The 57,671-nt window shown below is 70.4% G+C and carries 43 protein-coding genes and 1 pseudogene (1 of these 44 running past the window's edge); 18 read left to right on the top strand and 26 right to left on the bottom strand.

Annotated elements, in window-relative coordinates:
• A protein-coding gene (locus C9992_RS14110; RefSeq protein ID WP_106816280.1) for an MFS transporter crosses the window boundary here: on the top strand, nucleotides 1-546 show its 3' portion. The gene continues 789 nt to the left of window position 1, outside the view; the window shows 546 of its 1,335 coding nt (coding positions 790-1,335); the start codon falls outside the window, past its left edge; it ends in the stop codon at nucleotides 544-546.
• Nucleotides 543-1,565 (top strand): TolB family protein, encoded by a 1,023-nt coding sequence (locus C9992_RS14105; protein WP_106816279.1) that lies wholly within the window; start codon nucleotides 543-545, stop codon nucleotides 1,563-1,565. Before C9992_RS14110 ends, C9992_RS14105 begins: the two co-directional genes overlap by 4 nt.
• Here the strand turns inward: C9992_RS14105 and C9992_RS14100 are convergent.
• Nucleotides 1,525-1,992: a VanZ family protein gene (locus tag C9992_RS14100; RefSeq protein ID WP_106816278.1), complete on the bottom strand. Its 468-nt coding sequence runs from the start codon at nucleotides 1,990-1,992 to the stop codon at nucleotides 1,525-1,527. The two genes, C9992_RS14105 and C9992_RS14100, sit on opposite strands and share 41 nt — an antisense overlap.
• Before the next feature lie 169 nt (nucleotides 1,993-2,161).
• On the opposite strand from C9992_RS14100, the gene C9992_RS14095 reads away from it, so the two are divergent.
• A complete protein-coding gene (locus C9992_RS14095) occupies nucleotides 2,162-3,772 on the top strand; it encodes a DUF4082 domain-containing protein (RefSeq protein ID WP_106816277.1) in 1,611 nt (536 codons plus the stop codon).
• 48 nt (nucleotides 3,773-3,820) lie between these two features.
• On the opposite strand, the gene C9992_RS14090 is transcribed toward C9992_RS14095, so the two are convergent.
• Together C9992_RS14090 and C9992_RS14085 are read right to left on the bottom strand one after the other, a co-directional pair.
• The gene (locus tag C9992_RS14090) at nucleotides 3,821-4,684 is read right to left on the bottom strand and encodes a hypothetical protein (RefSeq protein WP_200826347.1); all 864 of its coding nucleotides are present in this window, start codon (nucleotides 4,682-4,684) and stop codon (nucleotides 3,821-3,823) included.
• Nucleotides 4,681-5,361, bottom strand: coding sequence for a hypothetical protein (locus C9992_RS14085; protein WP_200826346.1), 681 nt, complete (start codon nucleotides 5,359-5,361; stop codon nucleotides 4,681-4,683). The genes C9992_RS14090 and C9992_RS14085 overlap by 4 nt, the downstream gene beginning before the upstream one ends.
• A gap of 93 nt (nucleotides 5,362-5,454) precedes the next feature.
• On the opposite strand from C9992_RS14085, the gene C9992_RS14080 reads away from it, so the two are divergent.
• From C9992_RS14080 to C9992_RS14065, 4 genes are read left to right on the top strand one after another with little or no spacing between them, the layout of a single operon-like run.
• A complete protein-coding gene (locus C9992_RS14080; RefSeq protein WP_106816276.1) occupies nucleotides 5,455-6,411 on the top strand; it encodes a hypothetical protein in 957 nt (318 codons plus the stop codon).
• Nucleotides 6,408-7,715 carry an O-antigen ligase family protein gene (locus C9992_RS14075; protein ID WP_106816275.1) on the top strand — a complete coding sequence of 436 codons (1,308 nt, stop codon included), beginning with the start codon at nucleotides 6,408-6,410 and terminating at the stop codon, nucleotides 7,713-7,715. Before C9992_RS14080 ends, C9992_RS14075 begins: the two co-directional genes overlap by 4 nt.
• A gap of 4 nt (nucleotides 7,716-7,719) precedes the next feature.
• Nucleotides 7,720-8,619: a glycosyltransferase family 2 protein gene (locus C9992_RS14070; protein ID WP_106816274.1), complete on the top strand. Its 900-nt coding sequence runs from the start codon at nucleotides 7,720-7,722 to the stop codon at nucleotides 8,617-8,619.
• A 19-nt stretch (nucleotides 8,620-8,638) separates the two neighbouring features.
• The gene (locus C9992_RS14065) at nucleotides 8,639-9,847 is read left to right on the top strand and encodes a glycosyltransferase family 4 protein (RefSeq protein WP_106816273.1); all 1,209 of its coding nucleotides are present in this window, start codon (nucleotides 8,639-8,641) and stop codon (nucleotides 9,845-9,847) included.
• Nucleotides 9,848-9,850: 3 nt separating this feature from the next.
• Here C9992_RS14065 and C9992_RS14060 read toward each other — a convergent pair whose 3' ends face one another.
• From C9992_RS14060 to C9992_RS13990, 15 genes are all read right to left on the bottom strand, one after another.
• Nucleotides 9,851-11,584, bottom strand: coding sequence for an asparagine synthase-related protein (locus C9992_RS14060; RefSeq protein WP_106816272.1), 1,734 nt, complete (start codon nucleotides 11,582-11,584; stop codon nucleotides 9,851-9,853).
• A 6-nt stretch (nucleotides 11,585-11,590) separates the two neighbouring features.
• Complete coding sequence (locus C9992_RS14055) at nucleotides 11,591-11,845, bottom strand: acyl carrier protein (RefSeq protein WP_106816271.1); 255 nt, start codon at nucleotides 11,843-11,845, stop codon at nucleotides 11,591-11,593.
• Between the two features lie 16 nt (nucleotides 11,846-11,861).
• Nucleotides 11,862-13,088: a pyridoxal-dependent decarboxylase, exosortase A system-associated gene (locus C9992_RS14050; RefSeq protein WP_106816270.1), complete on the bottom strand. Its 1,227-nt coding sequence runs from the start codon at nucleotides 13,086-13,088 to the stop codon at nucleotides 11,862-11,864.
• Nucleotides 13,085-14,644, bottom strand: coding sequence for an acyl-CoA ligase (AMP-forming), exosortase A system-associated (locus C9992_RS14045; RefSeq protein WP_200826345.1), 1,560 nt, complete (start codon nucleotides 14,642-14,644; stop codon nucleotides 13,085-13,087). Before C9992_RS14045 ends, C9992_RS14050 begins: the two co-directional genes overlap by 4 nt.
• Entirely contained in the window at nucleotides 14,641-15,963 is a 1,323-nt protein-coding gene (locus C9992_RS14040; protein ID WP_106816269.1) for a glycosyltransferase family 4 protein, read from the bottom strand. Before C9992_RS14040 ends, C9992_RS14045 begins: the two co-directional genes overlap by 4 nt.
• Nucleotides 15,960-17,171 carry a rhamnosyltransferase WsaF family glycosyltransferase gene (locus C9992_RS14035; protein WP_106816268.1) on the bottom strand — a complete coding sequence of 404 codons (1,212 nt, stop codon included), beginning with the start codon at nucleotides 17,169-17,171 and terminating at the stop codon, nucleotides 15,960-15,962. The genes C9992_RS14040 and C9992_RS14035 overlap by 4 nt, the downstream gene beginning before the upstream one ends.
• Nucleotides 17,172-17,201: 30 nt before the next feature.
• The gene (locus C9992_RS14030) at nucleotides 17,202-18,359 is read right to left on the bottom strand and encodes a glycosyltransferase family 2 protein (protein ID WP_106816267.1); all 1,158 of its coding nucleotides are present in this window, start codon (nucleotides 18,357-18,359) and stop codon (nucleotides 17,202-17,204) included.
• On the bottom strand, nucleotides 18,352-19,803 hold the full coding sequence (locus tag C9992_RS14025) for a lipopolysaccharide biosynthesis protein (protein ID WP_106816266.1): 1,452 nt from the start codon (nucleotides 19,801-19,803) through the stop codon (nucleotides 18,352-18,354). Before C9992_RS14025 ends, C9992_RS14030 begins: the two co-directional genes overlap by 8 nt.
• 14 nt (nucleotides 19,804-19,817) lie before the next feature.
• A complete protein-coding gene (locus tag C9992_RS14020; RefSeq protein WP_106816265.1) occupies nucleotides 19,818-22,025 on the bottom strand; it encodes a glycosyltransferase in 2,208 nt (735 codons plus the stop codon).
• On the bottom strand, nucleotides 22,018-23,136 hold the full coding sequence (locus C9992_RS14015) for a DegT/DnrJ/EryC1/StrS family aminotransferase (protein WP_106816264.1): 1,119 nt from the start codon (nucleotides 23,134-23,136) through the stop codon (nucleotides 22,018-22,020). Before C9992_RS14015 ends, C9992_RS14020 begins: the two co-directional genes overlap by 8 nt.
• Nucleotides 23,133-23,759, bottom strand: coding sequence for a NeuD/PglB/VioB family sugar acetyltransferase (locus C9992_RS14010; RefSeq protein ID WP_106816263.1), 627 nt, complete (start codon nucleotides 23,757-23,759; stop codon nucleotides 23,133-23,135). The genes C9992_RS14015 and C9992_RS14010 overlap by 4 nt, the downstream gene beginning before the upstream one ends.
• On the bottom strand, nucleotides 23,759-24,901 hold the full coding sequence (locus C9992_RS14005; protein ID WP_235008244.1) for a DegT/DnrJ/EryC1/StrS family aminotransferase: 1,143 nt from the start codon (nucleotides 24,899-24,901) through the stop codon (nucleotides 23,759-23,761). Before C9992_RS14005 ends, C9992_RS14010 begins: the two co-directional genes overlap by 1 nt.
• Complete coding sequence (locus tag C9992_RS14000) at nucleotides 24,898-25,893, bottom strand: NAD-dependent epimerase/dehydratase family protein (RefSeq protein WP_106816262.1); 996 nt, start codon at nucleotides 25,891-25,893, stop codon at nucleotides 24,898-24,900. The genes C9992_RS14005 and C9992_RS14000 overlap by 4 nt, the downstream gene beginning before the upstream one ends.
• Nucleotides 25,890-26,951, bottom strand: a complete 1,062-nt coding sequence (locus tag C9992_RS13995) for a Gfo/Idh/MocA family protein (protein WP_106816261.1) — start codon at nucleotides 26,949-26,951, stop codon at nucleotides 25,890-25,892. The genes C9992_RS14000 and C9992_RS13995 overlap by 4 nt, the downstream gene beginning before the upstream one ends.
• A 62-nt stretch (nucleotides 26,952-27,013) precedes the next feature.
• On the bottom strand, nucleotides 27,014-33,055 hold the full coding sequence (locus C9992_RS13990) for a DUF4082 domain-containing protein (protein WP_160150893.1): 6,042 nt from the start codon (nucleotides 33,053-33,055) through the stop codon (nucleotides 27,014-27,016).
• A gap of 323 nt (nucleotides 33,056-33,378) precedes the next feature.
• On the opposite strand from C9992_RS13990, the gene C9992_RS13985 reads away from it, so the two are divergent.
• Nucleotides 33,379-33,975, top strand: a complete 597-nt coding sequence (locus tag C9992_RS13985; protein ID WP_106816259.1) for an acyltransferase — start codon at nucleotides 33,379-33,381, stop codon at nucleotides 33,973-33,975.
• A gap of 54 nt (nucleotides 33,976-34,029) precedes the next feature.
• Here the strand turns inward: C9992_RS13985 and C9992_RS13980 are convergent, their stop codons facing one another.
• The gene (locus tag C9992_RS13980) at nucleotides 34,030-35,190 is read right to left on the bottom strand and encodes a glycosyltransferase (RefSeq protein WP_106816258.1); all 1,161 of its coding nucleotides are present in this window, start codon (nucleotides 35,188-35,190) and stop codon (nucleotides 34,030-34,032) included.
• Between the two features lie 145 nt (nucleotides 35,191-35,335).
• On the opposite strand from C9992_RS13980, the gene C9992_RS13975 reads away from it, so the two are divergent.
• The 7 genes and pseudogenes from C9992_RS13975 (at nucleotide 35,336) to C9992_RS13940 (ending at nucleotide 44,138) form a co-directional block, all read left to right on the top strand.
• Complete coding sequence (locus C9992_RS13975; protein ID WP_106816257.1) at nucleotides 35,336-35,599, top strand: glutaredoxin family protein; 264 nt, start codon at nucleotides 35,336-35,338, stop codon at nucleotides 35,597-35,599.
• A gap of 86 nt (nucleotides 35,600-35,685) precedes the next feature.
• A complete protein-coding gene (gene kynA / locus C9992_RS13970) occupies nucleotides 35,686-36,519 on the top strand; it encodes a tryptophan 2,3-dioxygenase (RefSeq protein WP_106816431.1) in 834 nt (277 codons plus the stop codon).
• The gene (locus C9992_RS13965; RefSeq protein ID WP_106816256.1) at nucleotides 36,519-37,499 is read left to right on the top strand and encodes an amidohydrolase family protein; all 981 of its coding nucleotides are present in this window, start codon (nucleotides 36,519-36,521) and stop codon (nucleotides 37,497-37,499) included. The genes kynA and C9992_RS13965 overlap by 1 nt, the downstream gene beginning before the upstream one ends.
• Nucleotides 37,486-38,775, top strand: coding sequence for a kynureninase (locus C9992_RS13960; RefSeq protein WP_106816255.1), 1,290 nt, complete (start codon nucleotides 37,486-37,488; stop codon nucleotides 38,773-38,775). Before C9992_RS13965 ends, C9992_RS13960 begins: the two co-directional genes overlap by 14 nt.
• Nucleotides 38,776-38,899: 124 nt before the next feature.
• Nucleotides 38,900-40,457, top strand: a pseudogene (locus C9992_RS18580) (MFS transporter); the annotation flags it as partial.
• An 85-nt stretch (nucleotides 40,458-40,542) separates the two neighbouring features.
• Nucleotides 40,543-42,345 carry an aldehyde dehydrogenase family protein gene (locus C9992_RS13945; RefSeq protein ID WP_106816254.1) on the top strand — a complete coding sequence of 601 codons (1,803 nt, stop codon included), beginning with the start codon at nucleotides 40,543-40,545 and terminating at the stop codon, nucleotides 42,343-42,345.
• 194 nt (nucleotides 42,346-42,539) lie between these two features.
• On the top strand, nucleotides 42,540-44,138 hold the full coding sequence (locus tag C9992_RS13940; RefSeq protein WP_407662249.1) for a GMC family oxidoreductase: 1,599 nt from the start codon (nucleotides 42,540-42,542) through the stop codon (nucleotides 44,136-44,138).
• A gap of 795 nt (nucleotides 44,139-44,933) precedes the next feature.
• On the opposite strand, the gene C9992_RS13935 is transcribed toward C9992_RS13940, so the two are convergent.
• The 3 genes from C9992_RS13935 to ypfJ all read right to left on the bottom strand — a co-directional run bounded on the left by C9992_RS13935 (nucleotide 44,934) and on the right by ypfJ (nucleotide 48,747).
• Nucleotides 44,934-46,538, bottom strand: coding sequence for a DEAD/DEAH box helicase (locus tag C9992_RS13935; protein ID WP_106816253.1), 1,605 nt, complete (start codon nucleotides 46,536-46,538; stop codon nucleotides 44,934-44,936).
• A 266-nt stretch (nucleotides 46,539-46,804) separates the two neighbouring features.
• Entirely contained in the window at nucleotides 46,805-47,881 is a 1,077-nt protein-coding gene (gene pip / locus C9992_RS13930) for a prolyl aminopeptidase (protein ID WP_106816252.1), read from the bottom strand.
• Nucleotides 47,878-48,747 carry a KPN_02809 family neutral zinc metallopeptidase gene (ypfJ, locus tag C9992_RS13925; protein WP_106816251.1) on the bottom strand — a complete coding sequence of 290 codons (870 nt, stop codon included), beginning with the start codon at nucleotides 48,745-48,747 and terminating at the stop codon, nucleotides 47,878-47,880. Before ypfJ ends, pip begins: the two co-directional genes overlap by 4 nt.
• Nucleotides 48,748-49,175: 428 nt before the next feature.
• Here ypfJ and C9992_RS13920 point away from each other — a divergent pair, with 428 nt between their 5' ends.
• The 3 genes from C9992_RS13920 to C9992_RS13910 all read left to right on the top strand — a co-directional run bounded on the left by C9992_RS13920 (nucleotide 49,176) and on the right by C9992_RS13910 (nucleotide 52,785).
• Nucleotides 49,176-50,213, top strand: a complete 1,038-nt coding sequence (locus C9992_RS13920; RefSeq protein ID WP_106816250.1) for a malate dehydrogenase — start codon at nucleotides 49,176-49,178, stop codon at nucleotides 50,211-50,213.
• Between the two features lie 102 nt (nucleotides 50,214-50,315).
• The gene (locus C9992_RS13915; protein ID WP_106816249.1) at nucleotides 50,316-52,178 is read left to right on the top strand and encodes a cation:proton antiporter; all 1,863 of its coding nucleotides are present in this window, start codon (nucleotides 50,316-50,318) and stop codon (nucleotides 52,176-52,178) included.
• A gap of 112 nt (nucleotides 52,179-52,290) precedes the next feature.
• On the top strand, nucleotides 52,291-52,785 hold the full coding sequence (locus C9992_RS13910; RefSeq protein WP_407662248.1) for a recombinase family protein: 495 nt from the start codon (nucleotides 52,291-52,293) through the stop codon (nucleotides 52,783-52,785).
• Nucleotides 52,786-52,921: 136 nt separating this feature from the next.
• Here the strand turns inward: C9992_RS13910 and C9992_RS13905 are convergent, their stop codons facing one another.
• The 4 genes from C9992_RS13905 to C9992_RS13890 are packed head-to-tail and all read right to left on the bottom strand — an operon-like array spanning nucleotide 52,922 to nucleotide 57,586.
• Nucleotides 52,922-53,671: an FHA domain-containing protein gene (locus C9992_RS13905; RefSeq protein WP_106816248.1), complete on the bottom strand. Its 750-nt coding sequence runs from the start codon at nucleotides 53,669-53,671 to the stop codon at nucleotides 52,922-52,924.
• Entirely contained in the window at nucleotides 53,668-55,359 is a 1,692-nt protein-coding gene (locus C9992_RS13900; protein ID WP_106816247.1) for a serine/threonine-protein kinase, read from the bottom strand. Before C9992_RS13900 ends, C9992_RS13905 begins: the two co-directional genes overlap by 4 nt.
• Nucleotides 55,356-56,732, bottom strand: coding sequence for an FHA domain-containing protein (locus tag C9992_RS13895; protein ID WP_106816246.1), 1,377 nt, complete (start codon nucleotides 56,730-56,732; stop codon nucleotides 55,356-55,358). Before C9992_RS13895 ends, C9992_RS13900 begins: the two co-directional genes overlap by 4 nt.
• Complete coding sequence (locus C9992_RS13890) at nucleotides 56,732-57,586, bottom strand: PP2C family protein-serine/threonine phosphatase (RefSeq protein ID WP_106816245.1); 855 nt, start codon at nucleotides 57,584-57,586, stop codon at nucleotides 56,732-56,734. The genes C9992_RS13895 and C9992_RS13890 overlap by 1 nt, the downstream gene beginning before the upstream one ends.
• Nucleotides 57,587-57,671: the final 85 nt, after the last annotated feature.

Genomic DNA, 57,671 nt, shown 5'->3' with positions numbered 1-57,671 from the left:
TTCATCTACCTCGTGCTGCAGTCGCGCAGCGACTTCGCCGCCCAGTGGTTCCCCCTCCTGTACGTCGGAACCAACCTCGCGTTCCTCGCCTTCGCCATCCCGCTGGGCCGGCTGTCCGACCGTGTCGGGCGTGCGCGGGTGTTCGTCTTCGGCCACGTCGCCTTGGTCGCGGCCTACCTGGTTGCGGTGATGCCGATCACCGACATCGCCGCGACGATCCTCTGCCTGGTCCTGCTGGGCGCGTTCTACGCGTCGACCGACGGCGTCCTTGCGGCGCTGGCGAGCCAGCTCACCCGACCGGAGACGCGGGGCACCGGGATCGCCGCAGCGCAGACGGTCGTGGCGCTGACCAGGTTCGTCGCGGCAACGGGATTCGGCTTCCTCTGGTACGCGATCGGCCCGGACGCGTCCATGGTCGTCGTGGCGGTGCTGCTCGCGATCGCCATTCCCCTGGTCGCGCTGCTGCTGCGCCCGTACCTGTCGAACACACGGCCCTTGTATCCCGACCAGGGCCGGAGCGATCCAGCGGAGGTCCCCGGCCCGTGAACAACCGCACCAAGTGGCTGGTCGTCGCCGGCGTGTCGGTCCTCGCCCTCGGCGCCACCGCGGGCGTCGGCGTTGTCGCGTGGCAGCAGTATCAGACGCGGCAGGATGCCCCGAGCCAGGCGGAGACGGCGTCATCGGGAGAGTGGGCGGCCGGTGACCGGATCGTGTTCCGCAACACCGCGGTGGGGGAAGGCTACGGCCTGGTGGGGAGCGTTCCCCTTGACGACCCGTCGGGCGCGCGCTCGCTCACCCAGGTCGCGTGCGACCGCGTCGATGCGACCGACGCCGAGTTCTCATGCCTGCGGACCGAGCGCGGCGTCGTTCCCTCCTACAGCGCCTCGTTGTACTCCGATGATGGCGTCGTGCAGCAGACATGGCCCCTTCCCGGCATCCCGAGCCGAACGAGGATCTCGGCCGACGGCACGCGCATTGCGACGACCTCGTTCGTGACAGGGCACTCCTACTCTGCGATCGGGTTCTCGACCGAGACGGTCATCCACGGCGACGCGGGCCAGGATTTCGGCAACCTGGAGGAGTGGACCTTCGTCGTCGACGGGGCTGCCAGCGCCCCCGTCGACCGCAACTTCTGGGGCGTCACGTTCATCGACGACGACACCTTCTACGCGACGGCGGGGATGTCGAACTCCGGTCAGACGTACCTCGTGTTCGGAGACATCCCGTCGCGCACTCTCACGACGGTCGCCCGAGACGTGGAATGCCCCGCACTCTCGCCGGACGGCACGCGGATCGCGTTCAAATCGGTCACATCGGGGTCGGGGCCGACGGTGCACTGGACGCCGGCGATCATGGATCTCGCTTCCGGAGACGTCGAGCTGCTGCCCGAATCGCGCAACGTCGACGATCAGATCGAATGGCTCGACGACGACACCATCTTGTATGGGATGCCCCGTGACGGGCAGGCGGGCGACTACGACGTGTGGGCGCTCCCCGCGGACGGCTCAGGCGAGCCGGAGATCCTCATCGAGCACGCGTGGTCCCCGTCGGTGGTCCGCCGCTAGCAGTCGCTCTGCGGGCCGCCCTGCGCTCGGTCCGCAGCACGATCAGCCACGCCACACCACCGCCGACCGCCGCGCCGAGGGTGTTCGCGAGGATGTCGCGGAGGGTGGGCTGCCGGGACGGGATGACGATCTGCGCGAGCTCCGCCGCTGCTGACAGGGCAATGGCGAGGGCGACGCCGTACCAGGGGTGGCGGAACATCAGAGTCAGCAGAAAACCAAGGGGTACGAACATGAGAATGTTCGCACCGAACTCGATCCAGCCGGAGCCGAACCAGTCGATGCCCAGGCCATCGCGCAGCGCGTCGCCGATGCGGTTCACGATGCCCGAGTAGGAGATCGGGAGCAGCAGGACAAGCCCGACAGCCACGCCGTAGGCCACCAGACCGGCGATCACCCAGCGACGGCGGGAAGATGCGCCTTCGAGCATGGACGGCTCCCTTCCGTGTGCGGCCACCCGTCCTCATCCGCTGACGGACGAGCATGCGAGGGCGGGGGCAGTGTACATGAGTGTTCTCTCATCCGTTGATCCGCGCCCAGAGCGTAGGTGATACTTCCAGTACCTCGCATACGTCCTTCCCCCCATCGGAATCTCCCCCATGTCTCGAAAAGCACTACGCGCTCGTATACGTCTTCGCAATCGAATCCGCCGCGCCAACCTGGGGATCGCCGCACTGCTGGCAGGCGTCCTGGCCGTGGCCGGGCTGGCGGTGGTCCCCGCCATCGCCGCACCGACGGCCACGACAACAGGCATCTTCGCGGATGACCTGCAGCCGAAGGTCCCTGCCGACTCGGACCGTTCCGCGGTCGAGCTCGGCGTGAAGTTCACCCCCGAGAAGTCGGGTACGGTCACCGGCCTGCAGTATTACCAGGGCAAGCGCGCGAAGAACGTCACTACGGCGACCCTGTGGTCGCCGGAAGGCAAGGTTCTCGCGCAGGCCAAGTTCAAGGCGTCCGCCACGGTCGGCTGGCGCACCGTGCCGCTGTCGACGCCTGTCACCCTCACCGCGGGGAAGTCATATGTCGCGTCGTACAACGCCCCCGACGGCGGCTACGTCGTGACAGAGAACGACCTGAACCGCAAGAAGGTCCAGAACGGCTTCATCCTCAATCCGGGCGCCGGCGTCTACCGATACGGCGCGACGAAGTCGATGCCCAGCTCGACTCACGCAGGCTCGAACTACCTGGTCGATATCGTCTTCTCGCCGTCGAACTCGGCCACTCCCGTTCCCACGGGGAGCGCGACTCCGAAGCCGACCGCGACCGCCACCCCCCGACCTACGCCTACATCGACGCCGACGCCGACCGCGACGCCCAAGCCGACGCCGACGCCGACGCCCACGGCGACGCAGACACCCACGCCGACCCCCACTCCCACCACGACGCCCACGCCGCCGCCGTCGAACGCGGGCGGGACGGTCGTGCTCGGCCGCAGCTTCCCCAACGCGGCGACCACCGGTGTCCCGGCTGGCGTCACCCTCACGAAATACACCGGTCCGTGCACGATCCAGACAGCCGGCTACGTGATCGATGGCAAGCAGGTCGACTGCAGCCTGCGCATCCTCGCGAAGGATGTCGTGATCAAGAACTCCAAGATCAACGGCACCGTCTACGCCGACTACACGCAGAACCAGGGATCCTTCACGATCACCGACAGCGAGGTCTTCGCCGGCGATGGACCGTGGACCGGAATCGGCGACGCCTGGTTCACCGCGACCCGGGTCGAGGTGACCGGTGGAACCCGCTCGATCAACTGTTACGCGAACTGCACCGTGCGCGACTCGTACGTCCACGGGCAGCTGCATGACACCACCGGCGTGCACCACGAGTCCGGCATCCGGGTGAACATGAACAGCACGCTCATCGGCAACACCATCGCGTGCGACGCGCCGGACTTCCCGCCGGACGCCGGCTGCTCCGCGGCGATCACGGGCTACCCCGACTTCGATCCGATGCAGAACAACGTCATCGACGGCAACCTGATCATCGCAGGATCGGGCGGATACTGCTCGTACGGCGGGTCCACCGCCGGTAAGCCGTACTCAGGCCAGACGAAGAACATCACCTTCAAGAACAACGTCTATCAGAAGGGTTCGTCGGGCAAGTGCGGATTCTGGGGCGCGATCACGTCCTTCGATCGCAACGCACCCGGGAACGTCTGGACCAACAACCTGTACGACGACGGCACCCCGGTTCCGCCCGCGAACTGACCACGACCGACGCCGAGCATGCTGGAGTGGTGACCCGATCCGATCGGGTCACCACTCCAGTTGTGTGAGCTCGCTGTATAGATAGTCGATCTCGCGCTGGTCGACAGCACCCTTGAACATCCGCGGGCGGGGTGAGCGCAGCACCGTCCCGACGCCTCCAGGCGCGAACCCGAGCACACGCTCCTCGGCGAGCGTGACGACGTGGCCGTGGCGCAGGAGCCGCGACGCCACGCTGGCCCAGTTGTCGGCGAGCAGACCGGGGTCGCCGCCGACGTGCAGCGGCGTGGCGAACAGGGGCAGGCGTTTACGCCGGTCGCGACGATAGACGAGGTAGGCGTACCGGTCGTGGTCCCTCACGACGAGGTGCCGGGCAGCCGGCGCGTCGCGATGATCGGCGAAGATCGCGGCATCAGCTCCGCGCAGGATGCCGGCGATCTCGTCCAGGCTCTCCACCAGGTCGGCCCCTCGACGCCACGAGGGCAGGTTGAGCGCCAGCCGAGTGGCGCCCTCCAGGCGGATGAAGCCGAGCCGGTCGTTCATCGCGGGGACATTCCCGCTCGGCGAGAGGTCGGTGAAGACGAACTCCTTCTGGGCCAGCAGCGCCCGCACGAGTCTCAATGAGTGCGCTCGGTGCGTCTCGACGACACAGAACGCGGCGAGGTTGCACACCTCCCACCGGCGGTCCTCCCGCTCGCGGGTCGAGTACACGGCGGCGTAGACGCCGACGATCTCTCCATCTGCGCGGAGGAGGAACCCGTGATTCGGGCCGGACGCCCATCGCGGCCGGAGGATCGCCATCCAGCGTTCCGGCGCAATGCGCGTGTTGAGCTCGCGGTGGAGGAACTGCGCCACCTCCAGAGCGTCCCCATCCAGGATCGGCGCCAGGACCGGCCGCGGTGCGGGCCCGTTCACGCCACCCCGCCGAGGGGCGACGGGCGGCGCGGCGAGGCTTTCCACAGCGATCGCCTGCTCCGATGCTCCAGCAGGATCACAACGGCGATCGTGGCGCCCGCTCCGAGGACCGCAGTCATGCCCAGAGCCCGGGGTCTGCTGCCGCCGATGTGATGGATGATCGTCGTCTGGGGGGCGACCATCGCGGTGATCTCGTTGACAGGATCCACGCCGCGCTCACTCTGGAGCTCGTGCAGCTCCGACATGATCTGGGCGACCAGATCCTCCTGTCTCTCCTCGACGCGCTCCCGTGTGGGAGCGACGATGTCGAGCACCAACTCCTGGCTGGCGAAGTTGCTCGCCCACTGCCCGCCGGTGTCGGGCAGACCTAGCGACCAGCCGTCCCGAACGCCGAGACCCGCGAGCATCACGTCGGGTGCGGCGTACTTCGTCACCTCTCCGGGGCCGATCAGGCGCTTTGCCACCACACCCGCGAGGTCGATAATGTCCTCTGACTGCGTGCGCAGCGCGTTGGGATACATCGAGCTGGTCGGAGCAAGAAAGACGATCTCGGTGCGGGTGAAGTACACGCCGTCCTCGCGGATCACCGCATACCCCGCGGCCGCCGTGCACAAGGCGCCGACGAGCAGTATCGGCCACCGTCGGATGAGGGCAGCCAGCAGCTCCCAGAAAGTCATAAGTTCCCCGTACCTAGAATAGCCTGGCAGGAGTGGCGATCCGCCATCCCGCTGGGGGGAGAGTCAGCAGTGATACTGGACGCGTTGCGGGCGATGGCACGACGATGGTACATCGTCCTGGCTGGGCTTCTTCTGACCGCCGGACTCACGTGGACGGCGTACCAGTCGACACCCCCGGAGTACCAAGCCCGGGGCCTCGTCCTGCTGCTGCCGGGCGCCAACGCCGTACCCGCGGGAGGGAACCCGTTCCTCGCCCTCAGCGGCCTCGAGCAGCCCGCGAGCATCGTGGTCGCCTACTTCGCAAGCGCGGCCGCCCAGGCCGAGGTGGCCGACGTGTCCGCGAGCGCGGACTTCGCCGTGCAGCTCGACGCATCGACGCGTGGCCCGGTCATCGCCATCGACGTCACCGACGACACCGCCGACGGTGCCATCGCCACGCTCGACTTCCTCACCCAGCGCGTCCCGGAGGAGCTCGCCCGACTGCAGGGGGAGCTCGGCGCCCCGGCCGACTCGATCATCACCTCGATGCCGCTCGTGGTCGATGACGAGCCTGAGACCGACAACTCCGGGACGATTCGCATCACAATCGCCGCGCTCGCCTTGGGCATCGTCGTGACCGGCATCGCGACCTTCACCCTGGATGGAATGCTCATGCGCCGCAGGACGCGTCGGAAAGCGCGCGCTGCGTCGTTCACCGCCGAGGATTCCTTCGCCGGAGTCGGAACGGACCACGACGGAACGCCCAAGTCGGCCGCCCCGCTAGTCCCGGAGGAGACCGCACCGGCTGAGGAGACGGCCCTCGCCGACGATCCGCTCCTCGCGGACCTGGCCGACGAGGAGTTCGTGACCGTATCAGACGGGCAGGAAACCCCCGACGGAGACGGCACCTCGTCCAGCAACGCCGTTGCCGAAGACGACGAGACCGACGACGCAGCCACGGCGACCCCCGGGATCTCGCGGTCCGCCCGCCATCGCGCCAGCGACCCCGATGCAGAGTCGCCGGATGCGGATTCCCCTCGTGTTGGTGCGCGCGCCGGACGTCATCGTTGACCATCACCGCCCTCGACGTCCCGGCGCGCACGCGTTGGATCGACGCCGTCGTCTGGCTGACGGTCTACCTCGGGCTGCTGCTCTTCATCCCGTCGCGCCTCATCCTCGGTCCACTGGGAAGCGCCGGCGCGCCGTCCATGCTGTTCGGGCTCGGGAGCCTGCTGCTGTGGCTGCTCTCCTTCCTGGGTGCCGCTCGCCGCGCCGCGGGCGAAGCACAGCCGATCCGGATCGCGTTGGGTGTCTTCCTGTTCTGCGTCGGAATCAGCTACGCCCTCGCGATGTCCAACCCCCTCATCCCCGACGAGACGAGCCCGGGCGATGTCGCGCTGCTGGCGCTCGCCTCATGGGCGGGGACGCTGCTCCTGACGCATGACGGCATCAGCGACCGGAGCCGGCTGGACACCCTCGTCTGGCGGTTCGCGGTGTGCGGCGGCCTCATCGCCGTTCTCGGCCTGTTCCAAGTGGTGACGCGGCAGCTGTGGGTCGATCAGCTGTCGATTCCCGGCTTGACCAGCTCCCCCGGTTACGGGCTCAGCCTTCGCGGCGGATACCCGCGTCCCGCTGGGACGGCGATTCATCCCATCGAGTACGGCGTCATCCTGGCGATGCTGCTTCCCGTCGCGCTCCACGTCGCCTTCCAGCACACGCATCGCCCCGCACTCTTGCGGTGGGCGCCGGCGGCGGCTCTCGCGCTGATCCTGCCACTGACGTCCTCCCGCTCGGCGTATCTCGGGGCGCTGATCGCCCTCGTGATCTGTTTGTTCGGATGGACGCGGCAGCGAAGGATCCGAGTGATCGGGGTGGGGGCGATAGGCCTGCTCGGAATGAGCATCCTGGCCCCGAACTTCGTGAACTCGATCGTCGGCTTGTTCACCGGCGCCGGGGAGGACCCGAGCATCACCTCGCGCACCGACAGTTTCGCCCTCGCGCTCGAGTTCATCGGCCGCAACCCCTGGTTCGGCCGGGGACTCGGCACGTTCCTCCCGAAGTACCGCATCTTCGACAATCAGTACCTGCTTCTGCTGGTCACCGTCGGCATCGTGGGCACGGTCGCCTTCCTCGCCCTCGGTGTCACCGCCGTCGTCACGACCATGCGCTTGCGCCGACGGCTCCGCGACGAATCCTCGCGCGACCTGGCGCTGGCCCTCATCGCGGCGATCTGCGCGGGCTTCAGTTGCCTGTTCATGTTCGACGCCTTCGCCTTCCCGATGACGATGGGCACCCTCTTCTTGACGCTGGGACTCGCGGGAGCGCTGAGGCGGGTCGAAGATGCCAAGGCGGGGCTGGCCGCTCTCCTAAGATGACACCGTGTCCGTAGACGTCGCAGCGGTGGTCGTCACCTACAACAGCGCTGACCACATCGTCGAACTCCTCGACAGCATCCCCGCCGCCATGGGCGGCCTGACCTACTCGGTCGTGGTCGTCGACAACGGATCCTCCGACTCCACCCTGGAGATCCTCGACCAGCGCACGGACTGCCTGACTGTCCGCTCCACCAACGACGGGTACGCCGCCGGCATGAACCGCGCAGTGCGCGCCTCGGAGCCCGCCGACGCCATCCTCATCCTCAATCCGGATGCCACGCTCGACCCGGGCGCGGTGCCCGCCATGCGAGAGGTGCTCCGCAAGCCGGGCGTGGGCATCGTCGCACCGCGGGTGCGGGAGGCCGACGGCAGCCTGTCTCCGACGCTGCGCAGAGGTCCCACCATGGGCCGTGTCGGCGGACTGAGCTTCACCGGGTGGCCGATCTTCACGGAGCGCATTGAAGAGCCGTCGGCGTACGAATCCGAGCACGAAGTGGAGTGGGCCGTCGGGGCCATCCTTCTGATCGACAACGAGTGCTACGAGCGTCTCCACGGAATGGACGAGAGCTACTTCCTCTACTCCGAGGAGACCGACTTCAGCCTGCGTGCGAAGGATGCCGGATGGGCGACCGTCTACACCCCCGCTGCCGGAGCGATGCACGTCGGCGGAGGCTCCGGCGAGAGCGCAACCACGCACACCATGAAGCAGCTCAACCGCATCCGCCTGTACCGCCGCAGGAGGGGGACCCTTCCCGCCTACGCGTACTACGGCATGACGGTGCTCAGCGAGATTCGTCGTGCGGTGCTCGGCCACGACAAGTCTTGGCCGACGGTGCGCGCCCTGGTGCGCCCGTCCCTCCGTCCCCCGGCGCTCAACGCCAACGACAGCATCCTGCCCCGCTGACCGAGGAGACCTCGATCCCATGAAGAAAGTCCTCATGGTCGCCCCGGCATGCGACGGGGAGGATGTCGGCGAGGCGTGGGTCGCAGCCCAATGGGCCGCGCGGCTCGCGGAGCGTCATGAGCTGACGCTGCTCACGACGTACAAGCGCGGGCACACGCCGATGACGCAGCAGCTGCCGACCGCGCGTGTGATCGAGTGGCAGGAACCACCCGGGGTGGGAAGGCTCGAGCGGCTGAACAGCCTGATGCAGCCAGGGTACCTCCCCTTCTACCGGCGCGCACGACGATGGATCCGAGCGCACCTCTCCGCGGGCGAGCGCTTTGACGTGGCCCACCAAGTGGTCCCCGTCGGGATGAGGTATCCCTCGCCCGCTGTCGGACTGGGTATTCCGTTCGTCATCGGCCCAGTGGGTGGCAGCCTCGACTCACCGCCCGCATTCGTCCCGGAGGAGGGAGCGACGCCCTGGTACCAGAGGCTGCGAGCGCTCGACGGCTGGCGCATCAAGCACGACCCGCTTCTTCGCGCCACCTATGAGCGCGCGGACTGCGTGGTGGGGGTCGCCGACTATGTCCGGGACTTTCTCGGGGAACTGGACCTCCAGCGCTTCGAGATCATGAGCGAGACCGCCGTGCAGGAGGTCCACCCGCCCGTCTCGCGCAGCGGGCGGACCGGTCCGGTACGACTGCTCCATGTCGGACGAATCGTCCGCACCAAGGGTCTCCGCGATGTCATCCGCGCGATGGATGCCCTGCGCGACCTCGACGTCGTGCTCGACGTGCTCGGCGACGGCAACGACCGCGAGGCGTGCGAACAGCTCATCGCCGAGCTCGGGTTGGGCGACCGGATCACCCTCCACGGCTCGGTCCCGCGGCACGTCGTCGACGAGTACTACCGGGCGGCCGACGTGTTCGTCTTCCCGAGCTACCGCGAACCGGGAGGCAACGTCAGCCTCGAGGCGATGTCTTGGGGGCTTCCGGTCGTGGTCTGCCGTCGCGGTGGGCCCGGCGCCAACGTCGACGAGTCATGCGCGTTCCTGCTCGAGGCGCAGACGCCGACGCAGCTCGCGGCGGACTGCGCCGCGGCGGTCCGCGCGCTCGTGGAGGATCCTTCGCTTCGCGCACGGATGGGCGAGGCGGGCCGTCGGCGGGTGGAGACGACGCACCTCTGGTCGGAGCGCCTGGACCGGATGGACCGGATCTACGAGGAGCTGGGCGCGCCGAGCGCCTGAGCGTCAGTCCGCGTCCTCGGTCGCGACGATGAGGTTGGTCAGGAACGCGACGCTGCTCGGGCGCGGCTCGAGGGTGGCGTCCAGCATCCGTGCGACCCAGTCGGCATCGATGAAGTCCAGCCGCTCCAGGCCCCGCAGCTCCTGCGGGTGCGCGCGCCAGTGTTCGACGACCTTCGCCGCCAGCACGGTGCCGCCCGCGGGCGGACGATTCCCCCGCTGCAGACGCTGTATCGCCTTCCTGGCGAAACGCCGGCCGGTGCTGAGAGCATCCTTGGCCGGCGCCCACCGTGACGGTCGGGCGTAGGCGGCCGGGGCCGGGCGGCCGTCAAGGGGCATCGCGCCGAGCTCGGGATCGAGCGCCATCTGGAGGGCGCCGAGGAAGCGCGAGTTCGCCTTGTCCTCCGGCGCCACCCGACGCGCGAGATCCAGGAAGGTGTGGTCGAGCATCGGATTGATGACGATCCGCTCGTTGCTCACAGCGGTGTCGGTGGCACCGGCCCAACGCTGCATCCGGTGCCGTAGGTAGAGTTCGTCGGTCGCTCGGAACCACTCGTCCCCGCCGGCGACCAGCGCGGCGTGCACCTCCGATGACGCGGCGTCCCGTGCCCACATCGCGAACTCGCTGCGCAGAAGGCCTGGCTCCACGGCGTCGTTGACGAACATGCGCCACGCCGCCAGCCGCGCGGAATCGTTGCGGTCGAACGAGCGGTCGCCCACCCGCCCGACGTAGTAGAAGCCGCGCGCGACCTCGCCGCCGAGCCCCGAGATCCGCACTCCCTGGTCGAAAGCCCGCTCGGCGATCCGCTGCGCGGCCAGCGCAACCGGATCCGCCATCGCGTCCAGACGCGTGGCTTCAGCCCGACACAGATCCCACGCTTCCGCGGGATCGATGCGCGAGACGTCGGTGAGCCCGCGGACTTCGTGGTTGATCCCGTAGCGCTCCGAGATCATCCGGGCGATGGCGACGTCACCCTTGCCGGGCACATCGAGCGTCATCGCCCGCAGCCCGCGCCGCCGCTCGAGGGGAATGGCGCTGAGCAGCAGGCGCGAGTCCATGCCGCCTGTCAGCTGGAGGACGGCATCGGGATAGTCGTCGAGGACGGAGGCGAGGGAGACGCGCAACAGGGCTGCCGCCTGACGGACGGCGCCAGCGGCGTCGATGGGATCCCGCCTCTCGGAGTCGCCGCCGGAGATTGTCAGTCCCCCCGCGCCGAGCTCGACCGAAGCTCCCGGACGAAGCTTGCGGACGCCCTGGAAGAGTGTGCGGTCGGCCAGCTGCCAGCCCAGCAACGACTGGATCCCCACCGACAGGGGTTCGAGGTCCGCACCGAGCGCGCGTGCGCCGGCGAGCGCGGAAGTCGTGACGAGCGCCAAGGATCCTTCCGACGGCTCGGAGTGGAAGACGTGCTGGAAGCCCATCGAATCCGCGACCGCGCGCACTCCGCTCGACGACCCCTGGGCGGCGCCGAAAGGGGGAAGCAGATCGACAAGGGATCCGGCATCCTGGCTCAGTCTGCGAACGATCTCGGATGGAGAGAGCCGCCCCTCGGCGCTCCGGGCGGAACGGGATATCAGGAGCGTCGGTGAGGAAGCGTCATCGGTGAGCGGCCGCAATCCCCAATAGCGCATCGTCACGGGGCCGCACACCACCGTCGCCGCGTCGCGGGGGAGAGTCAGCGAGAGCGGTTCGTCCCCCGTCGTGGCCAGCAGGCCCGGCAACAGCGCTGACGCGAGCATCGGAACTCAGGCGGCGATCTTCGAGTCGACGTATTCGGTGAGAGTGCCGACTGTCTCGAACAGCTCGGCGCCGAACTCGTCGTCGTCGATCGTGATGTCGAAGCGGTCCTCGAGCGCGCCGACCAGCGCGACCACACCGAACGAGTCCAGCTCCGGAAGGGCGCCGAACAGGGCGGTGTCCTCCGTGAGCTCGCCCGGCGACTGCTGCAGCTCGAGGGTTTCGATGAGGACGTCGCGGACGGCGTCGATCGTGGCGGTCATGGGTGCTCCTTCTGGTTCAGACGAGGACTTCGGCGGGGGCGGGGTGCCCGAGGAAGGCGGTGGGACTGGCCGTGAGCCCGTAGGCGCCGGCTTGGAAGATCACGATCAGGTCGTCGATATCGGCGGGTGGCAGGGTCACGTCGTCGCCAAGCAGGTCCAGCGGCGTGCAGAGACATCCCACGACGTTCACGCCTTCGTCGCCGGCGGCATCGGCCCGGTTGCCGACCACGAGCGGGTAATTGCGGCGGATCGCCTGCCCGAAGTTGCCGGAGGCGGCCAGTTGGTGATGCATGCCGCCGTCGACGACGAGAAACGTCTTTCCCCGGCTCACCTTGCGGTCGACGACGCGCGTGACGTAGACGCCAGCCTCACCCACCAGGTAGCGCCCGAGCTCGATGACGGGGGCGGCCTCCGGGAAGCGATCGGCGATGACCCCGTCGACCAGTGCATGGAGCTCGGCGGCGACCGCGTCCAGATCGAGCGGCTGATCACGTTCGGTGTACGGGATGCCGAACCCGCCGCCGAGGTTGAGGTACCGCAGCGGGCGGTCCAGGCTCTCCGCCAGCTCCGAGACGAGATCGACCGTGCGGCGCTGCGCCTCTGAGATGATCTCGGCGTTGAGGTTCTGAGAGCCCGCGAAGACATGGAACCCGAGGAAATCCATGCCGGATCCGGAATACTCCCGCATGATGGCCGGCACCTGCTCCGCGTCGATGCCGAATTGCTGCGGGCCACCACCCATCCGCATTCCCGAGCCCTTCACGGCGAAATCGGGGTTCACGCGAACGGCCACGCGGGGAGCCACGCCCAGCTCGTCCCCGGCGGTCAGGACGCGCCGCAGCTCGGTGGTGGACTCGATCTCGATGATGACGCCGGCGGCGACAGCCTGTCGGATCTCGGCGGGGGTCTTGCCCGGGCCGGCGAAGCTAATCCGCTCCGGCGGCATCTCGGTATCCAGCGCCACCTGCATCTCCAGCGCCGACGCGACGTCGATCCGGTCGACGCGGCGGGCGAGGTGCTGGACCACCGCCGACATGGGGTTCGCCTTCATCGCGAAGCTCAGCTCCACGCGGCTCGGCAGTGCAGCGCGCAAGCCATCCACTCGCGCGTCGAGCAGCCCGCGGTCGTACGCGAAGAACGGCGTCGAGCCGACGCGGGCGGCCAGCCTGCTCAACGGCAGCCCCCCGACCCGGAGTTCGCCCTCGATGGTCCCGAAGGCCTCGACGTGCTGAGCCGGCTTCATACGGACACCTCCGCCTTGATGAGATTGCGGTCGAACTTGCCGTTGGGAGAGCGAGGCAGCTCGTCCCTCACCTCGACGTGCGCGGGCACCATGTACAGGGGCAGGCGCTGGCGCAGCGCGGTCGTGAGTCCCACCGTGTCGAGGGCGCCGTCCGCCGCGGTCGCAACGAGCACGATCCGCTGACCGAGCGCGGCGTCGGCCACACCGACCGCGACCGCATCCCGCACCATGCCGGTGCTGTACGCAGCCTCCTCGATCTCCGTCGGACTCACACGATAGCCGGACGTCTTGATCATGTCGTCGCTGCGCCCGACGAAGTACAGGAACCCTTCCTCATCGGCGACGACGGTGTCTCCCGACCAGACCGCCAGCTCCGGGGTCCGCCACTGCTCCTCCGGCCGCTCGATCGGCTTGTAGCGCTCCCGGGTACGCACCGGGTCGCCCCAGTAGCCCAGCCCGACCAGCGCTCCACGGTGGACGAGCTCTCCCTCCTCGCCCGGCTCGCATCGGGTGCCATCCGGGCGCAGGACCAGGATCTCCGCATTCGGTATCGCCTTGCCGATGGAGTCGGGCCGCCGGTCGACCTCCGCCGGGTCGAGGTACGTCGACCGGAACGCCTCTGTCAAGCCGTACATCAGATACGGGTCGGCGCCGGTGAAGATGCGGCGCAGTCGGTCGAGGGTGGCCCGCGGCATCCGTCCTCCGGTGTTGGCGAAGTAGCGCAGGCGCGCTGCTGCCTCTGCCGGCCATGGCGCGTCGGCGAGTTGAATCCACAGCGGCGGCACGCAGGTCAGCCCTGTCACGCCGTACTGTGCGCACAGCTTCGGGACATCGCGCGGGAGCAGGTAGTTCATCAGCACGCAGTGCGCCCCGACCGCGAAGGCCGTCGTGACCTGACTGAGCCCCGCGTCGAAGCTGAGGGGGAGGACGCTGAGGATCACGTCGTCGGCCGTGTTGCCGAGGTACGTGCTGACGCTCTCCGCCCCGACGATGAGGTTGCGGTGGCTGAGCACCACGCCCTTGGGTTTGCCGGTGCTGCCGGACGTGTACAGGATCGCCGCAGGATCGACGTCCACGACGGCGTGGGGTCGCAGGGGCGGTTCGGCGGAAGGCTCAGCCGGCCAGGCGTGGACGGCCACCCCCGATGGCTCCTGCGGCGCGGGGCCGACGACGATCACGTGCTCGACGGCACTGCCGGGCAGGGCATCCGACAGCTGGGCGAGCCGGTCGGAGGAGGTGACGAGGAAGCGGGCGCCGCTGTCGGACAGGATGTGACCGACCTGGGGAGCCTTGAGCACGTGGTTGACGGGCACGAACATCCCGCCCGCCGCCGAGGTGCCGAACATCCCCAGCACCGTCTCGATGCGCTTCTCGAGGTAGATCGCGACGCGGTCGCCGCGGTTCAGCCCAAGGCGAAGGAGCAAGGCGGACACCGACAGCGCGCCGTCCCACACAGCGGCGTAGTCTACGGTCCGGCCTTTGTAGGTGAGCGCCGGCGACGCGGGCGACCGCTCGGCCGCGCCAGACAGGAGGTGGTGGAAGCTGGTCCGGATCACGGAGCGCGCCTCTCGGTGAGGTAACGGTCGAACTCGGCGGCATCGTCCAGGTCGACGTAGCGTCGTCCCTGCGCGTCCACGTCGGGACGCACCCGCGCGGGAGGCACGGCGGGACCGGGCTGGGAGAAGCCTGACACCTCGTCGAACACCGCCACGTAGGCCTCCGCCTGCGGTCGCCAGTCCAGCTCGGTGGCGACGCGCGCGCGGGCCTTGCGACCGAGGTCTGCCCGCAACGCGGGATCGTCCATAAGCCGCTCGACGGCATCGGCGAAGGCGGCGATGTCACCCGAAGGCACATAGAGAACCGTGTCGGCCCCCGAAACCCGCGTCTCGACGAGGTCGAACGACACCGCGGGCAGGCCGTACGACATGTACTCCATTGTCTTGTTCATGGTGGAGAGGTCGTTGAGCGGCGTCTTGAGGTCGGGTGACAGGCCGATGTCGGCACGGCTCAGGTACTCCGCGATCTGCACACGATCCACTCGACCGGTGAAGGTGACGCGGTCTTCGAGGCCCAGCTGCGCGGACTGCGCGCGGAGGTCCTCGAGGCAGTCACCGAACCCGAGCAGCGTCGCCCGGACCTCCGAGCGCCCGCGCCGCCGGACCAGCTCGTCGACGACGAGCAGCACCTGGTCGACCCCGTCCTGCGGACCCATGATCCCGAGGTACACCAGCTCGATCGCGTCGGCCGGCCGGGGGTTCTCCGGGTAGATCGGGCGCATCTGCTCGGTGTCGGGACCGCTGCGCACGACAGTGACGTGACCCGGGCGCCGGTCACCGCGGCGAACCGCGACGGCCTTGTAGGACTCGTTGGTCGAGATGATGCGGTCCGCGGCGCGGAATGTCCTGCGCTCGAGCCATTTCAAGCCCCCGTATTCGAGGCGCTTGAGCAGTCCGCTGGGGCGGCCGAAACGCGAGATGAACAGCTCGGGGTTCAGGTCGTGGTGGTCGAAGACGAAGCTGACACCGCGCAGACGCCACAGCAGCGCAAGCAGCCAATACGTGTCCGGCGGGTTGCAGGCCTGGATGATGTCGAATCGGCGGCGGCGCCACGCCACGAGCGACAGCCAGGCGGTGCGGACCCAGCTGTACGCGAACTCCCACGCGAACCCCAGGAGCCCCTCCGCCTCGGGTGCGGGTGCGTACTTGTAGATGTCGACGCCGTCCAGATGCTGGCGGGACGGATCGCCCGGCCCCTTGGGACAGATGACGCTCACCCGGTACCCGCGGGCGACGAGCGCCTGGCACTCCAGCCACACGCGCCGGTCAAGCGGCACGGGGAGGTTCTGCACGATGATCAGGACATGCGGTTGGGTCATGCTCCGTAGACCTCTTCCTCGATGACGCGTACGACCGCCTCTTTGGTCGGCTCCCACGAGCGGCCGACGACGGATGCCGCAGCCGCGGCCGCGCGAGCCTCGATGTCAGTCGCGGTGACCGCCTCCCCCAGCGCGGCGGCCAGGGCGCCGGCGGTCGGCGCGGCCCAGCGCACATGCGGATTGGGCAGCACCACCCGCGCCAGGTCCATGTCGTTTACGACGGGGATGTTGCCGGCCGCGAGCATCTCCTCGGCCACGAGCGTGATGTTCGTGAAGGACATCGCCAGCCCCGCGATCGTGGCGCCGTACAGGTTGTTGAGCTCGCTGGTCGACAGCCGCCCGTGGAAGGTGAACGGGAAGTCGACCTGGCGGGGGCGCGCGCCGTAGATGTGGATCTCCTGGTCGGGGTGCGACCGGTGGAACAGGCCGAGCGCCACGCTGGCGAGCTGGTATCCGCGTCGCGGATAGTCGGGTCGGCAGTAGAAGACGATCCCCGACCTCGGCTGCGGCGGCGAGGGCGGACTGTAGACGGCCGAGTCGCACCCGAAGGGCACGACGTCGCTGGCGAGGCCGGTCTCCCGGAACACCATGCCGTCGAGCATCTCGCCCAGTGCGATCCGGCGCAACGGGAGCCGGTACGACATCGCCGCGAACTCGTGCTCCGCCCCGTGCCCGTAGAAGTACGGCTCGTAATCCTGCATGAAGTACAGACGCCTCGTCGGCTCCTGGGCGTACTTGGTGATGAGGTGCGTCGACTCCCATCCCGAGGCCACGACGGCGTCCACGCCCGCGATGCCCTCGCGGACGTCCCGGACCTCCGCGCGCAGCTCGGGCCAGTGGCCGCGCACCGTCGCGGTCAGTTCGGGCACGTCGAGGCCGTGGCGGTCGTAGAAGTAAAGGACGCACCGATGCCCTCGCGCCTCGAGCGCGGCGACCATCCGGAACAGCGTGGTGTGACCGCCGGATCCCGGCGCGGGCGCGGTGGACACCCAGCCGACGGTCAGTGGCGTCCCGGCGGCCGGTCTGGTCGCCGGCTCGGGGAGCGACGCGGGGATGTCGGTGAGGATGTCGGCCGCGTCCAGCTGAAAGAAGAGGTCGGCGGCACCGCTGGCGCTGTAGGCGCGCCAGGCGACGCGCTGCGCGACACCGCGCGGCCCGACGCCCCAAGCGCGCCGAGCCTTGGCCAGAGCCCTGTCGATCCCGCTCATGCCGCCCTCACCCGCATCGGTTCCCCGCTCTCACACACCCGACACCATCCATCGCACGTGGTACCGCTCCTGCCGCCACCGACGCCGCACGCGGCGGACCAGCGCCGCTAGTGTCCGCCTGCGCGGAACGTCAGCCCCGCGGAGCAGACGCCGATACTCGCGCGACGACGCGACCTCGGCGCTGACATCCCGCGCGTACCGGAGCAGATCGTCTGTCGCGGCCCGTGAGCGACCGCGGTCGGCTGCGGCCGACGCGAAACGCAGCGCGTCCTCGGCGAGGCCGCGCCCGGCCAGCGCGCGCAGTCGCGAGCGGTCCGGCTCGGCCAGCGCCTCCAGCGCGTGCTCGAAGGCGAGCCGGCGCGCCTCGAGATCCACGAGCGTTCCTGCCCCGTCGGTCTCGCTCATGCTGGCCGCGTGCTCCCGGTGGAGGGCCTGATCCGCGCCGCCGATATAGCCGATGTCGGACACCGCGGCGGCCCGCAGCGAGATCTCCATGTCGGGTGCGTAATCGACCGCGGTATCCATCGGCCCGGATTCCCTCAGGAACGTCGCGCGGATCACCATCTCGGGGTTGGTGATGGCGCTGACCCCCAGTCGGCACCGCTCGGCGAGCCAGTCCCGTCCCTCCCACACCGACCAGCGGACGGCGGCCACCCGGCCCGTCGGAGGCACATTCGTCGCGAAGTGCCTGGGGTGACCGTAGACGAGCCCCACTGTCGGGTTCGCCTCGAAGAGCGCGATCGCTCGTGACAGGGAGCCGGGCGTCAGCAGATCGTCGGCGTCCAGCTTGACGACGAAGTCGCCGCTCGAGGCCTCCCAGCCCGTGTTGAAGGAGCGAACGTGACCGGAGTTCACCGGATTGACCAACAGGCGCACCCGCGGATCAGTCTCGGCCAGTCCGGCCGCGACCTCTCGGCTGTCATCCGTGGACCGGTCATCGACGATGATCACCTCGACGTCGACGCCGTCCTGCGCCAGCGCCGAGCGGACGGCGTCGGGGAGGAACCGTGCGTAGTTGTAACAGGGGATGATCACGGATGCCCGCGCCCGCACGACCGGGGTCGTGCGCGGCGCCCTGCCCGAGCGGATCGGGCGCGGAGCGCGAGGCGACGACCACGCGAGCAGCCGGTGGACCGGCCCATCGAGCGCGTGGTCCTCCTGGAATCGCAGCCACCTGGACTCACTCATCGGATGCCTCCGCGATCGCGCTGACGCGTCCGGCCCGGATCGCACGGATGTGCGTGCGCAGCCACGGCCACATCAGCGCGCCGTACACGAGCACGGCCGCGCATCCGCCGACCAGGAGCTCCAGGAGCGCGCCGGGCAGCAGTGCTCGCGCACCCAATGCCGCGAGCACCGCGGGCACGGTGGCCAGGGTCGGCCACCAGGCGGCGCGGACGAACTCGCCCATGCGAACGCCGGTGCCGCGCAACGCGATGGCGTAGGCGGGAAGGATCACGAGGACCGCGACCACGACGTGCACCCATCCCGCGCCGACGATGCCGTAGGCGTGCGTCGCGAAGATCATGCCCACCGTGATGACGACGAGCCACACGATCTGGATGATGAGCACCCCTCCCGATCGGCCCCGCGCATAGAGGTAGCCGGCGAAGATGTCGAACACGACGCGCAGGCTGCCGTACACCCCGAGCGCCGCCAGAACCGGAGCGGCGGGCAGCCACTTGGCGCCGTACACGACCTCGATCACCGGAGCGGACAGGGCCGCAAGGATGGCGCCCGCCGGAAGAGCCCCGGCCCACGCGACGGCGGTGAGAGCGGCCAGACCTCTCCCGCCCTCGGTGGATCGTGAGAAATAGGGCAGCGAGATCGATCGGACGACCTGGGCCAACGCACTCATCGGCCAGCTCGAGATGTTGAACGCCAAGACGTAGTATCCGAGCGCCGTGGCGCCGGCGACACGTGCCAGGACGATGTTGTCGACGTTGAGCAGTCCCCACGACAGCATGTTGGCGGCCGCGATGGGCAGGCCGAAGGCCAGAACCGGTCCGACGATCGAGCGGTCGATCCCATAGCGCGGCTTGACACGGGCGAGGAGGAACTGCAGGGATGAGGAGACGATCTGTGCGGCCACGCGGCCGATCGCCAGACCCAGCACCCCGAAACCGAGGCCGATGAGGGTCAGTGTCACCACGGTCGACACGATGAAGTCGGCGACGCCGATCACGAACATCTCCCGCTGCTGGAAGCGGCGCTGCAACATCGCGTACGGGACCACCGACGCGCCCGCGAGCGCGAGCGTGAAGGCGAGGACGGCGATGGCGGGTGCCGCCTCCGGGCTTCCCAGGAGATCGGCCAGCATGCCGCTGGACAGTACCGTGATCACGGTCATGGTCGTGCCCATCGCCAGGCCGAGGGTTGCGACCGTGGGGGCGATCCGATCCGGCTTGTCGGAGCGGATGAGGTCGGCCGACAGGCCGAGATCGGCGACCGTGATCAGGATGGACTGGACGGTGAGCGCCACCGCGTAGACGCCGAACTGCTCCGGGCTGAGGATCCGCGCCAGGATGATGCCGACGAGGAGGCTGCCCAACCGCAGCACGATCGTGCTCATTCCGCTCCACGCGGCGGCACGGGTCGCCTTCGCGCGCAGCCCCGGGTCCTGTTCGGTCATCCCCTCCCCCCTCGTCACGATCCACCCGCGTGGTCGTCGGCGTCATTCACCCACACGCGTACGGTCTCGCCGTCCCACAGGCGCCCGAGTCGCTCCTCCAGCTCGCGGGGGGCACGATGCCAGCGTCCGCCTTCGCCGATGCGCTGCTCGATGCGGGTCTCATCCGTCTCGCCCACGAGCACCAGCACGAGGCTGTCGTCCAGATGGGACGGCTCGAGGTAGGCGGCGCCGACAGCACTGGTCACGACGACCGCGCGTCCCGAGCCCAACACGCCGGCGAGCACGCGCTCGTTCGCACCGTGGCGCAGGCCGTGAGGCACCTCGGTGGCCGAGGCGTCCGGGAGAGTCGCGCGGCCGACCCGCACGAACGCGGCGTCCGTGCCGTCGTTCACCACCGCTGATTCGGCGCGTGAAGCGACCGCGTCGTCGACGAGCAGTGCGACGACGACATCCACAGGCATCCCACCCAGCAGCGTCGACATCGCGGTGCGGTCCGGCTGTTCCGTCGTGCCGCGCACGCGCGACCATTCGCGACCGATGCGACCGGCAACACGGCGACCGAGCCGCACACCGCGACGGGCGACGACGGACAAGCGCGGCCGGCTCTGACCCGCGCCTCCGGGCGCGAGGTCGGCGGCGCCCGGTTCGGCGAGCCCGGCCACGCGGGTGGCGAGCTCCGGCTGCCCTGCTGCCTCGAGCTCTCGGCCGAACTCCGCACGCCAGTCCTCCCACGCCGGCTCGGAGCGGCCGTGGACCGAACGGCGCACGGGACGATCGGCGAAGCTCACCGGGACGCCGGCCAGTCGCGAAACGACCCACCGCGTACGGTCGAGCTCCGGATGACGGATGCCGGGATGCCGCTCGGCGAGCTCGAGCGCCTCGCCCGGCTTCCCCTCGCACAGCACGGCACGCAGGAGCGCCGCCCATTCGACGGGATCCGGCTGGGACGCCCCGTGCGCGCGGACAACCACCCCGGTCGAGTACTCCAGTATCCGCCGGGCGCGCGCCGGGTCGCCGCGCATGAGCCAGCTGCGCGCGACACCGTACGCCGCGGCAGGCTCGAAGTGCATGTTGAGGACCTGCGCGAACTGGTCCAGCGCCAGCTCCGGACGCCCTGAGCGCAGCAGCTCCTGCCCGGAGGCCACGAGGATGCGATCCACGCCGGCCGGAGCGACCGGGCTCACCGCTGCCTGCGAGTCCGCCCGCTCGAGCACGAGAGGACCGAAGAGGTCGCGTTGGAACACCCGCTCCCCGCTCTTCGCCTGACGGCTCAGGTCGTACCATTCGCGGATCTGCGAGCGGTTCTCGATCGAGTGCCGCGAGTGCGCGAGCTCCTGGCCCGACCGCGCGATCCGCTCACGCAGCGCCTCGTCGCCGAGCACCTGCTCCACCTTGTCCACGACATCGTCGGTGTCGGCGAAGATGCAGTTCTCCATGTCGACGAATCCCGCCGCCTCGACCGCATCCGTCCGCTCGGTGAGCAGGATCGCGCCGGCCGCAGGGATCTCGAAGTGCTTGCGCACCAGCTCGTCGGCGATCGTCCCGCAGGTCGGCACGATGAGGGCCGAGCTGAGCGACCGCGCGTACGCCTCTCCGCTGGGCATCCCCGCCGCGGCATCCCGGCCGAACCATCCCGCATGCGGCAGGGCGCGTACGGGGAACCGCTCCGCGAGGACACGGTCGACTCTCACACGCCACGGGTAGTTCGTGGCGCGGCTGCCGCTGAGGAGGATCGTCTGCGTCTTGCCCTCCGGGTAGGAGTGGAACACCGACCGGTCGGCGAAGTTCGGCCACACGTACGTGCGATCGCCGATGTCGGGGGTGTACCCGGTCGCCGACGCCGCTATGGTGAAGAAGGTCTCCACGCCCCAGTCGTCCATGTCCGAGAGGAAGACCGAGCGGGTCAAGCAGTACGCGTCGGCGTCGAGAAGCCCGATCTTCGGGATCTGCGGATGAGTATCGGTGCGGGTGATCGAGCGATCCGGCCGCGCATACACCCCGGACTCGAACAGTGCCACGTCGGGGCGGACACGGTCCACCACCTCGTCGTAGTCGCAGTTCTCGGTGATGACCGTCACGTCGAAGAACTGATCCAGACACCGGACATGATCGTCGAAATGACCCCGGATGAACTCCGGCAGATCGTTGTCGTTCAGGCGGAAGAATGCCAGACGCGGCCGTGCAGCCGCGTCTGCAGACTCTGCTCCCGCGCGTTCAGTCATGGCCCCGCGTCGACGTGGACAGTTCGCGGACCACCCGCTCCTGCTGGTCGCTCAGGAGGTGCGGGAACATGGGCAGCGAGAGGATGCGCTGAGCCGCCGCCTCCGCCACCGGGAACTGCCCGCGGCGATAGCCGAGCCCTTCATAGGCCTCGGTGAGGTGCACCGCCGTGGGGTAGTGGATGCCGGCGCCGATCCCCGCCGCGGTCAGTTCCGACAGCACCCGGTCGCGCTCGTCGACGCGAACGACGTACAGGTGCCACACGTCCTCGTTTCCCGGGCGCGTATTCGGAGCCCGCACGCCCGGCACCGCATCGAGGAGATCCGCGTAGCGGGCGGCCACCGCGCGACGTGCCTCGTTCCAGCCGTCGAGCCGGCGCAGCTTGGCGCGCAGCACCGTGGCCTGGACGGCATCCAGCCGGGCGTTCATGCCGATGTGGTCGTGGACGTACTTGACCGAACTGCCATGAGCGGCCAGTTTTCGAACGAGCGCGGCAGCGTCGGCATCGTCGGTCATGACCGCGCCGGCATCCCCGGCCGCGCCGAGGTTCTTGCCCGGGTAGAAGCTGGTCGCCGCCACACGGCCGAGCGACCCGGCGCGTCCCGCTGTGCCCGACGCCCCCTGCGCCTGCGCGGCATCCTCCACAACGTCCAGGCCGTGCTTGGCAGCGATCGGCATGATCAGCTCCATGGGAGCGGTCTGACCGAACAGGTGCACCGGGGTGATCGCCCGAGTGCGCGACGTGATCGCCGCTTCGATGGCCTCGGGATCGATCAGCAGGTACTCGTCGTCGACGTCGACGAACACCGGCACTGCGCCGATGCGGGAGGCCGCCTCGGCCGTTGCGATGAAGGTGTTCGCGGGCATGATGATCTCGTCACCGGGACCGACCCCGATCGCCCGGTACGCCAGCTCCAGCGCGTCGGTGCCGTTGGAGACACCGACGACGTGGTCGACGCCGATGTACTCGGCGTACTCCCGCTCGAACGCCTCGACCTGTGGGCCGCCGATGAAGGAGGCGGCGCCGAGCTGCTCCTGCCATACGGGGAGGACCTCGTCGGCGATCTCGGCCTGCTGGGCCGCGAGGTCGAGGAAGGGAACCGTGGTGCTCACGCTCGTGCTCCGATCTCGCGAGCGGGCACCCCGGCCCACGTCGCCTCCGCGGGGACGTGCTCCAGCACGACGGCCCCCATTCCTACCGTGGATTCGGAGCCTATCGCGAGCCCCTGTCGCACGGACGCATTCATTCCGAGGTACGCCGCCTCACCGACCTGGACCGTCCCGCCGAGAGACACCCCGGCCGCGAGCGTCGCGAAGTCGGACAGCACGTCGTCGTGCGTGATGGTGCAGTTCGGCATGATCACGACGTGCCGGCCGATCGAGGCGTCCGCGGTCACGACGACTCCATCGAGCAGGATGCTGCCGAACCCGACGTCGCTCGATGCGCCGATGCGGGCGGACCGTGCGACGAAGGTGGCGTAGCGATCGTCGCCGACGCCCCGCCGACCCAGCCGCGCGACGAGCGCGCGGCGCGCCTGGCTGGGGCCGACGCAGACCAGCAGCGACTCCGTGCGCGCGGACGCGTCGTCGACGGCCCCGACCACGGGGATCCCGGCGATGTGGGTGCCGTGCAGTCGCGCGTCATCGTCGAGGATGCCGACGACGCCGGTGATGCCCGCTGCGAGCACTTCGCGCGCCAGGCCGCTCGCCCCGACGAGCAGGAGTCCGTCCGCCACTACGCCGCCTCGCTCGGAGAACGGAGAACGGTGATCACGCGATCCTGGTCTGCCGCCGTGAGCTGGTGGAACACGGGCAGGATCAGCGTGTTGTCGTTGAGCTGCTCGGTGACCGGAAGACCACCCTCGGGAACGAGATCGCGATAGGGCGGCTGGCGGTGGGAGGCCATGATGCCTCGCCGGGCCGAGATGTCGGCGCGGGCGAGCGCTTCGAGCAGACCGTCGCGATCGGTGGGGTACTCCTCACCCACCTCGACCCAGAACGACTGGAAGTTGCCCGTGCCGTACTCCGGGTCCACCACGGCGCGCAGTCCCTCGATGCTCGCGATGGCCTCCTGATAGCGCGCGGCGATCTCGCGGCGACGTGCCACGATCTCGGGCAGCCGCCCCAGCTGCACGAGCCCGACGGCGGCCTGCATGTCGGTCATCCGGAAGTTGAACCCGACCTCGGTGTACTCCTCGGCGGGCGGCAGCACGGAGTTGTGGCGATCCGCGGCCGAGACGCTCATGGCGTGCTCACGCAGATGACGGGCCCGGTCGGCCCAGTCCGGGTTCGACGTCGTGATCATGCCGCCCTCGCCGGTCGTGAGGAGCTTCCGCGGGTGGAACGACCAGGCAGCGATCTCGGCCCCGGCTCCCACGGGACGGCCCTTGTAGGTCGAGCCGGCGCCGCACGCGGCATCCTCGATGACGACGATGTTGAGCTGGTCGGTGAAGGAGCGGATGTCGTCGATGTCGACGGGCACGCCGCCCTGGTCGACGGCGATGACCGCCCGCGTCTGGGGCGTCAGCGCTTCGGCGACGGTGTGGCCGGTCACGTTGCCGGTGACCGGGTCGACGTCGGCGAAGACCGGGTTCGCGCCGACGTAGCGGACGGCGTTCGTCGTGGCGATGAACGAGAACGACGGCACGACGACATCGTCGCCGGGGCCGATGCCCGCCACGATCAGTGCCAGATGCAGGGCCGTGGTGCAGCTGCTCGTCGCGACGGCGTACCGGGCCTGCATGGCCTGCGCGAACTCCTGCTCGAAGCGCGCGACCCGCGGTCCCTGAGCGACCCAGCCGCTGGCGATGGCTTCGGCCACCGCATCCGCTTCCTCCTGGCCCAGCCACGGCACCATCACATTGATGCGTCCGCTCATGCGACGCTCACCGCCCGTCCGGCGGCGATCTCCTCGCGCAGCGGCCGCCACCACTCGACGAGCTGGCGCAGGCCCTCGTCGAGGCCGATGGTCGCCTCGAAGCCGAGGTCGCGCTTGGCGGCGGAGGTGTCGGCGAGCCGGCGGACGACGCCGTTGACGGCGCGCTCCGGACCATGCTCGACGCCGAGGTCCGATCCCATGACTCGCAGCAGCGCCTCGGCCAGTTCGAGCAGGCTGGTCTCGGTGCCGCTGGCGATGTTGTACGTGCCCTCGACGATGTCGCTCTGTGCGGCGAGGACGTTGGCGCGGGCGATGTCGGGGACGCACACGAAGTCCATCGTCTGCCGGCCGTCACCGAAGATGAGCGGAGGCTTCCCGTCGGCGATCCGCTCCATCCAGCGGACGAGCACCTCGGTGTACAGGCCGTGCACGTCCATGCGCGGGCCGTACACGTTGAAGTACCGCAGCAGCACGTAATCCAGACCCTGCATGGCACGGAAGCTGCGGATCAGGCCCTCGTTGAAGGTCTTCGCCGCCCCGTACAGCGTGTCGTTGTTCTCGTGGTGGTGACGCTCGGTCGTCGGGAACTCCTCCGCCATGCCGTACACCGACGCGCTGGAGGCCGCGATGAGCTTCTTCACGCGGTGCCGGGCGGCGGACTCGACGACGTTGAAGGTGCCGTCGACGAGGACCTCCAGCGCCAGGCGCGGCTCCTCCGCGCACTGCGTGATGCGGATGGCCGCCTGGTGGAAGACCACGTCCTTCCCGGCCGTGAGATCGTCCACGAGCTTCGCGTCGCGGATGTCGCCGTCGACGAGCTGGACCCGGCCGCTGGCGAGGGCCCCGTCGAGGTTGGCGCGGCGGCCACGGACGAGGTTGTCGAGCACGTCGATGTGGGCCGCCCCTGCGTCCAGCAGCTGGTCGACGAGGGTGGATCCGATGGTCCCGGCGCCGCCGGTGACGAGGATTCTGGCGCCTTCGAGGTTGGTCATGCTTCCTGTACTTCCTTGATGTAGGACTCGACGGGGCTGGGCGACCCGGAGGCGCTCAGGCTCGCGGAGGCGGCTTCGAGCACCGACAGCACGCGGAGCCCGGACTCTCCGCTGGTGCGGGCGGCGCGCTCCTCGCGGATGGCCGATGCGAACTCGCCCGCCACGTTCGCGAGTGCTTCGCGCTCAGGCAGGGCGGGCGCCCACGTGTCGCCGAGCCGGTAGGAGATGTTCGCGGCGCGCGTGTCGGCCGTCTCCTTCGACTGCAGCGCGAGGTCCACGCCGCGGTCGTAGACGCTCACGCGCTGCTGCGGGTTGAGGTCGTCCCAAACGAGCGTCCGCTTGGTCCCGCCGATGACCATCTGCCTGATCTTCGTCGGGCTGAGCCAGTTGACGTGCACGTGTGCGATCCCGCCCGCCGCCAGCGGCATGGCGAGGTAGCCGATGCAGGCCTTCCCGGTACGCAGCGGGTCGGAGCCGTGCGCCGAGACGGAGGCCACATCCAGGCCCCCCGGCAAGATGAAGTCCATGATCGACAGGTCGTGCGGCGCGAGGTCCCAGAAGACGTCGACGTCGGGCTGGATGAGACCGAGGTTGATCCGGACGCTGTCGACGAACAGGATGTCGCCCAGCGCGCCCTCCTCGATGAGCTCCCTGATCTTCAGCACGGCGGGTGTGTAGCAGTAGGTGTGGTCGGCCATCAGCACCAGGCCGTTCTCGCGCGCCCGCTCCACCATCTCGGTGCCCCGCTCGCGGGTGTCGGCAAGAGGCTTCTCCACGATGACGTGCTTTCCGGCATCGAGCGCGGCGAGGACGATCGCGTGGTGCGTCCGCGCCGGTGTGGCGATGGCGACGGCGTCGATCGCCGGGTCTGCGAGCACGTCGTCGAGACTCGACGTCACGGGCACGCCGCCGACGCTGTCGGCCGCGCGCTGTGCGCGCTCGATGTCGAGGTCGCAGATGGCGGCCAGGTCCCAGTCGGGCGATGCCCGGAAGTTGCGTGCCAGATTCGGGCCCCAATAGCCGGCGCCGATCACGGCAGCGTTCAGTCGCGTGGACACGACGGAATTCCCCCTTCTATCCCGGTCCCCGAACCGGGCGTCACTTCATCCGTTCGTTGCGGTCAGTTGTCGGGGTCGAAGACGACATCGACCCAGTATTTGTTGCTGTTCGTGCTGGTCGGACTGGATGTTCCGTATCCCGCAACGCCCCCATTGGCGACTGTAGACAACGGGCCCGCTGTCACGGAAGAGGCCAATGCGTTGCTCGTCACGGCGTACCGCCCCGAACCGCTGTACACCGTCACGCGATACTCCGTGCCCACCGTCAGCCGCACGGGTGTGGACAGCACTGCAGTCTGCCACCCGGAGGAGGTCTCGTTCTGGAAGGTCACCTGCGCGAGGATCGTCCCGGTGGCGCTGCGCAGATACCCGGTGTGAGAGCCGGTGTTCTGGCTTCCCTTGTAATAGCGGATCGTCGTGACCACGCCCGGTGCGCTCGTGCGCAGGCGTGTTCCCACCTGATAGCCGAGGAGCGCCGTGGCGTTCGCGTTGCTCGGCGTGCCCGTCGTGAACAGGCTCACCTGATCCTGCTTGGCCATGGTGGTGAACGACCACGTGCCGCCCGGCACGGCGGTGCCGTTGGCGGTGACCGTGGCGGTGTACGTCTTGGTCCAGTCCAGTGGCGTCGTCGGCGTGAAGGTGACCACACCGGTCCCGGAGTTGAAGGCGGACGTGCCCGCGACCGTCGTCGCGCCGAGTTTGAGCGAGAGTGAGGCGTTCACTGCTCCGGTCAACGTCGCCGTCACTTTCGCAGTCGCAGGGTCGACGGTCCCGGCGCCTGCCGTCGGCGTCGTCGCGGTCAGCGTCGCGATCGGGAGCGTCGAGAACGACCAGGCTCCATCCGCCACCGCCGCACCGTCAGCCGTCACGGAAAGCGCGTACGTCTTGCCCCATTGCAACGTTGCCGCGGGGACGAAGCGCACGACGCGCGTGGACGGGTCGAAGCTCGATGTCCCGGAGACCGCCGCGCCGCCGCTGGTCAGCGTCATAGACGCCGCCGTGGCATCGGCCAGCGTGGCCGACAGCGTTGCCGTGGCGGGGTCGACGTTGGTCGCCGACGGAGCCGGCGTCCGCGCCGTGATCGACGGGGCGGCCGTCGTCGAGAAGGACCACGTGCCGTCGGCGACCGGCTGGCCGCCCGCCGTGACGGCGACCGCGTAGGTCTTCCCCCGCTCGAGCGGCCCCGTCGGGGTAAAGCTCACGACTCCCGTGGCGACGTCGAAGCTGCTCGTGCCGGGGACGGCGCTGCCGCCCGTCGACAGCGCGATCGTGGCCGAGGTCGCGTGGGCGACCGTCGCATTGATCGCGGTCGTCGTCGAGACCCCGGTGGCCCCCGCGCCCGGCGTCCGTGACGACAGGCTCGGGTCCGACGGTGGCACGACGGTCGGCGGAGGCCCGAAGTCGATCTCGACGTCTGCGAAGTACGCCGTGGCGCCCCAGCTGGACGTCGGGAAGCCGCCGTTCGAACCGTAGAAGAAGCGCCCGTTGTCGATCGACGGCCCGGTGATGTCGCCGGAGACGCGAGGCTGTGAGAAGTAACCGCTGGTGTGACCGTAGCCGCCATTGGGAGCGAAGTACGAGACGACGTAGGTGATGCCCGGCTTCACGAGGACGGGTGTGTCCAGCGCAGCCCGCTGCCAGCCCGAAGCGGATTCGCTCTCGAACGTGACGCGAGCAAGCTCTTGGCCGGTCGAGCTCCACAGCGTTCCGCGGTGCGTCCCCGTCGCGCCTTCCCCCTTGTAGTAGCGCAGAGCCATGACATTGCCCGCTCGGGCCACCGTGAACGCGGTGCCGAGCTCGACCGGGTCTGTCTCCGGCACGGACGCGACGGTCGGCGACTCGTTGGCGAACAGGGTCTGCACCTCCCCGGATGCGGGCGGTCCCACCGACTCGAACGTCCAGGACTTCAACGCCAGACCGCCGAGCGTCACCGTGGCCGTGTACTCCGTGGCATATGTCAGCGGACTGTCGGGGACGAACGACACGGTGCGCGTCACCTCGTTGTAGTCGGCGTCACCCGCGACCTCGGCGCCGCCGGCGACGAGGCTCAGCCCGACCGTCTGGCCGCCCGGGTCGCGGTTGAGCGTCGCCGCGATCGGGGCGTCGACGGCCACTGCGGTGGCCGCGTCCGCCGGCGACGTGGACTCCACCGTCAAAGGCGTCTCCCCGCCCGGTGAGGCGGCGACGAACTCGAGGTCCACGAAATAGTTCGTCGAGTTCCACGACTCCGTCGGCATCGCCGCCCCGTCGCCATAGCGGTACACACCGTTGGCGGGGCTGACGGCCGTGAGCGGACCCGACGACACGGGTGCCGCGAAGTAGCCGCTGGTGTAGGAGTATCCGCCGCGCGGGGCGAGGTAGGACACCGTATACACTTCGCCGGCGGTGAGCGCGACCGGCTGCTGGAGCACCACGCGCTGCCAGCCGCTCGACGTCTCCGAGATGAACGTGGCCTGCGCCAGACGCTCACCGGCGGCATTCCATATGGAGCCCACGTGGGTGCCGGTGTTCGCGCTCGACTTGTAGAACCTGATGGCCGTCGCCGTGCCGTCGACCGACGTCTTGAACGACATCCCGAGTTCCACCGACGCGGTGTCGGAGGCTTCGGTCTGCGTCGGCGTCGCGGCACCGAGGAGCGAGAACATCGTCGCCGAGCCGACGGCCGTGAAAGACCAACCGACATCGGCGCCTGCGACGCCCGACTCGGAGACGATGCCGGTGATCGTCACGGATACCTGCGCCCAGGACGGGTACGGATCAGCGGGAGTGAAGTTCAGCGTCTTCTTGTCGCCCGACAGTGTCCAGGAACCCGCGACCGTGCTGCCGTTGGCGGTGACCTTGCCCGTGTAGCCGCTGCGCAGCGCCCCGCTGAACGTCGCGGAGATCGGCGCGTTCGCCGCCACGCCGGTGGCGCCCGCAGCCGGAGACGCGCTCGTCAGTGCCGGGCTGTCTCCCAGCGGCTGGAAGACGACGTCCACGCCGTAGTCCGTGGTCGAGCTCTGCGTCGGGAACCCGTTCGAGTAGGTGAAGACGGAACCGGATGCCGCGACAGTGAGAGGCCCACGCGAGTACTCCTGGGCGAATGCCGCAGGGGTGGCGGAGTACCCGCCCTGTGGGGCGCGATACGACACCACGTAGCGCACCCCCGGCTGCACGGTCACCGGAGTGGACAGGTTGGCCTTCTGCCAACCGGAGGCTGACTCGTTCGCGAAGTCCACGGTCGCCAGGGGGGTTCCCGCGTCGTCCCACAGGGTGCCGACGTGGGCACCGGTGTTGCCCGGTCCCTTGTAGAACTTGAGTGCGGTGATCTTCCCGGGGACGCCGACCGTGAACCCGACACCGAGGGTGACCGACGAGGTGTCGGAGTCGCTCGGGATCGCGGGCACCCGGCTTTCGTCGAACAGGCTGCACGGGCACTGCCCGTCACCCTGGCCCTCGGCACGTGTCGTGAACGTCCACCCGGAGTCCGGCGCCAGCCCCACCCCCGCGGCATCCTGCGCCACCGGGGTGACCGTGTATGCGGTGCTCGGCGCGTACTGCGCGGTCGGGACGAACCGGATCACCCTGGTGGTCTCGTCGTACGTGACCGTTCCCGGCACGGTCGTTCCGGACGGGTCCTTGATGGTCAGCCCGACCGATTCGGGCGTCGCCGGCCGGGTCAAGGTCGCCGTGACCGGCGCGTCGAGCGCAACGCTGGCGGCCCCCGCGCCGGGGGTGCGCAGCTGAATGCGCAGAGGCGAGGTGTCGGACTTGGTGAATTCCACGTCGACGAAGTAGTTCGCCTCGGACCACGTCGACGTCGGGAACTGCCCCGGCTGCCCGTAGACGCCCGCGGTGTTCACCCCTGTCGCCGAAGTCACCTTGACGGGCGACGAGGGTCGCGCGTTGTAGGGCCAGTAGCGCTCCTGGTATGCATACCCGCCCTGTGGTGCGGTGTACGACACCGTGTAGGTCTGCCCCGCGATGATCGGCACGGGCGAGGAGAACTGTGCGGTCTGCCAGCCGGTCGCCGACTCCGTCGGGAAGGTGACGGTGGCCAAGCGCGAACCGGAGGCGTCCCACAGCGACCCGACGTGCTGGCCGAGGTTCGCGGCTCCCTTGTAGAAGCGGACGCCGCTGGCATAGCCGTCGACCTCTGTGGAGAAGCGCAAGCCGAGTTCCACAGCCTGGCTGTCGTCCGTCGATGCGACAGCGGGGGTGGCGTTCCCCAGCGCTGAGTAGGGGCCACCGACCGTGATCGATCGGCTGGTCCCCGTCGGCGAGTAGTTCGCACTGTCGTCGATCGCCCGCGCCTTGATCGTCTGGGCGCCGTCGCCCTGCTGCACGTAGGAGAAGGTCCACGACGTCGTCCCCTCGGCCCGGCGCCAGGTCGCGCCTCCGTCCGTGGAGACTTCGACGCCGGCGACGCGGCCGCCCGCGTCCGATGCGGTACCGGTCACCGTGACCGCAGTGCCGTTGGCGATCGCCTGACCGGCGGCCGGCGAGGTGATCGTGGTCGTGGGCGCGGTGGTGTCCGTGCTCTTGGTGGCGGCGAACAGGTCGGACATCAGTGTCGAGGGCTGTGCCCCCATGTCGGCGAGGAGGTTCACCGTCGCCTGCTGGATGCGCGAGTCCGACGTGTTCTGTCGACCGTCATGCACGTCGTCGAGACCCCAGCCCCAGCGGATGGTGCCTGCCGAGAAGACCAGCGCACCGCTGGGCGCCCGGTACAGGGTGATGTGGTGGCGGGTGGTGCCGGCGGCCACCACGTTGCCGTAGTCGCGCAAGTACTGAGTGGTCGGCGCTACCGTCGTGGACATACGGATCAGGCCCGCCGGGCGGAAACCGTTGTCGACGTCTTCGTTCGTCTCGTAGCCGAGGATGCCGTCGCCGAGGCTGGCGGTGGTTCCCGAAGCCAGATTCGACAGGCCGGTGTTGCGCCAGACGCGGAGTTTGCCCTCCTCGGCGCCGACGGTCAGCGAGGCGTCGATGTCGTTGACCATGTACATCGTTCCGACGAGCGCGTTCTCTGGGCTGTGCGCCCCCTGCGCCGACGTTGCGTAGCGGGGGTCGCGCCAGGTTCCTGTCCACTGCGTGTCGGGGTCGATCTTGCCGTACGCCCATGTCTCCTTGTAGGTGACCAACGTGCGGTATGGGGTGTGGGAGTCGTCGGCGGAGGGCTCCCACCGGACGCGCCAGTATCCTTCGTTGCCGGTCAGGAACTGGAAGTTCACGCCGGCGTCGCGCGCCGCCTCCATGTTGGCGCGCTGCGCGCCCGACCAGTACTCATCGTGGCCGACCGAGAGGAACACCTTGTGGTTGAGCAGCTCCGAGCCGCGGCGATCGGTGTCGATGTCGGTCGTGTAGCTGACGTCGTACCCGTTGCGCTCGAGGAAGCGCACGGTCGGGTACTCGGAGTCGAAATAGAAGTCGCGCTGCGTGTCGCCCGACGGCGAGTTCATGTCGGTGGAGTCGCGGGTGACGAACGGGCGGTTGTAGCTCAGCTTGTAGGCGCGGTTGTTGGCGCCGCCCTGGTAGAAGTTGGCGCCGCCGTAAGTGTTGTAGGCGTGCCAAGTGGTGTCGGAGGTCTGGAAGAAGATGTCCGAGGTGTTGCCGTCGTTGCGCACGATGAACGTGATGTGGCTCGCGTCGCCGTTGGTGCGGGTCAGCTTGGCGATGTAGACGCCCGAGACAGCGGTGGGCGGCACGTTCCAGGACGCCGAGACATGCCAGGTACCGCAGTCGTAGAGCCCCGTGCTCAGTTCCGACACGCACTCGGGCTGATCCTGCGGCAGCGTCGCGGTGACCGGAACGGAGGTGATGAAGCGTGCGCCGAGGCCCTGATACCAGCCCGTGCGGTAGATGTCGATCGTGTAAGAGGAAGCGTCCGTGTCGATCTTGAAGTCGATCTTCTGACCCGCGTTGACGGAGATGTCGGTTGCGAATCCCTGGATGCTCGCGTCCCCTGCGCCGTCGATATCCCAGATCTCGGGATCCGTCCCCGTCTTCTGGTTCTCGCAGACGATCGGGTTGACGTTCGCGCCGCACGGGCTGGCCGCCACGGCCGACGGTGTCGGAGCGAACGCGACGAACAGCGCCGCGATGAGTGCGGTGATCGCAGCCACTGCGGCTGCGCGCGCGCCACGGGACCACCGAGGACGCGGTTGGATCGTCCCCAAAGCCATGTTCGTCATAATCCCCAGTCCCCGCTGACGCCGCGGTCATCGAACGCCGCGACCCCCGTCGCAGCGTGAGCAAGGCACCTCGCGCCTGATTCCCCATGGCGCAACGGTGACCTGTATCCCCGCGGGCAGTATATCCTCATGCGGTCCCTTCGTGAGGGATGATCTCGGCAGACCTTTACCCACTCCTGAGGGAGACCGCCCAGAGGTCCCTGATACATCTCGTGAGAGAGATGCCCTTTCCCACCGACACGAGGAACCGTGACATGACGGACGCACCTGTGATCCAGCCCTCCGCGGATGTCGCGGACTCCGCCCGACTGGGCCCCCGCACGCGCGTGTGGCACCTGGCTCAGATCCGCGAGGGCGCCCGCCTCGGCGCCGACTGCAACATCGGCCGAGGCGCCTATGTCGGACCGGACGTGGTGATGGGCGACAGCTGCAAGCTGCAGAACTACGCGCTCGTCTATGAGCCGGCGCGCCTGGGGGACGGTGTGTTCATCGGCCCGGCGGCGGTCCTCACCAACGACGAGTTCCCGCGCGCGGCCAATCCCGACCTCACACTCAAGAGCGCGGACGACTGGCACGCCGTCGGTGTGACGATCGGGGATGGGGCGTCCATCGGGGCGCGAGCGGTGTGCATCGCACCGGTGACGATCGGCGCGTGGGCGCTGGTGGCCGCCGGTGCCGTGGTCACCAAGGACGTGCCGCCGTATGCGCTCGTGGTCGGAGTTCCCGCGCGCCGCATCGGGTGGGTGGGCCGCATCGGCAAGCCGCTGGTGCAGGACGGCGACGACTGGGTCTGCCCTGAGTCCGGTGAGCGGTACGTGCAGGAGGGCGAGACCCTCCGTCCCGCCGGCTGACGCGACGGCCCCCAGACGCCGACCGGGCCGGCGAGTCCGGGCCGGCGCCGCGACCTACAGCTCGCCGGGCGCGCTCGCCTGCGCGTCGAGCTCTTCGACGAACCGCCGCGCGCGACTGGGCGCCGCACCCGGCTTGCGCGGCGCGTAGACGACGAGCGAGTGGAACATGAACCGCACGAAGAACGCCACGATGAGCGTGATCGCGGTGGCCAGCACCGCCGAGATGTGCCCGGTTGACACCATGACCGCGACGATCGGGATGCGGATCAGCGCCTCGGCGTTGTTGAACGCGAACGACTTCGCGAACCGCTGCCAGACGCCCGAAGCGCTCTCGCGCATGTCCTGGAAGACGAACCGCTCCTGCAGCAGGAAGTTCCCGATGATGGTCGCCTCTGCCGCGATGATGGCCGCGACGATGTAGTCGACGCCGATGTGCGTGAGCGCCCACACGATCGCGACGTTGGCGACGGCGCCCAGGCCTCCGATGATCGCGAACAGCGACATCTTGCCGAAGCGCAGAGCGGTCAGCTGGGTGAGGAAGTGCACGCCCTGTCGCACCGAGGCCTTCGACTGGCCGGCGTGACGATCGGCGAAATCGAAAGGCACCTCGGCGACGCGCATGGGCCGCCGGGCGAGGATCTCGAGCAGGATCTTGAACCCGCGCGGGCGCAGCTGGGCCGCGTCGATCGTGCGCCGGTCGATCAGGAAGAAGCCGGTCATCGGGTCCGAGACGTCCTTGAGCCGGATCGGGAACATCGCGCGCGTCACCGCGGTGGACGCCTTCGACACCATGACGCGGGTGCGGTCGGCGAGGCCGGTGGAGGTGCCCCCACCGGCGTACCGCGATGCGATCACGAGGTCGACGTCGCCCCGCGAGAACCGGCGCCACAGCTGCGCGATCTCCTCCGGGGGGTGCTGCAGATCGCCGTCCATGACGAGGCACGCGTCGGACTCGGCCGCCGCGATGCCGGCCATGACCGCGCCACCGAGACCGCCCACCGGTCGGTCGCGATGGATGAGGCGCACCGGCAGCGAGGCGGAGGCCGCCACCTCCCTGATGACGTCGGGGGTGTCGTCGGTGCTGTCGTCGACGAAGATGATCTCCGTCTCGCGGGGCGCCCCCATGCGGCCGTCGACGACCGCCGTGACGCGGCGGACGAGCTCCGCGATATTCGGAGCCTCGTTGTACGTCGGCACCACGATGGACAAGAGCATCGCCGGCTATCCTCCCATGCGGCATCCCGACGCCGGGAACCGGTCCAGCAAACCCTGGGGAGACGCACGGCCGGTGCACGGTTCACCGCCGCTGGGGAGGAGCCGCGGCGGCCCTCGCCCCGGATTCCCACGGAAGAATGGAAGGATGACCTCCCCCACGTCTGCCACGATCACGATGTTCGGCGCCGACTGGTGCCGTGACTGCGTCCGCACCAAGAAGCAGCTCGACGAGCTCGGCATCTCGTACACCTATGTGGACCTCGTCGCCGACCCCGCTGCCGCCGAGGTCGCCCGTGACATCTCCGGCCGCACCAACATCCCGGTCGTCGTCTACCCGGATGCCTCGCACCACGTCGAGCCGTCCAACGCCGACGTCGAGGCGAAGCTGCGCGCACTCTCGCTCATCTAGGTCACGGGTGGGGTGCTCGTTACGCTGAGCAGGTGAGCGACGAACGCCGGCGGCCCAGCGGGCCGGAAGGCACCGAGAGCAGCAGGATCGCCCGTGACATCGAAGGATCGGTCGTCACCGACTTCGAGGACCGCATGAGCTACGGCGGCTACCTGGACCTCACCACGCTGCTGTCGGCCCAGCGGCCGCTGAGCGACCCGGAGCACCACGACGAGCTGCTGTTCATCGTGCAGCACCAGACCACCGAACTGTGGCTCAAGCTCGTCCTGCACGAACTCGGGGCCGCCCAGCAGCTGCTGCGCGAGGATCAGCTCGCGCCCGCCCTGAAGTGCATCGCACGGGTCAAGCACATCCAGAAGACCCTCACCGAGCAGTGGTCGGTGCTGGCGACGCTGACACCGGCCGAGTACGGGCAGTTCCGGGACGTGCTGGGCAACGCCAGCGGCTTCCAGTCGGCGCAGTATCGTGCGGTGGAGTTCCGGCTGGGCAACAAGAACGCCGGCATGCTGCGCGTCTTCGCCTCCGACCCGCCGGCGCAGGCGCTCGTCAAGGCGGCGCTTGACGCCCCGAGTCTCTACGACGAGTTCCTCCGGCTGCTCGCGCGTTCCGGCTACCCGATTCCGGCCGCCGTGCTCGAGCGCGATGTCACAGCCCCCTGGACGTACACGGCCGAGCTGGTGCGGGTGTTCGTCGACATCTACCGTGATCCGCAGACACATTGGGCGGCCTACGAGACGTGCGAGGAGCTGGTCGATCTCGAGGACAACTTCCAGCTCTGGCGCTTCCGGCACCTGAAGACCGTGGAGCGGATCATCGGCCTGAAGACCGGCACCGGCGGGTCCAGCGGGGTGCCGTTCCTGCAGCGGGCGCTCGATCTGACGTTCTTCCCCGAACTGTACGCCGTGCGGACGGAGCTGTGATGGCGCACGACCCGCACGCCCTGCGAGCGCTCCTCGGCCCCGAGGCGGCGCTGTGCCGGCGCGCCCTCACCGGAGAGGCCGGGGTGGCTCTTCCCCCGTTCACGGACCACCACGTGCACCTGCATCTCATCGACGAGACGCGGCTCGCACCCGGCGGCATCGCCGGGGTCCTCGACCTGGGCGGCGACCCGGTGGAGCTGGCCCGCCGCGAGCCGCACGGCATCCCGCGGGTGGCGTACGCCGGCGCCTTCCTCACCGCGCCCGGCGGGTACCCGGTCGGACGGCCGTGGGCGCCCGCGTCGATCACCCGCGAGATCGCCGATCCGTCCACCCACCCCGGTGTGCCCGGCGGTGCGGCCACCGCGGTCGACGAGCAGGCCGCGTTCGGGGCATCCGTCATCAAGGTCGCGCTCAACAGCACCGCCGGGCCGGTGTTCGACGCCGCCACGCTTGAGGCCGTCGTGACGGTGGCTCGCGAGCGCCGTCTTCCGGTGATCGCACACGCGGAGGGCGAGGGGATGCCGCAGCTGGCGCTGGACGGCCGCGTGCAGGGGTTCGCGCATACGCCGTTCACCGGTTACGTGGGCCGGGCGTTCACGGCGCACGCCGTGGCCGCCGGGCAGGTGTGGATCTCGACCCTCGCCATCCACCGCGACGACCCCCAGGCGGCGGAGTTCGCCCGCGTGAACCTCGCCGGTTTCGCTGCGGCCGGCGGCCGGGTGCTGTACGGCACCGACCTCGGCAACGGAGACCTGCCGGTCGGCGTGAACCCCGACGAGGTCGCCGCACTGGATCGGGCCGGCGTGCGCGGCGCCGCCCTCGTCGCCGCCATGGCCGACCCGTGGCCGTCGGCCGAGCGGCCGGCGGGAGTCTGCACGTTCGTCCCCGGCCCGCCACCGTTGCAGCTGGACGACGTCGCGGACTGGCTGCGGGGCGCGACCGTCGTGCCCACGGAGGAGCTCATCCATGACGATCTCTGAGGCCGATGCGCTCGAGGCCGAGGCATCCGCGCTCGACGCCGACGATCCGCTCCGCACCTATCGCGACGCGTTCGTGGGGGCCCGGACGTCGCTGGTCTACTTCGACGGCAACTCCCTCGGCCGTCCGCTGCGGGCGAGTGTGGAGCGTCTGGCCGCGTTCGCCCGTGACGAGTGGGGCGGGCGCCTCATCCGCGGCTGGGAGCCGATGCCGGGCGCGGAGTCCGAGAGCGCCCCCGCGGACGACGTTCCTTGGATGCAGCTGCCGTTCGCGATCGGTGACACGATCGGCCGCGCCGCGATCGGCGCCGCGCCGGGTCAGACCGTCGTCGGTGACTCCACGACAGTGCTCCTCTACAAACTCGTGCGCGCCGCCTTCGACGCCGCGGCGGCGGCCGATCCCGGCCGGCGCGAGATCGTCGTCGACCGCGACAACTTCCCCACCGACCGGTACGTCGTGGAGGGCATCGCGGCCGAGCGCGGCGGGCGGGTCCGGTGGATCGACGTCGATGTGACGGCGGGCGTCACGGCGGACGCGCTGCGCGGTGCGGTCGGTCCCGCGACCGCGGTCGTGGTGCTGTCACACGTGGCCTACCGTTCCGGGTATCTCGCGGATGCCGCGACCCTCACCCGCATCGCGCACGACGCCGGCGCACTCATCCTGTGGGACCTGTGCCACTCGGCAGGGTCCGTTCCGGTGGAGGCGGACGCCTGGGACTTCGACCTCGCGGTCGGCTGCACGTACAAATACCTCGGAGGCGGTCCGGGATCCCCCGCGTTCGCCTATGTCGCGTCACAACTGCAGGGCCGCCTCACCCAGCCGATCCAGGGATGGATGGGGGCGGCGGATGTCTTCGCCATGGGGCCGGAGTACCGCCCTGCCGAGGGGATGCGGCGATTCCTCTCGGGCACGCCGCCGATCGTCGGGATGCTGCCGATGCAGGACACGCTCGCCCTCGTCGAAGAGGTCGGCATCGAGGCGATCCGGCGCAAGTCCGTGGCTCTGACCGAGTTCGCCGTCCGTGCGGCCGACGAGCTGCTCGTCCCGCTGGGTGTGGCAGTGGCATCGCCGCGCGACCCGTCGCTGCGCGGCGGACACGTCACCCTCTCGCACCCGGCGATGCGGGCGGTCACGGCGCGGCTGTGGGCGCAGGATGTGCTGCCCGACTACCGCGATCCGGGAGGCCTGCGGATCGGACTGTCCCCGCTGTCCACCTCGTTCGCCGAGACCCTCGCCGGGCTGCGGGCCGTCGAGGCCGCGGTGCGGGCGGAATCCTGAGACTGGCCGGTACGGCAGACGTCGCACCGGCCTGACGGTTGCCGGGAAGGCCCTGACCTACACTGGCGCGATGAGCAATGAGGCTCCGCCGGCACCCGAGGCCGCCGGCATCCGATCCGCACGGCTGACCCGGGGCACGATCGCACGCTATGCCACCGGTTCCCTGGGTACCGGAGGGTTCTCGACCCTCCCTGGCCTCGTGCTGACCTACTACCTCACCGACTCGCTCGGCGTCGCCGCGCTCGCTGCGGGAGCCGTGATCACGATCGCGAAGATCTGGGACGTGGCCATCGATCCGGTGATCGGCGCGTTCACCGACCGCGACCTGGCCCGCAACGGCAGCCGGCGGCGCCTGATGCTCGTGGGCGCGTGTACGCTGCCGGTGCTCTTCGCCCTCACCTTCGCCGTCCCTCCCGCCCTCGGGCCCGTCGTCGCCGGCATCTGGGTGCTGGTGGCGTTCATGCTGACCGCGACCGCGTTCAGCCTGTTCCAGGTGCCCTACATCGCCCTGCCGGCAGAACTCACACCGCGCTACGACGAGCGCACGCGGTTGCTCACGTGGCGCGTCGTGGTGCTGACCCTCGCCATCCTGCTGTTCGGCGCCGGCGGTCCGGCCCTGCGGCGGGTGTCGGATGACCCGTTCGTCCAGTACCTCGTGATGGGCATCGTCTCGGGCCTCGTCATCGGCCTCGGCATGCTCGTGGCCACGAGCGTCGCCCGCCCCGCGGCATCCGCCACCCTCCCCGTCGTTTCCCGCGACTTGCCCCGCGACTTCCCCGGCGACTTGCCCCGCGCTCCCCGCGACTTGCCCCGCGAGACTTCATCCGGGCGCCGAGACTTCGGTCCCCGTACGCAGTCTCGGCGCTCCGATGAAGTCTCGCGGACCGGGCGCGGCAGGCGGGTCGAACGGCCGAGGCGAGGGCTCGGCCAGGGCGGGCGGCGGGGCGGGAGCGGATCCGGAGCACTACGCCGCGGGCCTGCGCGCGCTGCGACGCAGCGCCCCGTTCCGTGCGCTGCTGGCCACCTTCGTGCTGCAGGCGCTGGCGACCGGGCTCATGCTCGCGGGCGCGCAGTACGTCGCGACGTGGGTGCTGCATTCGCAGGCGGCGGTCGAGCTGCTGTTCGTGGCACTGATCGCCCCGGCGCTCCTCGCCGCACCGGCGTGGGGCATCCTCGCCCGTCGCCTCGGGAAGGAGCGGACGTTCGCGATCGCCAGCGTCGTCTTCGGCATCGCGGCCCTGTCGATCCTCGGCATGGCATGGGCGCCGGGCGACTGGATCTACGTGCCGGTCGGCATCGCCGGCATCGCCTACGCCGGCATGCAGTCCCTGCCGATGGCGATGCTGCCCGACGTCATCTCGCACGATGAGCGGACCGTCCCCGACGCCGTCGCGGGCGGATCGGGCCGGGCCGGGTCGTTCAGCGGCGTCTGGACGGCGGGCGAGACGGTCGGGTTCGCGCTCGGTGCGACGACGCTGTCGGTCATCCTCGCGGTGACCGGCTACGTCTCCTCGACCGGCGGTGAGAACGTCGAACAGCCGGATGCCGCGGTCACCGGCATCATCGTGAGCTTCAGCCTCGTCCCCGCCCTCCTCATCGGCCTGAGCCTCCTCGCCCTGGCGCGCTACCCGCTGCGTCGCGCCGACATCGAGACGCACGAGACGCAGTCGCAGCGTCCCTGACACTCGGTCCCGCCGACCGCCGAGCGGTGACGTAGGATCGCCGATGACGGACCGCTCGTTCCCGGTTGCAGTTCGAAGGAGAACCATGTCCCCCACCTCCTCGACGACCCCCGCGGCGCCGAAGAAGCGCCCGGCGAAGCCGCGCACCGCGCCCGCCGGGTCGGCGTCCGACGCACCTGAGCCCGAGGAGCGAGCCGCGCTGGACGAGGCGATCGACCGCCTCGAGGACGGCGCACGCGTGTGGACCGCGCTGACGCTCGACCAGCGCGCGCGCCTGCTCGGGCGCGTGCGCGATGCCGTGGGTGCGGTCGCGCAGGAGTGGGTCGACGCCGCGACGACCTCGAAGGGGCTGGAGGCGGGGCATCCGCTCTCCGGAGAGGAGTGGCTGGGCGGACCGTACGGCATCATCAACCTGCTCGATGCGCTGCGCGAGACGTTGGAGGCCCTGGCGGAGGGCCGGAGCCCGCTGGACGGGGTCCCCCTGGATCGCGCGCCCGGTGGGCGACTGCGTGCGCACACGTTCCCTCTCAACGGCACCGAGAAGTTCCTGCTCTCGGGCTTCACCGGTGAGGTGTGGTTCGAGCCGGGCGTCACGGCCGACCAGGCCCGGCGCGAAGCCGGCCTGGCGCAGCTCACACCCCGAGACTCGGGCGGCGTCGGCCTCGTGCTCGGCGCCGGGAATGTGACGTCGATCCCGGTGGCCGACGTGCTCTACGAGCTGTTCGCGCACAACCGCGTGGCGCTTCTCAAGGTCAACCCCACGCAGGACTCGCTGGTGCCGGTGTTCGAACGGGCGCTCGCTCCGCTCATCGAACCCGGGTTCGTGCGCATCGTGCGCGGCGGGCCCGCGACGGGCGCCTACCTCACCTCGCACCCGCGGATCGCGCACGTGCACATCACCGGTTCGGCGGCGACGTTCGACGCGATCGTGTGGGGTGCGTCGACGGAGCGGAAGGATGCCGAGCCGAAGCTGAGAGTGCCGATCACCGCCGAGCTCGGCGGCGTCTCCCCCATCATCGTGGTGCCCGGCCGGTGGTCCGCGGCCGACCTGAAGTTCCAGGCCGAGCACGTCGCGACGATGCGCCTGGTGAACGCCGGGCACAACTGCATCGCCGGCCAGGTCGTGATCCTCAGCGCCGACTGGCCGCAGCGGGCGCAGTTCCTCGAGGAGCTGAACGCCGCGTACGCCGCCGCCCCACAGCGGCCGGTCTGGTACCCGCGCAGCGACGAACGGCTCCAGTCCGCGGCATCCGCCTACCCTGACGCCGTGTGGTGCGCCGACCGCACGCGCGCGATCGTGCACGTGGAGCCGGGCGGCGATGCGACGGCGGTCGAGACCACCGAGTACTTCGCGCCCGTGCTCGGCGTCGTGGAGCTGCGCGGAACCGGCCAGCAGTTCCTCGACGCGGCCGTCGCGCACGCCAACGAGAGACTCACCGGCACGCTCGGCGCGAACGTCATCATCGACCCGGCCACCGAAGCGGCACTCGGCGACGGCTTCGAGCGCGCGATCGCCGACCTGCACTACGGCGACATCGCGATCAACACATGGACGGCGTTCAACTTCCTCACGGCCCGCCTCACGTGGGGCGGCTTCCCCGGCGCGAGCCTCGCCGACGTGTCCAGCGGTATCGGCGTCGTGCACAACGCGCTGCTGCTGGACCACGTCGAACGATCGGTCGCGCGCGGGCCGTTCCGCCCGTTCCCGCGATCGTTCGGCGACAGAGCACGCCGTCTGCGCCTGTCGAGAGCCACGATCCTTCCCACACCGCCGTGGTTCGTGAGTTCGCGCACCGGCGCGGAGGTGAGCGCGGGACTCACCCGCTACCTCGTCGACGGCAAGCTGCCGGGGCTCGTCAAGACACTCACCAAGGCCATGCAGGCGTGAGCCCGCAGGCTCGCGGCTCCGGCGCCGCACGCCAACGCACTGGCTTCGCCGGCGCGGGGAGCCGCCAGGGCCGCGACGGCTTGACGGGGTTCGGCCGCGACGAGGGCCCGGGGTTCGGCCGCGACGGCGGCCCGGGCTTCGGCCGCGACGGGGGCCCGGGGTTCGGCCGCGACGGCTGGGAGGCCGACTACGTCGTGGTGGGGGCCGGGTCTTCGGGAGCGGCACTGGCCGCGCGGCTCAGCGAAGATCCTCGGGTGTCGGTTCTGCTGCTGGAAGCCGGCGGCCCCGACAAGGCGCTGGAGCTGCACGTCCCGGCCGCGTTCTCGCGGCTCTTCCGCGGTCCGTACGACTGGAACTACGACACGGTGCCCCAGCCGGCGCTCGAGGGGCGCACCGTCTACTGGCCGCGCGGCAAGACGCTCGGCGGGTCGTCGTCGCTCAACGCGATGATGTGGGTGAGGGGTTTCGCCCCCGATTACGACGAATGGGCGGATGCCGCCGGCTCGTCGTGGTCGTGGGACGCGCTGGTCCCCTACTTCCGACGGGTCGAGCACACGGCCGACCCCACCGATGCGACTCAGGGGACCGACGGAGCTCAGCCGGTCGAGCAGCAGCGGGATCCCCGGCCGCACACGGCGGCGTTCCTGGCAGCAGCGCGTGAGGCGGGGCATCCGATCACTCGCGCGAACCTCCCGGCGGGCCAGGGGTTCTCGCAGACCATGGTGAGCCAGCGGCGCGGCGCGCGGGCATCGACCGCCGACGCGTACCTGCGCCCGGCGCGGGGCCGGCGCAACCTGCGGGTGCTGACCGGCGCCCTCGTGCAGCGCGTCACCTTCTCGGCCGGCGGCGACGACGACAGGCGCGCCACCGGCGCGTACGTCGACATCGCGGGCATCACGCGGCATGTGCGGGCACGGCGCGAGGTGATCCTGTGCGGCGGCACCGTCAACACGCCCCAGCTTCTGATGCTGAGCGGCATCGGCCCGGCCGACCATCTCGCGGAGCACGGCATCCCGCTTATCGTCGACGCGCCCGGGGTGGGGGCGAACCTGCAGGATCACCTCGTCGCGGGCCTTGCCCCTGCCGCGCGCGAGGGCACGCTCTTCGACGCGGAGCGGCGGGCGGAGCTGGTGCGTTACCTCGCGCGGCGCAGGGGGATGTTGACCTCCAACGTCGCCGAGGCATACGGCTTCGTCCGCACCGCCGTCGCGGACGGCGCCGGCGTGCCGCAAGGCCTTCCCGACATCGAGATCATCTTCGCCCCCGTGCCGTACGTCGGGGAGGGGCTCGTCCCCACCCCCGCACACGGCCTCACGGTGGGCGCGATCCTGCTGCGGCCGCGCAGCCGCGGGACGATCCGGCTGGCGTCGGCCGACCCGCGGGACAAGCCGCTCATCGACCCGCGGTACCTGTCCGACGCCGACGGTCTGGATGCGGCGACGATGCTCGCGGGGCTCGCGGAGTGCGAACGCCTGCTCGATACGCGCGCGCTGCGCGCCATCACGACGGGCGGCTGGGTGCAGCCCGAGGGCGGCGAGCACATGACGCCCGCCGAACGCGCCGAAGTCTCGCTCCGCCGCTACTCCCACACGCTCTATCACCCCGTGGGCACGGCCCGGATGGGGACGGATGCCGCCTCCGTCGTCGACCCGGAGCTGCGCGTGCGCGGTGTCACGGGCCTGCGCGTGGCCGACGCATCCGTCATGCCCACCGTCATTCGCGGCCACACCAACGCCCCAGCGATCGTCATCGGCGAGGTCGCCGCCGACCTCATCCGCGGCCGCCGGGCCTGACCCGTCGTCCTCGGCCGCTGACACATCGGGGTTTGGGGCGCATTCCGTACGTTCGGGGCGCACGGCACGCACCCACCCACCGCGACACCGTCCCACTGGATTGGGGCGCGAATCGTACGTTCGGGGCGCACAAAACCCGCCCCGAACGTACGGGACACGCCCCAAACCGGGGAGACGGTGACCGACAGGACTCCGCTTCCACGACGAAACGCCCCGACGCGCGAGCGTCGAGGCGTTTCGTGAAGCGGATGCTGCGCCTGGCGGCGACCGGGCGTCTCGCGCGTTCGGCGGCGGCCGGGCGTCTCGCGCGTTCGGCGCCGCCCGGGCATGGCGCGGGCTGGGGCGCAAACCGTATGTTCGCGGCCCACGGCACCCACCGCGACACCGTCCCACGGGTTCGGGGCGCAAACGGGACGTTCGGGGCGCACAAGACCCGCCCCGAACGTACGGGACACGCCCCAAACCGGGGAGACGGTGGCCGAAAAGACTCCGCTTCCACGACGAAACGCCCCGGCGCGCGAGCGCCGGGGTTTCGTGAAGCGGATGCTGCGTTTGCCCCGGCCGGGCGTCTCGCGGGTTCGGGGCGCAAACCGTACGTTCGCGGCCCACGGCACGCGCCCCGACACCGTCCCACGGGTTTGGGGCGCAAACGGGACGTTCGGGGCGCACAAAGCCCGCCCCGAACGTACGGGACACGCCCCAAACCGTGGGAGACGGTGGCCGAAAAGACTCCGCTTCCACGACGAAACGCCCCGGCGCGCGAGCGCCGGGGCGTTTTCGAGAACTGACGCTGGGTCAGCGACCGCCGCGGCGGTTCACGCCGTTGGGCCGGACGACCGAGCCGACCATCAGCTTGCCGGTGCCACCCGAGGAGGCCCGGCGGCCGGGGGTGCGAGGGTTGCCGGCCTGCTGACCGGACCGCGCGTGACCTGCGCTCTGATCGTGGCGCTGATGCGCGGCCTTGTCGCGGGCGGTGGCGGCATCACGACGCTGGCCCCCGGACTGCTGACGACCGTTGCCCTGCGCGGCGCCCTGGGCTGCCTGGCCGGCGCCGCCCTGGCCGGAGCCGCGGCGACGACGACCGCCCGAACCGGCGCTGCCGGAGCGGGCCGTGGCTGCGGCATCCGTCCCCTCGCGAGCGTCGCGCGCCGCACGCTTGCGCTGCGCGTTGGCGCCCTGGCTGGTGCCGCGCGCGGGAGCTGCGACCGGAACCGGCTTCACGTACGGGGCGACCTCGCCGACGAGTGCCGCGACCTCGGCGGAGGATGCCGTCACCGCGACGTGGTCCACCGTGATCGACGCCTTGCGCAGCAGCTGCGACACGTCGCGCTTCTGCTCGGGCAGCACGAGGGTGACGACCGCGCCCTCGGCGCCGGCGCGAGCCGTGCGGCCCGAGCGGTGCAGGTACGCCTTGTGCTCCATCGGCGGGTCGACGTGGATGACGAGCTCCACGTCGTCGACGTGCACGCCGCGGGCCGCGACATCCGTCGCCACGAGCACCTTGACGGCGCCGGACGAGAAGGCCGCGAGGTTGCGGTCACGGGCGGCCTGCGAGAGGTTGCCGTGAAGGTCGACGGCGGGGATGCCCTGGGCGGTGAGCTGCTTGGCGAGCTTCTTGGCCTGGTGCTTGGTGCGCATGAACAGGATGCGGCGGCCCATGCCCGATGCGAGCGCTGTGACGACGTCCTTCTTGGCGTCGGCGTCGGCGAGCGTGAAAACGTGGTGCGTCATCGCGGCGACGGGCGAGTGCGCCTCGTCGACGGAGTGCAGCACCTCGTTCTGCAGGAACCGGTTGACGAGCTTGTCGACCCCGTTGTCGAGGGTCGCGCTGAACAGCAGCCGCTGGCCGCCGGCCGGGGTCGCGTTCAGGATGCGCGTGACGCCGGGCAGGAAGCCCAGGTCTGCCATGTGGTCGGCCTCGTCGATGACCGTGATCTCGACCGCGTCGAGGTGCACGAAGCCCTGCTTCATGAGGTCCTCGAGGCGACCGGGGCAGGCCACGACGATGTCGACGCCGGCGTTCAGCGCGGTGACCTGACGGTTCTGGTTGACGCCGCCGAAGATCGTGGTGGTGGTGAGGCCGTACGCCTTGGCGAGCGGTGCGAGGGTCGCGTCGATCTGCGTCGCGAGCTCGCGCGTGGGTGCGAGCACCAGGCCGAGCGGGCGGCCCTTGCGGCGGGTGCCGCCGGCGAGTTCACCGCCGAGGCGCGCGGCCATGGGGATCGAGAAGGCGAGGGTCTTGCCCGAGCCGGTCTTGCCGCGGCCCAGCACGTCGCGGCCGGCGAGCGTGTCGGGGAGGGTGTCGACCTGGATCGGGAACGCGGAGGTCTTGCCGGCAGCGGCAAGCGCGTCGACGAGGGGCTGGGGCACGCCGAGCGCGCCGAAGGAGGTTTCGGTCATGGGTAGGTGTCTCCGGGCACACGGGTGCCCTGTCGGTGGCCGGGGCGGATCTCGCCCACGGGTCGCCGTACGAAAGTCATCACCGGCATCGCGCGGCTGGGCCGGGCGGCGGCGGGAGGGGAAGCGTTCTACGACGCGAGAAGCGCAGGGAAGCGCTGCAAGGTTCTCCACCCTACCAGGCCTCGCCTGTCCGTCTCCCGCGCGCCGCCCGATCCCCTCTCGGTGCGTCGCGCGACCACGCACCTCGGCGGAACACGGGTGCGGGCTCAGGAGGCGGCGGGCTGCTCGTACTCGGGTTCCGGGATGGTGGGCTCCATCGCGAGCGCGTCGGCGGCAGCATCCGCGTCCGTCTCCTGCCCGTTCGAGGGCGCTTCGGCGGCGAAGCGGTCGGTGGCGGCGCGCAAGGCGGCGGCGATGCCGGGCTCGGACGCCGAGTGACCGGCATCCGGAATCAGTTCGAACGATGCCTCGGGCCACGCGCGGTGGAGATCCCACGCCGTCATCGCGGGGGTGCACACGTCGTACCGGCCCTGCACGATGACGGCCGGGATGTGACGGATGCGGTCGACGCCGGCGATCAGCTGACCCTCCTCGAACCAGCCGCCGTGGAGGAAGTAGTGGTTCTCGATCCGCGCGAACGCGACCGCCGCGCGCGGATCGGACATCGCGTCGATGAGCTCCGGATCGGGCAGCAGGGTGAGGTTCGCCGCCTCCCAGCGAGACCACGCGACCGCCGCGGGCACGTGAACGGCGGGGTCGGGGTCGGCGAGCCGGCGGTGGTACGCCTCCATCAGCTGCGAGCGCTCGAGGATCGGGATCGGCGCGATGAACTCTTCCCACAGATCCGGGACGATGGATGCCGCCCCGCCCTCGTAGAACCACTCCAGCTCGTGGCGGCGAAGCGTGAAGATGCCGCGCAGCACGATCTCGCTCACCGCCTCCGGGTAGGCCTGGGCGTACGCGAGCGCGAGCGCACTCCCCCACGACCCCCCGAACACCTGCCAGCGTTCGATTCCGAGGTTCTTGCGCAGCAGCTCCACATCGGCCACGAGATGCCACGTGGTGTTGTGCCGCAGGTCGGCGTGCGGCTCGGCGGCGTGCGGGGTCGACCGACCGCAGCCGCGCTGGTCCAGCAGGATGATGCGGTAGCGCTCGGGATCGAAGAAGCGCCGATGCCACGGCGACGTCCCGGCGCCGGGCCCGCCGTGGAGGAACACGACGGGCTTGCCGTCGGGGTTGCCGCTCTGCTCGAAGTACACGCGGTTGCCCTCACCGGCGATCAGCTCACCGGTGTCGTAGGGCTCGATCGGCGGGTAGAGGATGTCGTCCAGGTGCTCGTTCACAGGTTTCCTCCCGCAACGGCGAACGTGTCGCACGAGGCTGGGCCGCCCTGATATCCGGTCTCGAACCACCGTTGGCGCTGCTCGCTCGAGCCGTGGGTCCAGGATTCGGGGTTCACGAAGCCTCCGGACTCCTGCTGGATGTGGTCGTCACCCACCGCGCCGGCGGCGTTGATCGCGTCGGCGATCTGCTGCGGCGTCGGCTCCTTCAGGTACGGCACGCCGTTCTCGTCCACTTGTTGGGTCATGTCGCCCACCCACGCCCCGGCGAAGCAGTCGGCCTGCAGCTCGGTGCGGACGCCGTTGCTGTCGGGACCGGTGCCGTTGTTCGGGTGCTGGTCCATGAGGCCGGTGATGTACTGCACGTGATGCCCGTACTCGTGGGCCAGCACGTACAGCTGCGCGAGGTCACCGGCCGACGCGTCGAACTGCTGCCGTAGCAGGGCGAAGAACGTGGGGTCGATGTAGACGGTCTCTTCGGGCGGGCAGTAGAACGGGCCGGTCTGGTTGGATGCCGTGCCGCACTGCGACGGTGTCTGCTGGTCGACGATCACGAGCTGGGGCGCGCGGTAGCCCTGCACCTGCGAGCCCCAGTACTGATCGAGCACGACGCTGCCCGCGGCCAGCCGGCAGGCGTCGTCGCGGTTGGCGTCGGCGCCGGTCTCGCACTGCTGGATCTCGCTCTCGCCGGCGGACCCGGTCTGGGGCAGGGCGGGCACCACACCGGACAGGTCCTGCCCCGTGAACAGCTGGAACAGCACCACGGCGATGGCGGCGATTCCGGCCAGGCCGCCGCCGGCGACGGCGACTCCTGCCCCCCGCCGCCGCGCCCTGTTGCCGCCGACGTTGGCGTTCTCATTGAACGTCATGCCGGTAACGGTACCGTGACACCCCGATCCGTCCCAGGAACCGCCCCGTTTCTTCCCGCCCGGCCCTCGCCCCTCGCGCCCCGCGCCGCCCGCTTGCCCCGCACCCGGCGGTTTGTGCGGAGAACACGCCGTTGTGGGAGTGCTCGTCGCGGCGTGTTCTTCGCACAACGGATGGAGGGGGCCCGGCCCCGCGCCCCCGGCGGTTTGTGCGGAGAACACGCCGGTGTGGGAGTGCTCGTAGCGGCGTGTTCTTCGCACAACGGATGGAGGGGGCCCGGCCCCGCGCCCCCGGCGGTTTGTGCGGAGAACACGCCGTTGTGGGAGTGCTCGTAGCGGCGTGTTCTTCGCACAAACGGATGGATGAGAGGGCCACCACGAACCGAGGGGCCGCACCAACGGATCGGGCGGGCCGGGAATAGGCTCGCGGTATGGCGAGCGAACCCACCACCGTGACCATCACCGGCGCCGGCGGGCAGATCGGCTATGCGCTCATGTTCCGCATCGCGGCGGGCGACATGCTCGGACCCGACCGGCCGGTGCGGCTGCGGCTCCTCGAGATCCCGCAGGGCATGCGATCGGCCGACGGCGCCGCCCTGGAGCTGCAGGACTGCGCCTTCCCGCTCCTTCACGACGTCGAGGTGACCGACGACCCGCTCACGGCCTTCAACGGCACGCGGATCGCGATGCTCGTCGGGGCCCGACCGCGGACGGCGGGCATGGAGCGTGCGGACCTGCTCGCCGCCAACGCCGGCATCTTCGGCCCCCAGGGCGACGCGATCGGCGCGGTGGCCGACGACGACGTGCGCGTGGTCGTCGTGGGCAACCCGGCGAACACCAACGCCCTGATCGCGGCGGCCGCGGCCTCACCCGACGTCCCCGCGGACCGCTTCACCGCGCTCACCCGCCTCGATCACAACCGCGCCGTCGGGCAGCTCGCCGAGGTCCTCCAGGTCGGGCCGGGAGAGATCGCCGACGTCGTGATCTGGGGCAACCACTCGGCGTCGCAGTTCCCCGACGTCTCGCACGCCACGCTTCGGCAGGCGCGAGGACGGGAGAACGGGATGCCGGTGCTCGACGCACTGGCGGAACGACTGGGTGGACGCGAGGCGGCGACCGCGTGGCTCGACGAGGTCTTCATCCCCCGGGTCGCGCAGCGCGGCGCCGAGATCATCGACGTCCGCGGCTCGTCGTCGGTCGCCTCGGCCGCCAACGCGGCGATCGACCACGTGCGCGACGAGCAGCTGGGTACCCGCGGCGTCACGTCCGCGGCCGTCCTCTCGCGCGGTGAGTACGGCGTGCCCGAGGGTCTGGTGTGCTCGTTCCCGGTGACCTCCCGCGGCGACGGAGAGGGCTACCGCATCGTCGAAGGGCTCGAGGTCGATGACCGCGCCCGCGGACGCATCGAGGCATCCGTCGCCGAACTCGTCGCCGAGCGCGACGCCGTGCGCGACCTCGGCGTCCTCTGACCGCGCCCTGGCTTCACGACCGTCCCGATCTGCGCGACCATCGCGCCGCGGCCCCGAGGCGGCGACGATCGGCCCGGCCAGGGCGGCAATAGGCTCTGACACGTGGAAGCGCTGATCGTCATCATCCTCGCGGTGCTGGTCATCGCGCTGACGACGGCCATCGCCCCCAAGCTCGGCATCGCCGGTCCGCTGATCCTGGTGCTCATCGGCGGCGGGATCAGCCTGCTGCCGTTCGTCCACATCCCCGAGATCGACCCTGAGCTGATCCTCGTCGGCGTGCTGCCGCCGCTGCTGTACTCGGCCGCTGTCGCACTGCCGGCCATCGAGTTCCGCCGGGATTTCGGGCCGATCGCCGGGCTGTCGTTCCTGCTCGTCATCATCAGCTCGGTGGTGCTGGGACTGTTCTTCATCGCCGTCATCCCCGGCATCCATCCCGCCATCGCCGTCGCTCTCGGCGCGATCCTCAGCCCCACCGACGCCGTCGCCACCTCGATCGTGAAACGCCTGGGCGTCTCACGCCGTGTCGTGACGATGCTCGAAGGCGAGAGTCTGCTCAACGACGCGACCGCGCTGGTGCTGCTGCGCACGATGATCGCCTCCGTCGCCGTCGCGACGAGCATCACCGGAGACGAGCGGGTGGGCGTCGGATTCCTCCCCGCGTTCGCGTGGGGCCTCGTGGTCGCGGTCGTGGTCGGCGCGGTCGTCGGGGTGCTCAACCTGCGGCTGCGGGCGCTCATCAAGAACTCGGCCGCGAACACGGCCATCGGGTTCGTCGTGCCGTTCATCGCCTACATCCCGACTGAGGAGCTGAACGGGTCGGGACTGGTCGCGGCGGTCGTGGCCGGCATCGTGACCGGGCAGGGGGCGGCGCGCTGGTTCACCCCCGAGCAGCGACGCTCCGACGAGCACAACTGGCACACGATCGAGCTGGTACTCGAGGGGGCCGTCTTCCTCGTGATGGGGCTCGAGCTGCGCGACATCGTCACGCAGAACATCCGGGACCACAACGGCCTCGGCACCGGCATCGCCATCGCGGCGGGGGCGCTCGCGATCATCCTCCTGGTGCGAGCGGTGTACGTGTCGCTCGTGGTCTGGCTGCAGAGCCGGCGCGCCCGCGGCCGGCAGCGCAGTCGCCTCGAGGCGATGTCACGGCGGATCGACCAGCTCGCAGCGGGCGAGATCGGCGGTCCGAACGCGGGCGTCTCACCCGGAACGGATGCCGCGACGCGGCGTTCCCTGCGCCGCGACACCGCATCGACCGACGACGGCCGGGCGACGGCATCCCGTCCTCGCCGTCGCCGTCGCGCGGCGCCCGACCCGAACAGTCCGCACGTGCAGCGCCGGCTCGACGCGATGCGCGCGCGGATCACCCGCGTGCTCAACGACCTCGACTACTACCAGGCGTCGCCGCTGGGATGGAAGCACGGGGCGATCATCGTGTGGGCGGGGATGCGCGGCGTCGTGACACTGGCGGCCGCCCAGACGCTCTCGCGCGAAGAGACGACGGACCGGGCGCTGTTGGTGTTCATCGCGTTCGCGGTCGCCGTGGGCAGCCTGATGCTGCAGGGCTTCACGCTTCCCGGGCTGGTGCGGCTGCTGCGTCTGGACCGGCCGTCGGACGACGGCCTCGATCGCGCGGAGCAGTCGGCGCTCGACGACGAGCTGCGGGATGCCGCGGTCGCCGCGCTCTCGGCCCCCGAGCTGCGCCGGCGCGATGGCAGCGTGTTCCCCGCCGACCTGGTCGAGCGCGTCGGCTCGCGCATGATCGACCCTCCCGACGACGCCGACGCCTTTCCGACCCGGGACCTGCTGGAGCTGCGGCTGGCGATGATCGAGGCCATGCGCGCACGGCTGAACCGACTCTCGTCGGGCGGCCAGTACAGCACGCCGGCTCTGCGGCGCGCGCTCGCCGAGCTCGACGCCGACCAGCTGAGCCTCGAACTGCGTCTGGACGACGAGGACTGAATCACGCGTCCCGTCGCGACCCGCAGCGGCTTCGCGCGTCCGTCGTGGCGCAGGACCGCGAGGCGCGACACCGTCGCAGATGAGACAATGAGGCCGAGCGAAGGGGCCTCAGATGAGCGACACGACCATGAAGACGCCGGATGCCGCGCACACGCACGCGGCGTCGACGCCCGGGTCGACCGCGCCCGAGACCGCACCGCTGCACCTTCCGCACCCGGCCGCCGAGTGCCCGAAGTGCTTCACCGAGCTCCAGCAGGACCGCAACTGGTGGCTCGCACAGCCCGCCGGATCCCGGCTGGTCGGCCTCGTGGTCGCGCGGGAGGACATGCCGTCGGTCGTCGAGCAGCGCAACGACCTGACGCGGTTCGGTGTGCCGATCGAAGGCTTCCGCCACCCCGCTCCCGAGACGCTCGAGTCGTGGGAGGAGCGGCTGGTGCGGCTGTTCGGAACGCTGCGCCGTGGTGACGTGCTGGTGGTCGCGAACGTGCACGCGCTCGGGCGCGACATCGACGAGGAGACCCGAACCGTCGCCGAACTGCACCGCCGCGGTGTCGTGGTCAAGGTCGTGAGCCACGGCGGACGGCACCTATACGACGCGGGCCGCTGAGCGGTCGGCTCGAGCCCCGTCACACGGAGTGAGCGGCCGGCGAGGCTTCGTCGCTCTGCGTGAGCGGCCGCTCGGGCCCCGTCCCGCCGTGAGCTCGGGCCCCGTTCCCGCTGCGAGCTCAGGCCCCGCTACGGGCTCAGGCCTCGTCGCCGTTCCCGTCGCTCTCGCCGCGGAGGGAGCGAGCGTGCTCCTCGTCCAGGAGCGGCAGGTCGTCGCGGGTGACCAGTCGTGCGGCCAGCGCGTGCTCGACGAGCCGCACACGACGGTTGGTCGCGTACGACCGGACGCCTCCCCGCATGCCGGGCACGCCGATGCGGTCGAGCTTGTCGCACACGTTGTCGAGCTTGCGGTTGAAGCGCGTGAGCGTCCAGCCCAGCCGCTCGGCCGCCTGCGCCGACGTCGGAAGCTCGCTCATGCCGGTGCCCTCGCGGCGCAGCACCGGCTCGGCCAGCGCCAGGATCATCACGCGCTGACTGTGGGTGAGCGGCACGTCCCCGATCGTGCTGAGGCCGTCGTCGTCGGTGGCCGGCTGCGTGTCGCGGAAGGTGGGCTCGGCGGCGTGGATGGTGAGCTCGTAGGTCGTGGGTCCGGCGCTGAAGATGACCGAGGTGGCGGCGAACACCAGCGGCAGGCGGGCACCCGGTGCGAGCCAGGCCTGCACGCGCCCCCCGGTGTCGGTGACGGTCGCCGACAGACGCGAGCCCACGTTCGACAGCAGCCACAGTCCGTCGACGTTCTGGATCGTCAGGAAGTTGCGGTGCAGGAAGCGGTTGTCGTCGATCGCAAGGTCGCCTTCGCGACCGACGGTGAAGACGGTGCCCGGCGCGACGGAGAACTCCTCGCCGGCGAACTCGATCGTGAGGGCGTCGGCTGTAGTCGCGGTCACGGCACACACCCCCGGGTGGGCTCGGGCTGGAACTGCCCGTTCGCGCGCACGAGGGTGACGTCGACGCACGTCTCACCCGGCCCCGCCGGCACGGTGATCTCGGCGGTGTCGACGGACTCGCTTCCCGCGGCGGGATCGGCGAGCATCGGCTGGTCGACGATGTACGTGTCGCCGTCCTCCGGGTCCGGGTTGGTCCACGTGAAGCGCACGCCGCCCTCGACCACCGAGCCGGTCACGTCCTCGACGGAGGGCACGACCATCGGCACCGGGTCCTGAGGCTTCGACGTCGGCGTCTGCTGCGTGTCAGGCTCGTCGGTCGCGCCGGAGAGGATGCCGGGAAGCGACACCCCGATGATCACGGCGATGATCACGAGGGCCGCCGCGCCGAGGCCGATCCAGAGCCCGGTGCGCCGCGGGCGCTGCGGCGCCGATTCGCCCGGCGCCGGGGATGCCGCGGCCGCCTCGAATGCCGGGACGGATGCCGCGGACGCCGCGTCGCCATGATCGTGGCCCTGATCCGGGGCATCCGTCTCTTCCCCGGCGCGTGCCGCGGGCGGGCGGATCACCGTCTCGTCGAGCGACACCGGCAGGGCGGGGGTGCGCAGCACCGTCTGGTCGTACGCCGGCGCCTGCCGGGCGATCGTCTCGGCTTCGAATGCACCCGCATCCGCACGAGGCCCGAAGGCGCCGCTCGGGGCCGTCGTGGCCGACGGTCGGGTGGGCCCCGCGGCGGGAGCGGTCTCGGGGTTGATGCTGACGACACCGCGCACTCGCGTGAGTCCGTCGTCCTCGTCCTCTTCGACATCCTCGGGCACATGGTCGTCGAGGATGTCGATGGGCGTGACGGAGTGCGACAGCTCGATCTGGACCGTCTGCAGCGCACGGGCGAAGGCTAGTGCGCTCTCGTAGCGGTCCGCGGAGGACTTCGCCATGGCGCGCTCGAGCACGCGCTGCAGTGAGGCTGGCACGTCGGCGCGTCCGAGTGCGGGGAGCGCCAGCGTCTCGATGCGGTGGATGAGCTCGGCCGCCGTGTTGCGCTGACCGGGCAGCTCGAAGGGCGACCGGCCCGCCAGCAGCGTGTACACGGTGGCACCGAGGGCGTAGACGTCGGAGCGCGGGTCGCTGCGCGGCACGTCCGCGAACGACTCCGGCGGAGACCATGGGATGGAAAGGCCCGCCGACTCGGCCGCCGCACTCGTCGTCGACGCGATGCCGAAGTCCGTGAGCGCGGGCCGGTTGTACTCGGTGACCAGGATGTTCGCCGGCTTGATGTCACGATGCAGCACGCCCGCGCGGTGCGCCGTCTCCACGGCGGCGGCGACCTGGACGCCCACACGCAGCGACTCGGCGATCGAGAACGGCTCACGCCGGTAGCGCACCTGCAGGTTCGGCCGCGGGCAGTACTCCATCACGAGGTACGGCCGGCCGTCGGTGGCCACGCCCGCCTGGTAGATCGTGACGATGGCCGGATGCGTCGACAGCATCGCCATGACGTTGGCCTCGGCGGTGAACTCCTCGACCGATCCGCTGGACATGCGGTCGGTGAGCAGCACCTTGACGGCGACCCGCCGCTTGGGCAGTTGCTGCTCGTAGAGGTAGACGTCGGCGAAGCCGCCGGAGCCGAGCAGGTCGACGTAGGTGAAGCCGGGAAGGTCCGGCGGCGCCATGGGCGCGCGTTTCGCGCTCACGAGATCCCCTCGACGACGACGGTGATGCCGTCGCCGAGATCCAGGATGTCACCGGGAACGACGACGGTTCCCTCGCCAGGGTGCAGGCGGACGGGATCAGCCCCCGCTCGCAGGAGCGTCGTGCCGTTGGTGGTGTGCAGATCGGTCGCGACGATGCTCTCCCCTTCCACGCGCAGCTCCACGTGGCTGCGGGAGATGTCCTGCTGCGGGCTGTCCACGGCGACCAGGTGGGGAAGGTCCGTGCCGCTGACCCGCGTGGAACGCGGACGACGGCCGATCACGACCGTGCGATCGAGCGTGATCACCTGCCCCGTCGAGACACGCAACCGGCCGGGCGCCGGCGGGCGCGGCGGAGCGAGCGAGTCCAGGGGCGCCGACGCCTCGCCGGCCCCAGTCTGGGCGGCCGCGTCACGCAGCGCACGCGCCTGCGCCAGCGAGATCGTGGCGCCGTCGTGGTCGCCGGTCAAGCCGGCGGGTGCCCCAGCCGCCCCGGCCGTGGCGTCGGCGGCGCCTTCCGCCGACTCGACCGACCGGATCACCGTCGCGCCCCACAGCTCGTCATACCCGGTGGTGGCCGCACCCTCCGGCAGCGCCTCGTGCGGCGAGAGCGCCGAGTCCGAAGGCAGCAGCGTCTCGGCGTCGACGACGGACGGCACGGATCCGGAGTCGATGAGGCCGGTCGGGTCAGGGGACGGCGCCTCGGCCGGCGGTGCGACGGCAGCGGAAGACCGTCGTCCGCGGATCGGTCCGGGCGCCACCGGGACGTCGAGATCCACCGAACCGGAGGCGACAGGACCGGAGGCGTTCGGACCGGAGGCAACCGGCGCGGATGCCGCGACGGACGCCGTGGCAGGGGATGCCGGCACGGCAGCCGCGGGCGGAGCGGATGCCGCGGACGACGGCTCGTGCGCGGCGGGACCGGCGACCGGGGCGGCGGCATCCCACACCACCGCGGCGGCGAGGACGATCCCGTCGCCGATCTCGAACTCGGCGGGAGGCGACGGGGCGCGTTCGCCCGTGATCAGCGTGACTCGCGCGGCGCCGGGGAGGACGCGCTCGGTCCATGTGGTGACTCCGGCACCGGTGATGTGCTCGGCTCCGCCCGGTGCGCCGATGTCGAAGGAGAATCCGCCACGGACGGCGACGCGCACGCCGTCCGCATCAGCCAGGGCCACCGCGAAGGCGGGGATGGCGGTGAGGGATGCCCCGTACGCGCCGGTGAGCGCCTCGATCACGCCCCCGAGGCCACGGCCGTCGGCGAGCAGGGCGCGGACGCGGGCCAGCAGGGCCGCCGACGCGCCCGCCTCGAGCGCCGCGAACCCGTGCGGGGTGACCGCGATGGGCGTCGTTCCCGGGGCGTACAGCGTCGGCATCAGAATCCTCCCGTGGCCACCGCGCGCGGAAGGGTGTCGCCGTCGATGTCGATGACGTCGTCCGCCGTGGGGCCCACCGGCACCGTATCGCGTTCGCGGTCGCGGTTCGCGCGCGAGCGGACGGCGAGCGCGTCGACGACCAGGGCGGTGATGTTGTCGCGACCGCCGCGCACCATCGCCTCGTGCACCAGCCGCGTCGCCGCCGATTGCGGGTCGGCCTCGGCCAGCAGGATCCCGTGGAGCGTCTCGTGCTCGAGCTCGCCCGAGAGGCCGTCGGAGCACACGAGGATGCGATCGCCCTCCTCGGCCGGGATCAGCCAGTAGTCCGGCCCGGCGTCGCTTCCGGCGCCGATGGCGCGCGTGATCACGTTGCGCCGGGAATCGCGCTGCGCCGCCTCGGCGGCGAGCTGGCCGCTGTCGACGAGCTCCTGCACGACCGAGTGGTCCACGCTCACCTGCTCGAATCGTCCTTCGCTGAGCCGGTACGTGCGCGAGTCGCCGAGGTTGATGGCCAGCCAGTAGCCCTCGCCGTCGATGTCGGCGATGACCACCCCGGTGAGCGTCGTGCCCGCCCCCGCACCGCCGCCCGGCGGCAGCGCGTCGACCCGGCGGCGCGAGGCGGCGACAGCGGCCTGCAGGTCGTCGATCGTCAGGCTCGCCCGCCCGCTGAACGCGGCGAACTCGTCGATCACCGCGGCGCTCGCGATCTCGCCGGCGTTGTGGCCGCCCATGCCGTCCGCGACGAGGAAGAGCGGAGAGGCGGCGATGTACGAGTCCTCGTTGATCCGGCGGCGCAGACCGGCGTCGGTGGCCGCTCCGAAGGCCACGGCGATGGGTGCGTCGGCGGCGCTCATCAGGCCGCCCCCACCGTGACGCGCCGATCGCCGAACTCCAGCGCGTCGCCGACCCGCAGCGTGGTCCTCACGCCGGGGACGAGCG

The organism is Microbacterium timonense, from assembly GCF_900292075.1.
Taxonomy (GTDB): Bacteria; Actinomycetota; Actinomycetes; order Actinomycetales; family Microbacteriaceae; genus Microbacterium; species Microbacterium timonense.
This window is presented reverse-complemented; position numbering and strand designations above follow the sequence as displayed.

Excerpts from the sequence above, each read along its gene's own strand:
- C9992_RS14025 (WP_106816266.1), bottom strand. The coding sequence starts at position 19,803 with ATGACCGAACAGGACCCGGGGCTGCGCGCGAAGGCGACCCGTGCCGCC.
- C9992_RS13975 (WP_106816257.1), top strand. The coding sequence starts at position 35,336 with ATGACCTCCCCCACGTCTGCCACGATCACGATGTTCGGCGCCGACTGG.
- C9992_RS14020 (WP_106816265.1), bottom strand. The coding sequence starts at position 22,025 with ATGACTGAACGCGCGGGAGCAGAGTCTGCAGACGCGGCTGCACGGCCG.
- C9992_RS14005 (WP_235008244.1), bottom strand. The coding sequence starts at position 24,901 with ATGAGCGGACGCATCAATGTGATGGTGCCGTGGCTGGGCCAGGAGGAA.
- C9992_RS14095 (WP_106816277.1), top strand. The coding sequence starts at position 2,162 with ATGTCTCGAAAAGCACTACGCGCTCGTATACGTCTTCGCAATCGAATC.
- C9992_RS13890 (WP_106816245.1), bottom strand. The coding sequence starts at position 57,586 with ATGAGCGCCGCCGACGCACCCATCGCCGTGGCCTTCGGAGCGGCCACC.
- C9992_RS14035 (WP_106816268.1), bottom strand. The coding sequence starts at position 17,171 with ATGAGCGGGATCGACAGGGCTCTGGCCAAGGCTCGGCGCGCTTGGGGC.
- C9992_RS14085 (WP_200826346.1), bottom strand. The coding sequence starts at position 5,361 with ATGACTTTCTGGGAGCTGCTGGCTGCCCTCATCCGACGGTGGCCGATA.
- ypfJ (WP_106816251.1), bottom strand. The coding sequence starts at position 48,747 with ATGACGTTCAATGAGAACGCCAACGTCGGCGGCAACAGGGCGCGGCGG.
- C9992_RS13965 (WP_106816256.1), top strand. The coding sequence starts at position 36,519 with ATGGCGCACGACCCGCACGCCCTGCGAGCGCTCCTCGGCCCCGAGGCG.
- C9992_RS14060 (WP_106816272.1), bottom strand. The coding sequence starts at position 11,584 with ATGCTCGCGTCAGCGCTGTTGCCGGGCCTGCTGGCCACGACGGGGGAC.
- C9992_RS14065 (WP_106816273.1), top strand. The coding sequence starts at position 8,639 with ATGAAGAAAGTCCTCATGGTCGCCCCGGCATGCGACGGGGAGGATGTC.
- C9992_RS14080 (WP_106816276.1), top strand. The coding sequence starts at position 5,455 with ATGGCACGACGATGGTACATCGTCCTGGCTGGGCTTCTTCTGACCGCC.
- C9992_RS13945 (WP_106816254.1), top strand. The coding sequence starts at position 40,543 with ATGTCCCCCACCTCCTCGACGACCCCCGCGGCGCCGAAGAAGCGCCCG.
- C9992_RS13985 (WP_106816259.1), top strand. The coding sequence starts at position 33,379 with ATGACGGACGCACCTGTGATCCAGCCCTCCGCGGATGTCGCGGACTCC.
- C9992_RS14000 (WP_106816262.1), bottom strand. The coding sequence starts at position 25,893 with ATGACCAACCTCGAAGGCGCCAGAATCCTCGTCACCGGCGGCGCCGGG.
- C9992_RS13935 (WP_106816253.1), bottom strand. The coding sequence starts at position 46,538 with ATGACCGAAACCTCCTTCGGCGCGCTCGGCGTGCCCCAGCCCCTCGTC.
- C9992_RS14055 (WP_106816271.1), bottom strand. The coding sequence starts at position 11,845 with ATGACCGCCACGATCGACGCCGTCCGCGACGTCCTCATCGAAACCCTC.
- C9992_RS14100 (WP_106816278.1), bottom strand. The coding sequence starts at position 1,992 with ATGCTCGAAGGCGCATCTTCCCGCCGTCGCTGGGTGATCGCCGGTCTG.
- C9992_RS13980 (WP_106816258.1), bottom strand. The coding sequence starts at position 35,190 with ATGCTCTTGTCCATCGTGGTGCCGACGTACAACGAGGCTCCGAATATC.
- C9992_RS14040 (WP_106816269.1), bottom strand. The coding sequence starts at position 15,963 with ATGACCCAACCGCATGTCCTGATCATCGTGCAGAACCTCCCCGTGCCG.
- C9992_RS14050 (WP_106816270.1), bottom strand. The coding sequence starts at position 13,088 with ATGAAGCCGGCTCAGCACGTCGAGGCCTTCGGGACCATCGAGGGCGAA.
- C9992_RS14030 (WP_106816267.1), bottom strand. The coding sequence starts at position 18,359 with ATGAGTGAGTCCAGGTGGCTGCGATTCCAGGAGGACCACGCGCTCGAT.
- C9992_RS13895 (WP_106816246.1), bottom strand. The coding sequence starts at position 56,732 with ATGCCGACGCTGTACGCCCCGGGAACGACGCCCATCGCGGTCACCCCG.
- C9992_RS13920 (WP_106816250.1), top strand. The coding sequence starts at position 49,176 with ATGGCGAGCGAACCCACCACCGTGACCATCACCGGCGCCGGCGGGCAG.
- C9992_RS13960 (WP_106816255.1), top strand. The coding sequence starts at position 37,486 with ATGACGATCTCTGAGGCCGATGCGCTCGAGGCCGAGGCATCCGCGCTC.
- C9992_RS13910 (WP_407662248.1), top strand. The coding sequence starts at position 52,291 with ATGAGCGACACGACCATGAAGACGCCGGATGCCGCGCACACGCACGCG.